Below are 54,958 nucleotides of genomic sequence, written 5' to 3' on the forward strand. Positions count from 1 at the left end.
CGCCCTCGACGAGGCCGCCGCGGCGATCGACGCGGGCCGGGCCGACGGCGTCAGCGGCTCCCTGCTCGCCAAGCGCGTGCGAGCGAGCGTTGCCGGCGCAGTGGAGGAGATCCTCGTGCGGGCCGGCCGAGCGCTCGGCCCGGCGCCGCTTGCCCTCGACGCCGAGCACAGCAAGCGCGTCGCCGATCTCACTCTCTACGTGCGCCAGCATCACGCCGAGCGCGACGACGCGGCCCTCGGTCGCGCGGTCCTCGCTTCAGGTGCGGCGGACCGCTGGTGAGCCGGCCCTTCGACGGGCGCCTCGAGGGAACTCCGCTCGAGCGCTGGAGCGAGGACGGCCGGCGCGACCGGCTCCCGCTGCTGACCCTGCCCTCCGGGGTGGACCGGGTGCTCGCCGTCGTCGCGCACGCCGATGACGAGACGCTCGGCTGCGGAGGCACCCTCGCTCTAGCGAGGAGGCGCGGCCTCCCCGTCGACGTGGTGATCGTGACCGACGGAGCCGCCTCGCACGGCGAGCGCGACTCCGGACTCGTGGCCACTCGGCGAGCCGAGGCGGAGGCCGCTCTCGCTCAGCTCGGAGACGGAATCGGGCTGGCGTTCCTCGACGTGCCCGACTCCGCGACGCCCGGGCACCGCGAGCGCATCGGCCGGGAGGTGCGCGAGCGCGCCGCGGGAACCACCGGCTCGGTCCTCCTCCTCTCGACCTGGGCGGGCGACGGGCACCGCGATCACCGGGTGGTCGGCGAGGTCTGCGCCGAGGCAGCCGGCGATCTCGGACATCCGCTGCTGGCCGCGCCGATCTGGCTGTGGCACTGGGCCGAGCCGGAGGACGCCGAGGTGCCGTGGGAGACGCTGGTGCGCGTGGGGCTCGACGACGAGCTCCGCGAGCGGACGCGGCGAGCGCGAGCGTGTTACCGGAGCCAGACAGACCGCGGGCCGGAGGGCGCAGATCCGGTGCTGCATCCTCTCTTCCTGCGGACCTTCGCGGGAGACGACCGGCTGGTGAGGATCCGATGAGCTACTTCGACGAGTTGTATGCGCGGCACGAGGACCCGTGGGGCTACACCAGCCGCTGGTACGAGCAGCGCAAGCGGGCCCTCACGCTCGCGAGCCTCCCCGAGCGGCGCTACGGCTCGGTGCTCGAGATCGGCGCCTCGATCGGGGTGCTGGCCGAGGACCTCGCGGTGCGCGCCGACCGGCTGCTCGCGATCGACGTGTCCGCCGCCGCGGTCGAGCGGGCCGAGCGGAGGCTCGCTCCGCTCGACCACGTCCAGGTCGCGCACCACGACATCACCCGAGGCACGCCGGCCGGACCCTTCGACCTGGTGGTGCTCTCGGAGGTGGGCTACTACCTCGGCCGAGAGGCGCTGACGAGCGTGCTGCACAGCATCCGCGACTCGCTCGCTCCCACCGGCGAGCTGGTCACCGTGCACTGGCGCCACCCGATCGATGGGCTCGAGCTCGACGGGGACGCGGTGCAGGCCGCCGTCGCCGGGCTGGGCCTGCACCGTCTCGCGCGGCACGAGGAGGAGGACCTGCTGCTCGAGGTGCACTCCCGGGACGGCCGCTCGGTCGCCCGGCGGACAGGGCTGACGTGAACCGGATCGAGCAGGTCCTCGTCGTCATACCCGCCCACGACGAGCAGGGGCGGATCGGCTCGGCGATCGCCTCGGTGCAGGCCGGCGCGGCCTCCCTCGCCCGCACGGCGCCGGACGTCGCGGTCCGAATCCTCATCGCTGCGGACGGCTGCACGGATGCGACGGCGCAGCACGCCCGGGCGGCGGGCGCCGAGGTTCTGGAGCTCGCACGCTGCGGCGTCGGGGGCCCCGCTCCGCCGGATCGCGCACGCGCTCGCCTCCGTCGCGACACCGGCCGAGCGGGTCTGGATCGCCAGCACCGACGCGGACACGGTCGTGCCCCGGGACTGGCTGGCGGCGCACGTCGAGCACGCGCGCTGGCACGACGTTCTCCTCGGGACCGTGCGGCCCGATCCCGCCGATCTCTCCCCCGGGGCATACGCGCGCTGGCGCGACATCCGGGCGCGGGAGGAGTCGATCGGCAGCATCCACGGAGCGAACCTCGGGGTGCGGGCGAGCGCGTACCTCGCCGCCGGCGGCTTCGGCTCGGAACCGCTGCACGAGGACGTGCTGCTCGTCGAGCGGCTGCGGGCCTGCGGCGCGCGGATCGGAGCGACCGACCGCGGCGAGGTCGTCACCTCCGGGCGCCGCGACAACCGCGTCGAGGGCGGCTACGGGCGCTACCTGCACGCGCGCTTCTCGACCGGGACAGCGTCCAGTCCTGTGTAGAGCGGATGTCCGTGCCGAGTCCGCCACCTCGGCCGAGTCGGGTATACGCGCACGCGGAACACGACGAGAGGGGGCCGTGTCAATGGTCGGGCACCGGTTTGTCACGACTTGCGCAGGAGAGTCAAATGGATGTCGAGCACGACCCGGTGCTCTCCCACGGAAGGGTCACCGCATGAATCCCCGCCTCGTCCTGCTGGCACTGGTCGCCTTCGCCGCGTACGTCTTCGGCGCCCGCGCCGGTCGTGCTCGCTATGAGGAGCTCCGTCATCTCGCTCTCGGCGTGTGGAACGACCCGGCCACGAAGAAGACGCGCAAGAAGCTCAAGAAGACCTCGAAGCGTGAAGCGAAGCACTTCGCCAAGGTCGCGGCCAAGGCTCGCGACAAGGTGCAGCGCTCCCTCCGCTGACCGTCACCACTCGACTCACGACGCCATCACGACCGGCGTCGACGCTCGCATCGGAACGGCCGATCGAGCATTGACACGAAGGAGAAAACACCATGGGCATCATCGGTTGGATCGTCCTCGGCCTCATCGCCGGGGCACTCGCAAAGCTCATCCTCCCCGGCAAGCAGGGCGGTGGCTGGATCATCACCATCATCCTCGGCATCGTCGGCGCGCTGCTCGGCGGATTCATCGGTGGAGCGCTCTTCGGGCGCGACGACCCGATGGGCTTCAACGTCGTCAGCATCATCCTCGCGGTGGTCGGCGCGATCATCGTCCTGCTGATCTACGGCGCGATCACGGGCCGCAAGTCCCGCGCGTAAGCATCACGCGACTCGAAGGCCCCCGCGTCCGCGCCGGGGCCTTCGTCGTGTTCGCGCGCCGCGCAAGGCCTTGCAGCCGAGAGGCTCCGGGGCCTGGACTGGAATCTGCACACCGACGAAAGGACGCTCGAGTATGAGCACGGACGAGAACACTGTCCCCACGATCACCCTGAACAACGGAATCGAGATTCCCCAGCTGGGATTCGGCGTCTTCCAGATCGACCCCGCCGAGACCAAGGACGCCACCCTCGCGGCGCTCGAGGTCGGCTACCGCCACATCGACACCGCCGAGATGTACGGCAATGAGGCCGGCGTGGGCGAGGCCGTCCGCGCCTCCGGCCTGAACCGCTCGGAGGTCTTCGTCACGAGCAAGCTGAACAACGGCTTCCACGCTCGCGAGGACGCTCTCGCCGCGATCGACGTCACCCTCGGCGAGCTGCAGTTCGACTACGTCGACCTCTTCCTGATCCACTGGCCGCTGCCGAACGTGGGCGACTACCTGGAGACCTGGAAGGCGATGGAGGAGATCTACCGCAGCGGCAAGGCGAAGGCGATCGGCGTCTCCAACTTTCAGACCAACCACCTCAACCGGCTCCGCGCCGAGGCGACCATCGTCCCGGCCGTGAACCAGATCGAGGTCCACCCCTACCTGACCCAGGAGGAGCTGCGCGCCTACGGCACGGAGCACGGCATCGCCACGGAGGCGTGGTCGCCGATCGCGCAGGGGCTCGTCCTCGACGACGAAGCCATCACGCGCATCGCCGGCAACGTCGGCCGCTCCCCCGCCCAGGTCGTGTTGCGCTGGCACCTCCAGCGCGGCGACATCGTCTTCCCGAAGTCGGTGACGCGCGCCCGCGTCGAGGAGAACTTCGCGCTCTTCGACTTCGAGCTGGACGACGAGTCGATGACGGCGATCACGGCGCTCAACCGCGACCAGCGGACCGGGCCCGACCCCGACTCGTTCAACTACATCCCCGACTGAGGTCTGACCTCCTGAGCTCCGGCTCGTGACACCACGTTCGCTCGCAGAATCCGCGGATTCCTGCGAGCCGAACGTGTTTCTGCGAGCCGGAGGTGCTCCCGGTGGGGCGTCAGCTCTGCGAGTCGCGCCAGGAGTGCTCGGGGGCGTAGCCGAGGACCTCGCGGGCGTGGTCGATCGAGAGCAGGGTGTCGTTCACTCCGAGCTCGCCGTGGATCTCGACGCCGGGGAAGACCTCGGCGACCAGCTCGGCGTTGGGCCGCGTCATGACGGTGTCGGCGGCCGCGATGATGAAGCGGTCGTAACCGGTCGCGTCGAGCTCGAGCGCCTTCTCGACCGCCTGGGCACCGTCGCGGCCGTCGATGTAGCCCCAGAGGTTCCACTTGCGGGCCAGGGCGTCGGAGTCGAACGACGGGAACTCGGCGTAGTCCGCCTCGTCCATGACGTTCGAGAAGCGCAGGCCGATCATCGTGAGGTCGGGGTGCCAGCGGCAGAGCTCGACGGCGAGCGCCTCCTCGAGCACCTTGGTCAGCGAGTACACCGACTCCGGGCGGGCCGGGTACTGCTCGTCGACGGGGATGTAGGGCGGTGCCTCGTCGAACGGCAGGCCGAGGACGGTCTCGCTCGACGCGTGCACGATGGTGCGGATCCCCGCGCGGATCGCCGCGTGGAAGACGTTGAACGTCGACGTCATGTTGTTGTGGAAGGTGGCGATGTCGGGGACCATCCCGGGAGCGGGATCGCGGCGAGGTGCACCAGGGCGTCGACTCCGTCGTACTGGTCGTTCACCGACTGCAGGGCGTCGACGACCTGGCCGTAGTCGGAGACGTCGGTGCGGACGAAGCCCGCCCCGCGCTCCCCCGCACGGTCGAGGTTGAACACGTCGTGGCCCGATGCCCGGAGGCGGGTGACGACGCTGCGGCCGAGCTTGCCGGATCCACCGGTGACTGCGATTCTCATGCCTCGAACGCTAGCGACCCCCGTGGATGCGGACGAGGGGTGGCGGATCAGTCGCGGGAGTGGAGCGAGATCCCGCCGCCGACCTCGGGGGTCGTCTCGTCGGCGACGAGCTCGGTCCAGCGCTTCAGCACGCTCGCGCCGGCCTCGTCGTTGACCAGGCCGTCGACCACGAGCACGGGGTAGGGCTTCTCGGGCACGCCCTCCGCCGGGCGGACGTCGACGTGGGCGACGTCGTACGCGTGCTCGAACAGCCAGTCGGCCATGGCGTAGTCGCTCCGGGAGTCGCCGACCGTGCGCCAGCGCTGCGGGATCGCCCCCGTCGCGCCGAGCAGCTCGACGGCGCGCTGGGCGCCCAAGTCCTTGCCGAGGCGGTTCGACTCGATGTCGGTCGAGATCACCGTCGGGTCGATGCGGTAGTCGACCGTCCCCTGCTCGTTCGGGTAGCGGATGCCGCGGCGCTCGACTCCGAGGCCCGCGGCCGTCATGATCTGCAGCGCGTCGGCGTCGAAGACCAGCTGGCGCTCGAGGTAGTCCTCGCTTGGGAGGTCGACGAGCTGCTCCGCCGAGACCATCGCGCGCTTGGTCTCGTCGAAGAAGACGAGGTCGTCGTAGTCGGAGCGGATCATCCGCTCGAGGTCGCGGGCCACCGCCTCGGGGATCGCGAGCGACTCGTCGACGATCGGCTCCGAGGTGCCGCGGTAGTCGACGGTGAACCACACCGCGCCCTTCTCGCAGACGCAGACGATGCGCGCCTCGGGCGAGACGCCCCGCTCGAGGAGCGAGGGCAGCACGCGCTCGCGCAGGAACGCGTCGGAGCGACCCGTGTTGAACACGAGCGGGATCCCCGCGTTGGCGAGCGCGACGAGGTCGTCCGCGATCGCCGGGATCGAGATGGTGCGCGTCACGGGGCTGGCGATGGGGCCGTCGACGTCGAGGAGGAGGCCGAGCGGAGGCGGTGTGGAGGTCATCCCGACCCATTCTGCCGTGCACGCGCCTCCGGCCGGTGCGCGGCCGCGACGATCACGCGGACTCGCCGATCGGGAGGATGCCGGCGAACCGGTCCAGGAAGTCGCGGATCGTCGTGAGGGTCGCCGAATCGTAGTCCGCGAGGGCGGCGTCCAGCTCCTCGGCACGGCTGCCGAGGAACCCGCTGCTCTGGCGCCGCGCCGTCTCGGTGACGCGGAGGCTGACGATGCGCCGGTCGGTGCTCTCTCGGCTGCGGCGGACGAGGCCGCGCTCCTCGAGGCGGTTGACGAGGGCGTTCGTCGCGCCCGACGTCAGACCGATCCGCAGCCGGAGTCGCGCCGCCGAGAGCGGGTCGCCCGCGTTCTCGGCCCAGAGGATCTCGCCCAGTGCCACGCCGTCGGTCGTGGGGAGCCGCATCCATGTCGCGAAGTGGTGCGACGACTCCTGGTAGCGCACCGCGTAGCGACGGAGGGCCTCGAGCGTCTCGGAACGGAGGTCTGTCATGCAGGGGATTCTGCCGTGTCACGGCCGACGCGCGTCACGCCCTGAGGCTCGGGTAGGCCGGCAGCTCGGGCACGTTCCGCGCGCTGGTGAGCAGGGCGCTCTGCGCGAGGCGGCGTAGCGGTGCGGCGGAGGCCGCGCGGTGCAGGGTCTGCATCGCCCTGACTCCCGCCCGGGACGACGGGTGCAGCAGTCGCGCCCCGCCGCGCGGAAGGCCCTGCGCACTGTCGGCGTACCGGCGCAGCAGTCGCTCGTAGCGGGCGAAGGCCTGCTGCGGAGGACCGGCCGCCGCGAGCTCTCCGGCCAGGATGTGAGCGCCGACGAGCGAGAGCGTCGTGCCCATGCCCGTCGGACCGGATCCCCACGCCGAGTCGCCGAGGAGGACGACACGGCCCTTGCTCCAGCGCGACACGACCACCTGCTCCATCCGCTGCGTGTAGAACTCGTCGGGGCGGGCGGCGAATCCGTCGAGGATGCGCTCGGTCTGCCAGCCCGCACCTCGGAAGCGCTCGCGCAGGATCGACATCTGCGCGTCGACCGGCAGCTTCTCGAACCCCATCGGCTCGGACTCGAACGACATGCTCGCGCGGATCGTCCCGAGGTTGTCCGGGCGGATCGAGGCGACCCGGCCCTTCGTGGCGGTGTACCAGTCCCACTGGTCGACGTCGGAGTCGAGGCGGTCGATCGTGCCGTAGGTGATGCTGACGCCGAAGTCGCGGTACTCGGTCTCGTCGGCGAAGAGGAGCCGCCGTGTCCGCGAGCTGCGCCCCTCGGCGACGACGACGAGATCGAAGCGCTCGGCGGCTCCGCTGTCGAACCGGACGTCGACACCGGTGGAATCCTGCTCGACACCGGCGATGAAGTCGCCGTATCGCAGGTCGACAGAGTCCGAGACGAGATCGACGAGGATCTGGGCGAAGGCACCGCGGAGGATCTCGATCTCAGCGGTCGGGCCGTCCTCCCCCTCCGCTCGGGGGAACAGGGCGTAGGGGCGCCCGGAGTCGTCGACGTACCGAGTGCCCTGCTCCCCCGTGAGGTTCTGCAGCACCGTCTCGCGGATGCCCATCCGGTCGACGACGTCTCTGCCGATGCCGCGGACGTCGATGTTCTGCCCGGTCTCGCGCTGGGCGGGCGAGCGCTCGAGCACCGTGACGTCGAATCCGGAGCGCTCGAGACCCCAGGCGAGCGCGGGTCCGGCGATGCTCGCGCCGGTGACGAGGACGCGGGGGGTGGAGGTGGTGGGCATCGTGGATCGCTTCCGTTCCGTGACGACCTCGTGCCGCCTCCGATCATGATAGCTTCATGGTGATAACACTTCACTGTGAATGCACCCCGGAGGCAGGCTCCTCCGCCTACCCTGGACCCGTGAAACCCGCGCTCGCCCCGGCCGCGGGGATCTCGCTCTCGGCACTGCTGCTGTTCGGTCTGCGCCTGCCGATCGCGGGCTACCTCGTGCTCGCGGCGAGCCTCCTGCTGGCGCTCCTGATCGACCGCACTCTCGCCGTCGACCTGTCGCTGATCGCGGCGGGGCTCGTCATCGTCAGCACGATCTCGGTCGAGGCCAACCTCGACTACCCCAACATGGCGCTGATGGGGTTCGTGCTCTCGGCGGCCGTCGCCGTGCCCTGGGCGATCGACCACTACGGGACGAAGCGGCGGATCATCCGCTTCCCGCTGCGGACCGGTCAGCGCTGGACGACCCTCGAGAAGTCGTATCTACCGGCGGTCGTCGTGCTCGGCTGGATCCTGCTGCCGTTCTACTTCATCCGCTCGGGCGCCTACCTGAACTGGCCGGCGATCTCTGCGCCCGACGAGATCGCGCGCCTGTTCGTCGGCGTCGGGTTCGTCGGCATCTGGGACGAGCTGTTCTTCATCTGCGTCGTGTTCGCCGTGCTGCGCCGCCACCTCCCGATCTGGCAGGCGAACATCCTGCAGGCGGTGGTGTTCGTGTCGTTCCTCTGGGAGCTCGGCTACCGCGAGTGGGCTCCGGCGTTCACGATCCCCTTCGCCCTGCTGCAGGGCTACATCTTCTCGAAGACGAAGTCGCTCACCTACGTGATCTGCGTGCACTTGCTCTTCGACCTGGTCGTGTTCCTCGCGCTCGTGCACGCGCACAACCGCGAGTGGCTGCAGTGGTTCGTGTACTGACGTCGTCCTCGGTCAGGTCGTACCGGATCGTTATCGCGCAGCATGCCTGATGGGGGCTCCTCGGCCCGAGGATGAGCGGAGGGGGACGATCCGGGGCCCCCGCCCTCCGTCTCCGAAGGCCCTCCACCATGCGCATCCGTTCCCGCACCCTCGCGGCCGCCGTCGTGACGGCCGTCGTCGCCGCCACTCTGGCCGGCTGCGTCCCCGTCGAACCGGGAACGGAGCCGACGTCCTCCACCGGGGAGGCTGCCACCGCTCCGGTCTCGACCGACCCCGCGCCGGCCTCCTCCACCGCTCCGACGGCGAGCGATCCCGGATCCCCGACGCCCACCCCTGGCGTATCGGGCCCACCGGAGCCCGCGATGTCGGACGCGACGAGCCTGCTGATCGGCCCGACCTCGTTCTCGCTGGTGGACGCCTCCGGAGCCGGGCTCGGCACCTGGGACTACCGCAACGGGACAGGCGCGATCGCGGCGCTCACGGAGGCGTTCGGCAGCACTCCCACCGAGTCGGACGACGTGCCCTACGAGGGGTTCCGCTCGCGCGCCTACACCTGGCCCGGATTCACCGTCAAGGACACCGAGGTCTACGACGCGGGCGATCCGGAGCCGGAGTACCCCGAGCCCGACTTCCTGGTCGGCGCAACCGCCCCCGCGGTCGGCGATGTCGCGGTCAGCACCCTGGGCGGAGTCTCGGTGGGCGACGCGACCGCCGACGTGCGCGCAGAGCATCCCGAGAGCGCAGGCGCCGGGGCCGCCGGGCTCTTCCTGTTCGACGCGACCTCGGTCGGGTCCTCCGACGGCTCCGATCTGGTGAACTCCGTGATGGCGATCGCGGACGACGAGGTCACCATCTCGGCGATCCGCGCGCCGTCGGCGAACTGGGGCGTCTGAGCGCCGCAGGGCCGACCCCTGTTTCCTCGACAGCGGCCCCGTCGATCTGACGTTCGCACCGACGGGGTGTTTCCACTCGGGCACGACGTCCTCCTCCGGTCGTCGCACCGAACGCGGTCGCACCCGGGGCGTCGCGGCTGCCGAGCGAGCGCAGGACTCGAGCATCCGGGACGACACGTCCCGGAGTCTCGTGGCGGACGAGAGCGGGGCGAGCCGCGGAGCTCGGGATAGCGTGGACGAATGGCACTGACGCTCCCGGAACCACGGCTCCCCTCCCTCCTCGACTCCCCCGCTCGGAGCTTGCCTGTTCTGGGCTGGGGGGTCGTCGCTCCGGGCTCGATCGCCGGGAGCTTCGTCGGCGCTCTGCAGAAGCACAGGCGGCAGCGCGTCGTCGCCGTCGGCTCCCGGTCCCTCGAGCGCGCCCAGCAGTTCGCTCAGCGTTTCGGCTTGGAGTCCGCGGTGTGGATCCTTGGCGGCGTCCCGTTTGGGGATCGTCCAGCGGGACGCTCCGGGCGCCTGCTGTGCTCTGCGTGTGGAGTTGCTCATTCGGTGGCGGCACTCTGTGCTCACTCGGAGTCGCTGGCTAGGACTGGGGACGAGCATGCTCGCGGCGACCTCCCCGTCTCGAAGCCGAACACGGAGCCGGTCTGGGTGAGAGTGCCGACTCGGCCAAGAAGAACGGCGAGGTGACGACCTGGAGCGGTCACCACCTCGCTGCTCAATACGAGGTGCTATCGCACCCGGCGTGATTCATCGGGATTTTGCTCGATCGCGCCCTCTGCGCTTAGCGATGAGTGGCACAAGAATCCCGATCGCAACTACACCGATTAAGGTTGGGAACGACCAGTTCATGGTTTTGTAAGCCGATTCAAGTTCTGGCGTGGTCGCGAGTCCGGCGTCGCCTCCCGGAATCTGATCGACGAGAATTGTCGCGGTTATCACGGCGATGAGTAGCGTGATGAGCAGGGCGAGCGCAATAAGACCAACTACAACAATCCACGCAACAAGCCTTGCTCGTGAGTTCCATTGGGATGTAATCACGGCCAATTGCAGTCCTTCGGGTCAGTAAACCAATTCGGGTGGGATTGGCGAGCAGTCTCGAAGTCCCACCAGATCCCCGCTTTCCAGATTGCGTATCCGAAGACCGCATGGCAGTCAAACTGCTGGTGAATAGTGGTCGTGGTCGGGGCAACTCCGTTGACCCACTCGACCCAGCCCTGCGTCTTCACCGTCTGGTGTCCGACGAGGCCCGAAGCCCATACTGTGGCTCCCCATGCGCTGAGCCGGGTGGACCACTGCGAGCCGGTGCCGTAGGAGTATCCGCCCGGCCTGTTCTTCCAGACACCCTCGAGGAGGGTGTAGCCGGCTTGAGGGTCGGCAACCACTGGGAAGACGATGTCAGGCGAGCTCAGGTCTACGATCTGCGTCAGTTCGCTGCCGGTGATTTCGTAGCGAGTAGGTACGTCGTTGCCTGCCGCGTCGCGAGCCCAGGCAGGCAGAAATCCGCCGAGGATGTTTTCGTTCGCTTCGTCCATCAGGAAAACCGTTCCGTCGGTCTGCGCCTGAAGGGAACTGCCCGGAGCACCGTTCACCGTGTAGGTGTACCGATCGGGAGCGTCGCTGCTGTCGATGACGGTTGCGATGACGAGGCTCCCGTCATCCTTGGTGACAGCTGCCGTGCTGGTGTTGTTGTTGTTGAATGAAACAATACCGGGGCTGAGAACTTCGGCCGATGAGGCTTTGTCTGAGAACGGCAACGAGATTGTCATTCCCGCGTCCGACCCCGGGATCCAAAGGTTGACCGGGTCGGACAGGTCAGTCGGAATAACGACCTCCGCGCCCTGGACGGTCGTGTCGACAGCCGAGTTGCCCGCGTTATCCATGGGAACAACGGCGACGTTATCGAGAACTCTCGTGGCTGTCGACGCGGATTGAGCCGTGACGTCGGTCAATGCTTCGAGTACGCCGTCGCTCTCCTCGGCGCTAGCAGCCCCGCCCTGCACCACCGTTGAGGCAAGCAATACCCCGCACATAACGGTCCATCCAATCTTCTTATGCATCTGCATGATGCCTCCTGTTGGTTGTTTTGGCACAACATACAGGCGGGGCTTCATCTGCAACAGACCCGCTTCTGTGGGAGTCTGAGGCATGAATTTGTGCTGAATGAGACATAGATAGTTGCTGAGTGAATCCTGGCCAATAGATGCGTACAATCTGCACGATTTCGGCGTGTGGAAGCTTTCGAGCACTGCACGACCAAGAGGCTTATGCAAAACCCTCAGCACACCCCACGAAAGGCCTGGTCGGGGGCGCCATCCGGGTCGACAAATCGGAGTTTTGCATAAGCCTCCATGACTCCAGCGAACGACGGCACCCGTACCTAGGGCCGGACCGACCCGGGACCGCGTCGCGGAGGAGGCTGCCGCGATGGCCGACGAGGTCGGTCTCGCGACGCTCACCCTCTCCGCCCTCGTCGAGCGGCTCGGCGTCCGTCAGCCCTCCCTCTACAAGCACATCGACTCGATGGCTGGCCTGCACCGCGACATCGCCGTCCGGGCCAAGCGCGACCTAGGCGAGGTGCTCGCGAGGGCCTCCGCCGGCCGCTCGGGAGCGGAGGCGATCTCGGCGATGTCGCACGCGTACCGCGGGTGGGCGCTGCAGCACCCCGCCCGCTGCGAGGCGGCCAACCGGATGCCGGCGCCCGGCGACGTCGAGGACGAGGCGATCTCGGTGGCGGCGATCCAGGTGATCGCCGACGTGCTCACCGCCTACCGGCTCGACGGGGACGACGCCATCGACGCGATCCGCGCCTTCCGCTCCACCCTGCACGGGTTCGTCTCCTACGAGACGGCCGGGGCGTTCCAGTGGAGCGCCAACGTCGATCGCAGCTTCGACCGGCTCGTCCTCCCCCACCGCGTCGGCGAACGCCGGCCACCGGCTCTGGATGTCGTCGAGCGTGCCCGCCGTGATCGCGGATCCGGTGGTGTACGACTCCATGCACGGACCGTCGCCGGCCGAGAGCTGCAGTGCCTCGATGAGGTGCATCCGCTCGCTGGGGGCATGCGAGGTCCTACTTTCCGTCGTCCGACGCGGCGTCGGGAGTGAAGTCCAGGGTTCGCGCGACGACGCGCGACGCGACCTCGCGGACGGTCGTGCCGGTGGCGACGGCGTGCGCGCGGATCAGCAGCAGTGCATCGTCGATGGAGGATCCGGTCTGGCTGACGACCATCCCGGTCGCCTGATGGACCTCGCAGCGGGAAAGGGTCGCGTCGTGCGTGCCGCCTCCGCTCTGCGCCCTCTCGAGCGCCTGCGCGATGATCGCGCGGGCCAGGACGGCGGCGAGGCCCCTCGCTACACGCAGCTCCTCGGGCTCGAGCACGACCGATGCGTCGCAGTAGAGCGAGACGGCGCCGACGCCGAGCGTGCCGAGGACGAGGAGGACGCAGAGCACCGACTGCACGCCGGCCGCCGCGAGGTCGGAGCAGAAGAAGAGCCATGCGCCGACGTCCTCGGCGCGCGAGACGTTCAGCTCGTCAGGCCGTCCGCTCCGATAGGCCCTCCAGGGGGGCCCTTCGCCGAGGTCGATCTGCGCCTCGTCGAGCGCACCGGCCCGCATGCTCGTCGCGACGAGCACCTCGGGGTCGAACGGGTCGCTGAGCGTGGACGCGGCGGCGTCGTCGACGGGGAGCATCGTCACGAACGACGCGAGCAGCGTCGTCGCCCAGCAGGAGGATGTTGTACCGGCCGTCGACGGGCGCCGCGATCTGGCCGTCGCCGAACACGTTCGAGAGCAGCTCGCGCGAGATCCCGATGAGGTGACTGCCGTAGCCCGCTGTTCCAACTGACGCAAGGAGAACGAGGACCGTCGCCGCCAACGCTGCACGGGCGCGCGGTTCGACCTTCACGAACCGCGCCAGCCACAGCGTGTCCAGGGTGACGACGAGCCACAGCGCGCTGTAGGCGAGGAGGAGGACCTGGGCGACGGCCGTGGGCGGAGCACGACGCGCCCTCAGGAGTCGCGGAGAGCGGCGAAACAGGCGGTGACGAGTTGTGCGGGACTCCGGGTCTCGTCGCGCCGGGCCCAGGTCGCGATCGCGACATCGAAGCAGGCGAGGCTCGACTGCACGATCGCACGTGCCCGCACCTCGGCGTCGTCACCTCTCGAGCGGGAGGCGACGACGGGCGAGAGCAGCTGCTCCCACTGCAGGTGCTTCTCGAGGTTGCGCGCACGGAGGGACGGGGTGCTGCCGAGGACGCGGATCGCGCGCTTCTGGCGATCGTCGTGGGCGTCGGAGAGAGCGAGCAGGGAGAGGAAGGAGTGGCGCAGAGAGTCCCACACCGGCTCGTCCAGCGGGCGCGCGACGAGCGCCTCGCGGACGTGCTCGCCCCAAGCCGCCGTGTCGCCGATCACCGCATCCTCCTTGGCTGGGAAGTAGCGGTTGAAGCTGCGCGTCGAGATGCCGACCTCGGCAGCGACCTGCTCGACCGTCACCTCATCGAAGCCGTGCTCGGCGAACAGGTCGATGGCGGTGGCGGAGATCCGGGCACGGACAGCATCGCGCGTCACTTCCCGCAGGCTCGTCCTCTGATCGCGCATGAGCCGAGCATAGTCGGACAATAATGTCTGATTCAGACAGTTATGTCGTAGAGTGTCACTATGACACCTTCAGGATCTCCCCATCAGCGCGCCCTCGGCACCGAGGGCCTCCAGGTCTCGGCCATCGGCTACGGCGCAATGGGCGCCGCCATGGGCTACGGGCCGAGCGACGACACCGAATCGATCGCGACCATCCGCCGCGCTCACGAGCTCGGAGTCACGCTCTTCGACACGGCGGAGATGTACGGCTGGGGTGAGGGCGAGAAGCTCCTCGGACGCGCCGTCGCACCCTTCCGCGACGAAATCGTCCTCGCGACGAAGTTCGGCGTCACCCGCGAGTTCGGAGTCGACTCCCGGCCCGAGCACATCCGCGAGGTCGTGGCCAACAGCCTCCGCAATCTCAGGACCGACTCCATCGATCTGCTGTACCAGCACCGCCCCGACCCCGCGGTGCCGATCGAGGACGTCATCGGAACGATGAAGGAGCTCATCGACGAGGGGAAGGTCAAGTACCTCGGTCTCTCGGAGGCGGACGGCGATCTGCTCCGCGCTGCCCACGCGGTCCACCCGATCACGGCCCTGCAGACCGAGTACTCGATCTTCGCGCACGACGTCGAGCCGATCCTCCCGGCCGTCGAGGAGCTCGGGATCGGATTCGTCTCCTACTCGCCTCTGGCGCGGGGCTTCCTGACCGGAGCCGTCCAGCACCGCGACCGCTACGACGAGACCGACTTCCGACGCGGCCTGGCGTGGTGGAACGACGAGAACTTCGACGCGAACCTCGCGATCGTGGGCCGGCTCTCGGCGCTGGCCGAGCGCAAGGGCGCGAGCCTCTCACAGCTGGCGCTGGCGTGGCTGCTCGCCCGCAAGGACTACATCGTCCCGATCCCGGGCTCCCGCAGCCCTCGACGCGTCGAGGAGAATGCGGCGGCCGCGGCGGCCGTTCTGACGGACGACGACCTCGCCGAGATCCAGTCGATCGCACCCGACGGAGGCGCGGGCGGGCGCTTCAGCTGAGGGCGGCCTCGGGTCGTCGTCGGCGCTCCTCGGATCGAAGGACCGGGTCAGCGGGAACGGCTCGCCCGCGCTCGAGCCGGGGGCCGTTCGCGGCGGATCGATCCGGGGACGGCCGCGCTCAGCGACGGCGGAAGGCAGGCAGGAGCGCGTAGGCGATGACGGCGCCTCCGACCGCGATCCAGCGCTCCACGGAGTCGACGGGCGAGTCGCTCGTGCAGACACCGGTCGCGCTCACGTCATCGGTGCAGCTGCCCGATCCGACGCTGGCCAGGACGACGAGGACTCCCGCGGCGAAGACCACCGCGACGGCGATCCACCCCCGGCGGATTCCCCGCTGCGGTCGCGCGCTCATGGATCGACCCTTCGCGCGGGTCCGCCCGCCACGGCTCTCCGCACGAAGAGTCGTCAGCGCAGCACCAGCGAGAGCAGCAGCGTCATACCCAGGGCGAGGACGGAGGCGAGCGAGACGCCGACCGTCACCGACTTGAGGGCGCCGCGCACCGACTGGCCGAGGAAGCTCTGCAGTAGCCAGAAGGTGTTCGACGTGACGTGGATGCAGAACAGGGCACCCGAGCCGGCGGCGAGCGCCACCAGGAGCGGATCGAGGCCCAGCGTCGCCGCGACCGGTGCCACGACTCCGGCGGCCGTGATCGCCGAGAGCGTCACCGAGCCGACCGCGATGTGCAGGGCGGCCGCCATCAGCCAGACGAGCATCAGCGGCGCGGTCGCCGACGCCGAGAAGTAGCCCTTCAGCAGCTCGCCGAGGTCGCCCTCCGCGATGATAGCCGCGAGGCTGCCGCCGACCCCGGTGAGCAGGAAGATCTGGCCGCCGTCCTGGAAGCCCTTCGCGACCGCCTTCTCGATCCGCTTCGCTCCGACCACCGAGCGGCCGATCGCTCCGGTCGCGATCACGGCGATCAGCAGGGCGATCACGGGATCGCCCAGGAACTGCAGTACTGGCACCTCGGCTCCGGCGACCGTGAGCACGGCCTCGGAGGCGATGAGCAGGAGCGCGACGAGCATCGGGGCGAAGAGCAGCAGGAGGGGACGTTCGCGCGGGGCATAGGAGTCTGCGGATCCCTCGGGGGCGGGGTGTCCCGGGAACGAGAAGTCGGGGCTGGTGGGCCCCGACTCGCCTCCCGACGCCGCCACGGGCACCGGGACCTCGTCGCGCAGCAGGGCCTGCTCGTCGCGAGCCGGGTCCCAGAGACCCATGCGGAACGCGAGGGACATCAGGAGGATCGTGACCACGACGGTCGGTGCGACGACGGCGAACCCGCCGAGCATCATCACGCCGAGCGGCACGCCGAGCAGGCCCGCGAGGGCGACCGCCGCGAATGCAGGGACCATCATCACGATCCCCATCTCGAGCCCGACGGCGAAGGTGACGGCGACGATGCCGGTGCCCGCGCGACCGAGCCGGGGCGCGATCCTCCGCGCGAGCGGCGCCGCGATGACGATGAGCGCGTCGACGAAGATCGTCTGCAGATAGGTCGCGAACGAGAGGCCCAGTGCGTACGGGATGCCGCGGCGGCCGAAGATCCGCATCAGGCCCTCGACGAGGCGCACCACGGCGCCCATCTCGTTGAGCATCGCGCCGATCAGCACGCCCCAGCCGATGAGGAGGCCCGCCTCCCTCATCACCTCGCCAAACCCGCGGGTCATCGTCGAGACGGTGTCGACCGGTCCGAGCCCGGTCAGGAGCCCGATCGCTGCGGCACCGACCGCGAGCACGAGCACCGGGTTCTGGCGGAACCGGACGATCGCCACCACCACGACCACGATGACCGCACCGACGACACCCAGGGTGTACCACTCAGGCATGTGTCCTCCTCCGCCGCCGCTCCGCGCGCGGTCACACCCTAGGGCGCCGAGACCCCGAGAGAACACAGGAGTCGTCGTACTCGACGACCGAGCACGACGACTCCTGGACGCTCGAGCGGGGCGGGCCGCGGAGCTCGGGATAGCGTGGACGGATGGCACTGACGCTCCCGGAACCACGGCTCCCCTCCCTCCTCGATTCCCCTGTTCTGGGCTGGGGGGTCGTCGCTCCGGGCTCGATCGCCGGGAGCTTCGTCGGCGCCCTGCAGAAGCACACTCGGCAGCGCGTCGTCGCCGTCGGCTCCCGGTCCCTCGAGCGCGCCCAGCAGTTCGCTCAGCGTTTCGGCATCGAGCGCGCCTCGGCCGGCTACGACGCGGTCGTGGACGACCCCGAGGTCGACGTCGTCTACATCGCGTCGCCCCACTCCGAGCACGCCCGTCAGGCCCTGCTCGCCATCGCGGCGGGCAAGCACATCCTGGTCGAGAAGCCCTTCGCTCCGACTCCGGGCGAGGCCGAGATGATCGTGCACGCCGCCCGCGACGCCGGAGTCTTCGCGATGGAGGCCATGTGGATGCGCTACCTCCCGCACACGGACGTGGTGCGCCGGCTGGTCGCCGACGGCGGCGTCGGCCCGCTCGCACTGGTCTCGGCCGACTTCGGCGGGGCGTTCCCCTTCGATCCGACGAGCCGCATCTTCGACCCGGCGCTCGCGGGCGGCGGCCTGCTCGACGTCGGCGTGTACGCCTCCTCGTTCGTCTCGATGATCGCCGGCACCCCGCAGAGCACTGAGGTGTCGGGGAGCCTCACCGAGACCGGAGTCGACGCGACCGCGACGATCGTCGGGCGGCATGCCGACGGCGTGCAGTCGATAGCGACGTCCACCGTGCTGGCCGACACTCCGCAGGCCGCGTGGGTGGCCGGACGCGACGGGCGGATCGACGTGCACTCTCCGTTCTGGAGCCCGAGCGCCGTGACGCTGACGCGCGGCTCCGAGAGCGGGACGTGGACCGACCGGTCGCCGCTCCGAGGCGGCGAAGGGCTCGCCTGGGAGGCGCTGCACCTCGCGCAGTACGTCGCGGAGGGTCGCACGGAATCGCCGCTGCATCCGCTCGACGAGGTGGTGCAGGTCGTCCGGACCCTCGACGACGCGCGCCGACGTCTGGGCGTCTCGGTCTAGCGACCACGGGATGCCGCCGGCGCGGCGGGGGCGTCACCCCGCAGGGAGTTCCACGCGGAAGCTCGTCCGACCCGGCTCCGAGTCGACGAGCACGCGCCCGCCGTGCGCATCGACGACCGCCGCGACGATCGCGAGGCCCAGCCCCGTCGATCCGGTCGTGCGGGCGCGCGAGGAGTCGCCGCGGGCGAATCGCTCGAAGAGCCGCGGCATCAGCTCGGGGGCGATACCGGGACCGGAGTCCGTGACCGTCACCACGGCGATCGGCCGACCCGCCGAGCGCCCCTCGGCGAGCGCCGCCACCACCCGTGTGCCGGGAGGGGTGTGCACGGCCGCGTTGCGCAGGAGGTTCCCCACCACCTGGTGCAACCGGAAGTCGTCACCGCGGATTTCGATCGGCTCCTCCGGAAGCTCCAGGTCCCACTCGTGGTCGGGTCCGGCCGCGTGGGCGTCCGAGACAGCGTCGATCAGCAGCAGGGTCAGGTCGACGGGAGCCTTCTCGAGGTCACGGCCCTCGTCGAGCCGGGCGAGCAGCAGGAGATCCTCGACCAGCGAGGTCATCCGGGTGGCGGCCCACTCGATCCGGTCGAGGGAGTAGGCCGCCGTCTCGGGCAGCTCGACCTCGCCGCGTCGGGGTAGCTCGGCGTAGCCGCGGATCGCCGCGAGCGGCGTGCGCAGCTCGTGCGAGGCGTCGGCGACGAACTGGCGCACCTTGTTCTCGCTCGCCTGCCGTGACTCCAGGGCCCCGGTGACGTGATCGAGCATGCGGTTGAACGCGGCGCCCACCCGGCCGACCTCGGTGCGGGTGTCGGCGTCCTCCTCCGGGACGCGCTCGACCAGCTCGACCTCACCACGCTCGAGGGGCAGCTCGGCGACCCTCGTCGCCGTGGCCTCCACCCGCTCAAGCGGGCGTAGCGCCACGCGGATGATCGCCATGGCGAGCAGGGCCACGACCAGCATCGCGAGCAGGACGACGACCACGACCGCCCACGAGAGGGAGGCGAGCGTGTCGGTGACGTCGCCCAGCGGGACCCCGACCACGACGACCTCGCCGTCGATCACCGTCGCGCGCACCCGGTACTGGCCCAGGACGTCGCCGAGGTCGATCGTGGTGGTCGCGCCGCCGGCATCGACGGCGGCCGTCAGGACCGAGTCCGGCTCCTCGGCGAACTGCTGACACGCGCCGTCGCGGTCGATGTACGCGCCGGTGAAGGAGCCGTCCTCGCCGCGTGCCGCCGTGATGGTGCTGAGGTTCTGGCTGGGACCGCTCCCGTAGCTGCTGCCGGGGCAGGTGGTCGCCCGCTCGATGCCGGAGGCGCCGACGTAGGGGCTCGGCCCGTCGAACTTCTGGAGGCGCTTGAGCGACTGGGCGAGCGCCGTGTCGGTGCTCTCGTAGAGGATGTGGCGGAGCGAGACCACGCTGACCGTGCCCACGATCCCCGCCGTCACCGCGACGAGCGCGACCACGGCGACCACCATCCTCCGCCGCAGGGTCCACGGGGCCCGCCGACCGCTGCGCGAGTTCCGCAGGGCGGAGCGGGTCGCGAAGTCGCCGAACGTGGGGCGGCCGGGGAGGGTCACTGCTCGGCGGGCTTAAGCAGGTACCCGGCACCGCGCACGGTGTGGATCATCGGCGAGCGGCCGGCATCGATCTTCTTGCGGAGGTAGGAGATGTAGATCTCGACCACGCTCGACTTGCCGCCGAAGTCGTACGACCAGACGCGGTCGAGAATCTGCGCCTTGCTGAGGACGCGGCGCGGGTTGCGCATCAGGAAGCGGAGCAGCTCGAACTCGGTCGCGGTCAGCTCGATGTCGTCGCTGCCGCGGCGCACCTCGTGGCTGTCCTCGTTGAGGACGAGGTCGCCCACGACCACCTCGGGGTCGTCGGCGTCGTTCGCGAGCAGCGTGCTCCGGCGGATCAGGCCGCGCATGCGGGCCACGAGCTCCTCGAGCGAGAACGGCTTGGTGACGTAGTCGTCGCCGCCCGCCGTGAGCCCGGCGATCCGGTCGTCGAGAGCGTCCTTGGCCGTGAGGAAGAGCACGGGGGTCTCGCTGCCGTCGGCGCGGACCCGCTGGAGCACCTGGAGCCCGTCGATGTCGGGGAGCATCACATCGAGCACGATGACGTCCGGGCGGAACTCCCTCGTGATCGTGATCGCGGCGCGGCCCTCCGCGGCGGTGCGCACCTCCCAGCCCTCGTAGCGCAGTGCCATCTGGAGCAGGTCGGTGAGGCTGCTCTCGTCGTCGACGACGAGGACACGGATGGGAGTCCCGTCGGCACGCTTGAGGCGGGTCCGCTGCGCGGGGGCGAGGTGCTTCGACGAGGCCGGGGTGCTCATGCCTCCAGTATCGGGAGTTTCCTATGGACGAGCTATGGCCGGCCGATGTCGTCGCTGTGCGCTCCCGGTGCGGCCGGGTCGGCGTCGAGCTCCTCCGGGTCGATCGCCGCCGTGCGGGCGTACACCCGTAACGGTGGCGACCGCATCGTCGACCTCGTGCGCCAGGCAACCGGAGTCGACCTGCTCGATGCCGCCGTCGCGATCCGCTCGGGCCAGAAGCTCGAGCCCGACACGATTGACACCCCACAGGCCGCCACCGTGCGCTTCTTCATGATCGAGCCCGGAGTGATCCATTCGATCAGCGGGATCAGCGCTGCGCGCACGTCCCCTGGAGTCATCGACCTCCAGATTCACGTTAGTCCGGGCGATCGGACGAGCGAGATCAACTCATCAGATGATCGCGCGGGCCTGGTCGTCGCAATCGGAGCCACCCCGGAAGAAGCCTCCGCCCGCGCTGACAGCGCAGCGGCAACGATTCAGTTCACCACCAGCTAACACCCCGGTCCGCGTGTCGAAGCTGGTCATCGGCAGAAGAGCCGCAGAGCGTCCGGGCTCAGCGGCCGGTCGGCGAAGACGAGACGTACTGCGCTCGGATCCGGGTTGCCGCGGTCGGGACCGCTCCAGATCAGGTTCAGGCCGGCGCGCTCGGCGGCTCGGCGCGAACCCTCATTGTTCTCGAGCAGGTAGGCGACGAGCGGGAGATCCGAGCCCATCGCCGCGAGCGCGGTGCGGGTCGCTGCGATGATTTCCTGCGCGTAGCCGCGGCCCCACGCCGTGGGCGCAAGCCGGTAGTAGAGATTCCAGGCGAGTCCACCGCGAAGACTCGGCCCACCGATCCCCACGAGCGCACCGGTCCCTTTGTCCCGTGCTACCCAGACGTCGAGACCGTTCGACTTCCATCCCGCGATGTACGGGTCCACCAGAGCGTGAGTCTGTTCCATGGACGTGTGACGTCCCGCGGGAAGGTGCTCCCATACGCGAGGGTCAGCATGGAGCTCATTCAGTTCTGGAAGATCTCGCTCCGTCGGAGGAACCAGCGCGAGCCGAGCTGTCGTCAAGACCGCGGAGTGAGGTGTAGTCACGATCATCATCATCCCGCCCCCGAGCCTCAAGTCCAGCGCCACGCCCCTCCAGCACTCCGCACACTCCTCGTGCCAGCGTCGCCGGCGCAACCAAGCTCGTCCCGGTCGACCCGGGCGACGACGTTGCGACCGGCCGCCTTGAGATCGAAGCCCTGGACGTGCAGCTGATTACCGTCGCAGTGGCCGGTGAGCAGGGACCGCCTGGACGGGCTGCGCGCTCGGACTATCGAATGATGGCAGAGGAGGACGGAATAACGTTGCTACGCCGGGACGACCGGGTCCCCTGAATGTTTCCGACGGCGGCGCGCCCGAGCCAGGTTGTCGTGCCACGGCGTGTTGGCCCGCATTCGACGGATCACGACGGGAGGAGACCGGCGTGCGCAGACCGCGCCGCACCTCAGACGCCATCTCCGTCCGTGTCGCCTGGGACGTCGAGATCACCTTCTCCGCCGGAGACCCCAGGCTACTGCCCGGGCCGGAATCGGCTGCAGCGCTCGGCACGCGCGATCTCTCAGCTGAGAACGACCGCCTTGCAGACTTGAAGGGGTCGACCAGAAATCAGCGGGAAGGCGAACTCCGCCTCGACGGCTAGTCACGGCCGGCTAGGGGCGAAGGCCCCGGAGGAGAACGTCGAGGAGAATCCGTGCCGCGTCGCTGTCGGGCGCGAGCCCCGCGCTGCGGACTGAGTGCGCAGTCCCGCAGGCGAGCAGGAGGATCGACGCGGCGTCCACGTCGACGCGTACCCGTCCTCTCGACCGGGCGTCCTCGAGCACCTCGGCGAGGCGGTCGAGGAGCGCGGCGCGCTTCGCGGCCGTTTGAGGGAGCACGGCGTCCGGACGGGCGGTGACTCTCTCGAACAGCGGATCAGTAGCCAGCAGGGCGACGTGCTCGGTCAGTGTCCGGTCCAGGCCGTCTGGCGCCGTCTCGTTCAGAAGGCGGTCGAGCTGGTCGAAGCGGTCCCAGACGACGACCTCTTCGAGCTCCTCGACGGTCGCGAAGTGCCGGTAGACCGTGGCCACCCCGACATCGGCCGCGCGCGCGACCGCATTCATGGCCAGCTCGTCCCCGCGATGGAGAAGCTCCTTCGCCGCCTCGATGATGCGATCGCGATTGCGAGCGGCGTCACGCCGAAGACCGTCCATAGATCTGAAGCCTATCGAGCCTTCGGCAAAACGGATGATCTGTCCGAACGGACTAAGTATCCGTTTAGTCTGAGGGGACACGGAAGGACACCATGACCCCCACGACACGCCCCCTCGCCCTGATCACTGGAGCGAGCTCCGGGATCGGCGCCGAGTTCGCTCGCCGCTACGCCCGCGAGGGCTTCGACCTCTTGCTCGTCGCCCGTTCGGAGGCCGCCCTGTGGGCGCTGGCTGAGGAGCTCTCGGCGGAGCACGCCATCGCCGCCTCCCTCCACACGGCAGATCTCTCGAACCCGACCGAGGTCGCCGGCCTCGTTTCGGTGATCGATCAGCAGCTGCCCCGCCTTGACCACCTTGTTAACAGCGCGGGCACCGCTCCGGAGGGCGACATCGATCGGATGAACCCCGACGAGCTGCGCCGGATGGTCGACATCAACATCACCGCGTTGTCCCTGCTCACGCAGGCCGCCGTCATCCGGATGCGAGGCGCAGGATCCGGCACGATCATCAACATCGCCAGCGGAGCCGGCTACCAGGCGCTCCCCCATTTCTCCGCCTACGCCGCCTCCAAGGCCTACGTGATCCGCTTCACCGAGGCGCTCTCGGAGGAGCAGCGCAGCCACGGTCTCCGGATCTTCTCGGTCGCCCCCGGCGACACCGAGACTCCGATGAACCCCGGCGCGGCGAAGGGCAAGCGGCAGGCGCACCAAGTGGTCGAGACGGCGTGGAGGGCGGCGTCGACTACAGCGCCGTCAGTGATCGACGGCCGCATGAACCGCGTCCTCGCCACTGTCGACAAGGGTGCTCGGCAAGCGTCTCGCACTTCGCATCGGAGAGCGGATGATGCGCCCGAAAGCCTGAACGGTGCACGATCCGGCGGCGCTCGCGCGTTCAGCGCGCGGTGCGCGCGTACCTCCGCGCCAATTCGGCGAAGGCGTCGCGGAGTTCGGGAGGCTCGATCACGTCGATCTCGGCGCCGAATCGGCCGAGCAGGGCCGCGAGCGACACCCAGGACCAGGAGCCTGCTTCGTAGGTGGAGCGGCCGTCGCCGAGGTCTTCGAGGGTTCCGTCGCCGGCGAACGGGGCGAGAGTCGCTGCCGGCAGCTCGATGACGACTTTCCCGTGGCAGGGCCAACGGTTCTTCTGCTCGGAGCCTTTGAACCGGGCGGCGAGGAATTCTGCCGGGTCGTCGCCTGGGATCTCGTGGCGGTCGAATCGGCGGCCGTTGTGCGTGCGGAGAGTGAGGCGGTCGACCCTGAAGATGCGCCAGTCGTCCTCGGGGGTCGACCATCCGATCAGGTACCAGCGTCCGTTGCTGAGCAGCAGGTGGTGCGGTTCGGTGCGCCGAGGCGGCCCGCCCTCGGCCCCCGAGTCGGAGGCCGGGGTCGCGTAGTCGAAGCGGATCTCCTCGCGCTTCTGGACGGCCTCGCCGATCCGAAGCAGCACCTCCGGGTCGACGTCGGCGCGCGGCGCCCGCGGCTCCGATGCGAGCGCTCCGACGCGCAGGCCGGCGATCCGCTGCGCGAGTCGATCCGGCATGAGCCGCGTGACCGTCTGGAGCGCACGGGCGGCCGCTTCCTCGATTCCCGCACCTGTGATTGCGGCGGTCTGCAGGGTGATGGCGACGGCGAGTGCCTGCTCGTCGTCGAAGAGAAGAGGCGGCAGGCTCTCCCCCGCGCCCAGCCGGTAGCCGCCCTCCGGGCCGCGGGTGGTGTCGATCCGGTAGCCCAGTTCACGCAGCCGGTCGATGTCGCGGCGAATGGTGCGTTCGCTGATCCTCAGACGAGAGGCGAGGGTCGGTGCCGTCCATTCGTGGTTCGACTGGAGCAGGGACAGGAGCGCCAGGAGGCGCTGAGAGGTGATCACGGCGGGTCCGGCAGGCATGTCTCGAGTCTCGGGCATGTACCGGACACATGATGACCGGTACGGGCGCTGGACTGAGGTCACTTCGAACTCGTCGAAGCATTTGCACTCTGTAGGAGAAACCATGAGCGTCACCAGCGCCCTGCACGTCAACTTCCGCGGCACAGCGAAGGAGGCGCTGGAGTTCTACCACTCCGTCTTCGGCGGTGACCTCGTCCTCGCTCCCTACGGTGACGTCGACGCCGGCCAGAGCGCGGCCCAGTCCGAGCAGATCGCCTGGGGCCAGGTCCAGGCGCCTAACGGGTTCCACATCATGGCGTACGACGTGCAGGAGTCCCTGCCCTACGCCGCCGGCGAGAACGCCTTCTACGTCTCGCTCCGCAGCACCGACACCGAGGAGATCGAGCGGCTCGGCACGGCGCTGGCCGAGTCCGAGGGCGTGACGATCCACGTCCCCTTCGGCCCCTCGGTGTTCTCGCCGCTCTACGGCAAGCTGACCGACCGGTTCGGCGTCACCTGGATCATCGACGTCGTCGCCCCCTGGGGCTGAGACGCCCGCAGCCACGCGGGCCGTGGAGCCGATCGAGCGCCGTCATCGTCGTGTTCGCCGGGTGAGGCTCCGCCATCGGGTCTGCTCGGTGAACACGACCGCGACGCAGAGGGCGGTGACCGCGGGCGCGGGCGCGGTGGTCACGATCGTCCTGCCGCTCGGAGGCCGCGGTCGATGAAGTCGACCATCCAGGTGAAGCTCTCGTCGACGTCGGTGCTCATCTGGAATCCATTGGAGGTCTCGAGGGTGGCGAAGCCGTGCAGGATGCTGCGGAGCATCCGGATCGCATGGATCTGCTGAGCGGGGTCGAGGTCGTATCCGTGCAGGACGGCGGCGAACGAGCCCAGGGTGTGCTCCAGCGCCGCGGCCAGGGGATCCTCGGGGCCGGTCGGGGTGGCGCCGACGGTGGCGGCATAGCGGCCCGGGTGCTCCTTGACGTAGGTGCGGACCGTCTGGGCCGCAGCCGCGAGGGCGTCGCCACCGGCTCGTCCCTGCATCGCGTCGCGGAGCGCATCCCCGAGTTCGGTCGCGCCGAGAACGGCGACCCGGTGGGTGAGGTCGGCGAGCCCGTCGACGTGCTTGTACAGCGAAGGCGCCTTCACGCCCAGGCGCTCAGCCACGACGCTCATGTTCAGTGGCGCCGGGCTGAGCTCGTCCGCCAGATCCGCAGCCGCCTGGGTGACCGTCGCGGGCGCCAGACCTGCTCTAGGCATTGCTCGACGTCGGGGCGAGGGTCTTCGCGAGGAACGGGAGGAGCAGCGCGAGGACGGCGGCGGGGGTCTCCGTGTGCGGGTAGTGCCCGGCCCCGTCGACGACCTCGACGACTCCGAGGCCCGTGGGCAGGTCGCCGATGATGCGCATCCCCTCGCGCGCGGATCGACCCAGTCCGGGTCGGCGCTGCCCTCGATGACGAGAACCGGGCAGCGGACCGCTGCCAGGTGCGCGCCGGCGTCCGCCGGCGAGGTCTTCGTCATGGCGTGCAGAACAGCCATCCGCTCGGGCCGGCGGAGCGCCGTCTCGATGCGGGCCCGTTCGACGGCCCAGTCGGCCGGCTTGGCCGGGATCGCGATGTCGAGGTACTTCATCCACCCCGCGAGGCTGCTGCCCATCATGACCCGGGTGAGCTGGGTCATGCCTGCGCGGACGTGCTTGTGCCGGAGGACGCCAAGGAGGTCGAAGGACTGCTTGCGGGTGAACGGGGCCAGCTCGACGATCCCCGAGATCACGTCGGGTGCCGTCGCCGCGGCGATGGTCGCCGCTCCCCCGCTGATGGACTGGCCGACGATGACGGCAGGGCCGCCCAGGTGGCGCACAACGGCGACCAAGTCGCCGGCGATGGCCGTCCGCTCGTAGGAGGACCAGCCGACACTGGAGTCACCGCAGCCGCGGATGTCCACGTTCGCCACCCGGTACCCGGCAGCGACGAGCTCGTGAACAAGGAACCGGTACGAGTGCCGGCTGTCGCCCATCCCGTGCGCCAGGACGACGAGAGGGCCGGTCCCGGCGACGTCGTAGGCGATGGATCCCTCGTCGGTGATCAGGTGTTCGAGCATGTCGGCCTCCATTGCTATTGGGTATAGCCACAAGCTATGGGCATTAGCCGCGCGCTGTCAAGTCGCGCTCGGGTCGTGTGCGCCCTGCGCGACCTCCGGCGGGCGAGGTCGGTGCGGCGGTAGAGTGCGCCTCTGGAGGGAGGGAGGGCGCATACCGATGAGTGCGACCATGGCCGACGTCGCGGAGCTCGCCGGCGTCTCGAAGAAGACCGTCTCGAACTACTTCAACGGCTACCCGTACATGACCGCCGAGACGCGCTCCCGCGTCGCGTCGGCGATCACGACGCTGAACTACAAGGTCAACATCTCGGCGCGCAACCTCAGTTCCGGCAAGACGGGCACCATCGCGCTCGCCATCCCGGAGATCGCTCATCCCTACTTCGCCGAGCTCGCTCAGTCGGTGGTCTCCGCTGCTCAGCTGCACGGCCTGAACGTCGTCGTCGAGGTGACCCACGGCGAGCACGACCGCGAACTCGCGCTCCTGCACGGGGAGAGTGGGCGGTACGTGGACGGCCTCCTCTTCCACGCGATCGCCCTGGGGCCCGAGGACATCGAATCGTCGACACTCGACGTGCCGGTCGTCCTCATCGGCGACCGGGTCTACGACGGTCGCTTCGATTTCGTGACCGTCGCGAACGCCGATGGTGCGTACGAGATGACGCGTGTGCTGCTCGGCGCCAAGAAGCGGCGCATCCTCGCCCTGGGGATGGAGCGCTCGACGATCGCGACCGCTGCTGCTCTGCGTTTCGAGGGGTACGCGCGCGCGCTCGATGAGGCCGGCCTGAGCCTCGAGGACGACCTGCTGATCGGCCCGATCCCGTGGAATCGCTCCTCCGGCGCGACGGCACTGGCAGCAGCACTCGACGCAGGTGTCGCGTTCGATGCGGTGTTCGGCTTCAACGATGCACTCGCGCTGGGGGCACTGAACGAGCTGCAACGCCGTGGTCGAAGCGTCCCGGGCGACGTCTCCGTCGTCGGCTTCGATGATGTCGAGGAGGCGGCGCTGTCGTTCCCGCCCTTGACGTCCCTCGATTCAGGGCGGAACTGGATCGCCGAGCGGGCGGTCGATCGGTTGCACGAACGGCTCCGGGACAACTCGCTGGAGCCAGAGGTCATCCTCGCCGAGCACGGCGTCGTACTCCGCAGCTCCGTGTAAGCGCAGTCCCACGCTTCGCTACTTCCCTCTTGCGCTCGTAGTACACCGGTGTACTGTTACGTGCAGTGCACCGGTGTACTACCGGATGCACCACACGCTTTCGCTCAATGAGGAGAACCATGGTCACCGCCTCCGACTCGCTCGCCGCCCCGGCCGCCCCGGCTCGCGCTGCAGCCCGCCGCCCTCTCGACGTGCGCCGTGTTCGCCTGAACGGAGGTTTCGTCGGCGACTGGCAGCAGGTCAACCGCGAGGCCACGCTCCCGCACTGCATCGAGCGGATGGAGACCTCGGGGGTTGTGGACAACCTTCGGCGCCTCGTCGGCGAGAGCGATGCTCCGTTCCGTGGCCCGCTCTTCGCAGACTCGGACCTCTACAAGACCCTGGAGGCCATCGGCTGGGAGGCCACTCGCGGCGACGTGAGCGAACTCCTGCCGTTCGTTGACGAGTCGATCCGCCTCCTGGCCGCCGTGCAGGGCGAGGACGGCTACCTGGACAGCTATTACCAGGGACCGCACGCCGGCGAGCGCTTCACGGATCTGCCCCAGGGGCACGAGATGTACAAGCTCGGCCACCTCGTCCAGGCGGCGATCGCCTGGGCACACGCAGGTCGCACCGACCTGCTCGAGATCGCGCAGCGCTATGTCGACCTCGTCCACACCACGTTCGGTGAAGGCGCCCGCGACGACATCGACGGACACCCCGAGATCGAGACGGCGCTCGTAGAACTCTCCCGCCTCACCGGGGAGCCTCGGCACCGGGAGCTCGCTCGCCGGATGGTCGAGCTGCGCGGCTTCCGCACGATCGGCGAGGGCCAGTTCGGGGGCGCCTACTACCAGGACCACACGCCGGTGAAGGACGCCCGTGAAGCGACCGGTCACGCCGTGCGCCAGCTGTACCTGCTCGCCGGAGTGAACGACCTCGAGCTCGACGACCCCGATGCGGGATACCGCGACACGCTCGATGCACTGTGGACCAGCATCCACCGCGAGAAGCTGTACGTCACCGGCGGTCTCGGCTCGCGCCATCGCGGCGAATCGTTCGGAGACCCGTACGAACTGCCCGCCGACCGCGCCTACTCCGAGACCTGCGCCGCCATCGCGAACCTGCACTGGAACTGGCGGATGCTGCTGCTGGACGGTGGTGCGCAGTACGCGGACGAGATCGAGCGCGGCCTCTACAACGCGATCGCCGTGTCGACGTCGCTGGACGGGAAGTCGTACTTCTACTCCAACCCTCTCCAGCTGCGCACCGGCCACACTCACGAAGAAGACGCCCCGTCGACCCGGCTCGACTGGTACTTCTGCGCCTGCTGTCCGCCCAACCTCGCTCGGCTCCTCTCGTCGATCAACGGGTACCTGCTCACCGAGTCCGACGACGCGGTGCAGTTCCAGATCTACACGCCCGGTGAGTTCGAGATCGGCGACGGGGTCACGGCAACGGTGCAGACCGGGTTCCCCTGGACCCCCGAGATCCGAGTCGTCTTCGACACTCCGACGACGCGCGTGACGCAGTACCGGATCCCCGCCTGGGCGGCCGGCGCGACGCTCTCGGTCGACGGCGGCACAGCCGTCGACGCCGCATCCGGCTTCACCGACGTGCCCAGCGGTGCGAGCAGTGTCGAGCTGCACATCCCTGTCGAGCCGGTGTTCGAACGTGCTCACCCCTGGGTGGACGGAGCGCGCGGAGCTCTCGCTCTGCGCCGCGGGCCGGTCTACTACTGCCTCGAAGAGGCGGACCTGCCGGGCGGCGTCCGGCTGGAGGACGTCGTCATCCCCGACCGCCCCTCGGCTTCGGACGCCGGCAGCGACCCCGTGCTCGCTGTGCCGGTGCTCGACATCGCCGGTGCGCGCACTCACGCCACCGCCGACGCCCTTTACCCGTCGGACCTCGATCAGAGCGCGGAGTCCGAGATCGGCACCGTGCGCGCGATCCCGTACTTCCGCTGGGCCAACCGGTCTGCCGGTGCCATGCGCGTCTGGATGCCCACCGTCTGAGCAGCGGGATGCGGCCGGTCCGCCGGTCGTCCTCGCCGAAGAACTCACTCACTCTCCTGAAAGACCCCTCCTTCGAAAGGACACGCAATGAGGCGTACGACCACCACCATCCTCGCGATGACCGCACTCGCGGCCACCGTCGTCGGACTGAGCGGATGCTCCACCTCCAGCTCAGGCGGCGACAGCAGCTCCGGAACGATCAGCGTCTGGACCCGCGACTCGCAGGCGACGTTCATGAACGCGCTCGCCGACGAGTTCAACAGCACTCACGACGACCTCCAGGTGGACGTGACCGTGGTCCCCGCGGCCGACTTCGTGCAGAAGTTCGGCACTGCAGCGGCCGGAGGCAACGCCCCGGACGTGGCCTCGATGGATCTCGTCTACGCTCCCTACTTCGCCTCGGCCGGCGCCCTCCTGGACATCAGCGACCGCGTCGACGAGCTCGACTACAAGGACCAGATGAGCCCGGGGCACCTCGCCCAGGGCGAGTACGAGGGCAAGACCTACGCCCTGCCCTTCAGCGGAGATGTCTCCGTCATGTACTACAACAAGGACCTCTTCCGAGCAGCCGGCCTCGACCCGGAGACGCCGCCGCCGACGATGGCCGAGGTGCAGTCGGCAGCGGAGGCGATCACCGCTCTGGGCGACGGCACCTATGGCTTCGCGTTCTCCGGAGCGTGCGGCGGATGCAACATCTTCTCCATCACGCCCTACATCTGGGCCAGCGGCGGCAACGTCCTCTCGGATGACGGCACGAAGGCTCAGCTGGACAGCGCCGAGGTCACCGACACCGTCACCATGTACCGCGACCTCTGGAGCGGCGGCGCGATGCCGGAACTCGTCCAGTCCGACAGCGGCGCCAACGCCGGCGACGCCTTCAAGCAGGGCAAGGTCGGCATCTTCAACTGGGGCAACTTCTTCATCAGCTCCCTCACCGACCCTGCCGAGGGTGCGGAGTTCGACTGGGGCGTCGCACTGATCCCCGGCGCGGAAGCCGGCCAGAGCGGATCCTTCTCCGGAGGAGACGACATCGCGATCACGGCGGGAGCGAAGAACCCCGATGGTGCATGGGAGTTCCTGAAGTGGGCCACCGGCGAGGACGGCCAGAAGGTCGTCGCCGACAACGGAGTGATCCCCATTCGCCTCGACCTCCTCGACAGCCTCTACATCCCGAAGGATCCGCGGTACCAGGTGTTCGCGGATGCCCTCGCCGTAGGCAAGGTGCCCTACAGCGTGATCGAGAACGAGCTCTTCAACGACTCGAACGGCATCTGGTCGACGATGCTCCAGGAAGCGGTCTTCGGCTCCGGATCCGTCGCCGATGCACAGGACAAGGCGCAGAAGGCTGCGCAGGCGCTGCTCGACGAATCGCAGTAATCGCCTCAGCGTTCGGTGGAGCGGGCCGTGAGGCCCGCTCCACCTCCCCGAAGAAGTTTCGACAATGACCGTCGAGGAGCATCGACAATGACCGCACTCCAACAGGCCCGCCCGATCGCCCCGGCGCTACCGCCTTCGCCGCCCCGTCGTCGCAACAGCATGGACCGGCGCCGTGGCACGCTCGGGTTCCTGCTGAGCTTGCCGGCCTTCATTCTTCTGGGGCTGTTCTTCCTCTGGCCGCTGCTGCGCACCGTCTACATGTCCCTCAACGACTGGCCGCTGCTGGGCGCCCCGGAGTTCATCGGCTTCGACAACTACGTCAAAGCCGCGACTGATGGGCAGTTCCTCAGTGCTGTCGGCTTCACCTTCTTCTACACCGCCGTCATGACGCCGATCCTGCTGGTCCTCGCCTTCGCGCTCGCGTTCCTCGTGCGCCGCGGCGGACGCGCGCACCGCTTCTTCCAGACCATCTACTTCCTGCCGGTCGTGATCGGTCTCGCCTCGGGCAGCTACATCTGGTTCTTCATGTGGCAGTCCGACATCGGCCCCACCACCCAACTCCTGGGCGACTGGGGATTGGTTAGTCCCACGAAGAACTACTTCGCCGACTTCTGGAGCGCGTTCGCGATCGTCGTCGCGATGGTGACGTGGAAGGTCGTCGGCCTGCAGATGCTTCTCGTTCTCGCCGGCATCCAGGCGATACCGGAAGAGGTCACCGAGGCCGCCCGAATCGACGGTGCCACGAGCTGGCAGAGCTTCTGGTACATCACGGTGCCGCTGCTGCGACCGACCCTTGCGCTGGTCCTCGTGTTCTCCGTCGCCGGCTCACTGCTCGCGTTCGACCAGTTCTACATCATGACCACCGGCGGACCGGCTGGTTCTACCCTCACCGCCGTGTACGAGATCTACCGCAACGGCTTCGTCAAGTTCGACGTCGGATACGCCTCCGCCCTCTCCATTCTCCTCATGCTCGTGCTCGGCCTCGTCAGCGCCGGACAGATGCTGCTGCTCAGGAACTCGGACAACGCATGAACGCCATCGCCACATCGGCTCACGCTCCTACGGCTACCGCCGCCCCCTCGAAAGTGGTTGTACCGCGCTCGCGGGCGCGCATCCTGCCCGTTGCGGCCTGGTGGGTCGTCTCACTGTGCCTCGCTGTGCTGACCCTCTACCCGATCGGGGTGATGCTCTCTCAAGTCAGCATCGCGAACGTCGTGAAACTGGCTGATGCCAGCCGCGGCCTCAGCCTGCTGCAGAGCCTCGGCAACTCTGCGTTCGTGTCGATCTTGGCGACGTTAGTTACCCTCGTCGCGAGCACCTTCGCCGGATACGCGTTCGCGAAGCTGCCGTTCCGAGGCAGCAAAGTGGCGTTCTTCGTGATCCTGATCACGTTCATGGTCCCGTTCCAAGCCGTCATCACACCGCTGTACATCGTGCTGAGGGACATCGGACTGCAGAACAACCTCGTCGGGGTCGCCCTCGTCATCGCCACGTTCAATCTGCCGCTGGGCACCTTCCTGATGCGCAACTCCTTCGCGGCGATCCCGGCCTCGCTCGAGGAGGCGGCTCAGATCGATGGCGCCAGCCCCTTCGCCGCACTGTGGCGAGTGATGCTCCCCATCGCCGTTCCCGCCCTCGTCTCGACCACGCTGCTGTCGTTCTTCGCGGCCTGGAACGACTTGTTCGCCGCCCTCATCCTGATCACCGACCAGAACCTCTACACACTGCCGGTCAGCATCGGCATCCTCTCCACCGATAGCCAGTTCGGCGTGAACTTCGGGCTGATGCAGACCGGCGTCACGGTCACCGTCATCCCCTGCGTGATCATCTACGTGCTACTGCAGCGCTACTACGTCGCCGGCCTGCTCGGCGGTGCCCTCAAGTGATCGGCCCCGCCCGACGCGCATCACCTCGAATCAGAAAGCTCGCAGCATGATCGTCCGCACTCCTCTCACCTCCTGGACCGTCGAAGCGTCCGGCTCGGCCGTCCCTGCTGCCGTCGGTTCAGCCGGCGCGATCGCCGCAACAGTGCCCGGCTCGGTGCACACCGACTTACTCGCGGCCGGTCTGATCGATGACCCGTTCCTTGACGAGAACGAGAAGACCCAATCGTGGATCGGACGCACCGACTGGACCTACCGAACCGTCGTCGACTGGAATCCCGACGGGAGCGAACATCATGAGCTCCTCTTCGAAGGCATCGACACCATCGCGACGATCTCTCTCAACGGAGCCGCACTCGCGTCGACGAGGAACATGCACCGCAGCCACCGGATCGACGTCACCGGGATGCTCGTCCCAGGCGCCAACGAACTCGAGGTCGCGATCAGCTCACCCCTCCGTGCCGCGGATGCCGCCAGTCTCGAGTTGGGCTACCGCCCGCACACCAACCACCACCCCTACAACGCCATCCGGAAGATGGCGTGCAGCTTCGGCTGGGACTGGGGAATCGACACCGCCACCTCCGCCCTGTGGAAGCCGGTCACTCTCGAGACCTGGAGCGGCGCGCGCTTGCGGGACGTCGCCCTGGCGGGTGTGGTCGTCGGCGGGGTTCCCCGCCTGCGCGGCACAGCGCACGTGACCGGAGAGGTCTCGGCACATGTCGTCGTCAGCATCGCGGGTGACGATCATCGCCTCACGACGGTCGACGGAGTCGCACGATTCGACGTCCCCGTCGACGGCGCGGCGCTCTGGTGGCCACGCGGTTACGGCGATGCTGCTCTGCACGACGTGCGAGTGCGGCTCGTGTCCGGCGACGACGCGCTCGACGAACGTGCCCACCGTGTCGGGTTCCGGTCGGTCGAGGCCCGCAGCACACCGGACGATGCGGGAACCGGATTCGCCATCATCGTGAACGATCAGGAGATCCACGTCCGCGGCGCGAACTGGATTCCGGACGACGCCTTCCTGCACCGCGTCGACCGCGCCCGCTACGCGCGCCGGCTCGCCCAAGCGGAGTTCGCGAACATCAACCTGGTCCGCGTGTGGGGCGGCGGGATCTTCGAGAGCGAAGATTTCTACGCCGAATGCGACGAACGCGGCATCCTCACCTGGCAGGACTTCCTCCTCGCCTGCGCCGCCTATGCCGAGGACGAGCCGCTGTGGTCCGAGTTCGAGGCGGAGGCGCGCGAGGCGATCATCCGGCTCGCCGCGCACCCGTCGCTCGTCGTCCTCAACGGCAACAACGAGAACATCTGGGGGTACCAGGACTGGGACTGGGACAAGAAGCTCGACGGACGCACCTGGGGCGCCGGCTACTACTACGACCTCTTCCCCGCCCTCGTCGCCGAGCTCGCCCCCCATGTCGCCTACACCCCCGGGAGCCCGTTCAGTCCCGACCGTGCCGCCCATCAGAACGACCCCGACAGCGGTACCGTCCACGTCTGGGACCTGTGGAACCAGAAGGACTGGCCCCACTACCGCGACTCGCGCCCCCGGTTCGTCTCCGAGTTCGGCTGGCAGGGCCCGCCCACCTGGAGCACCCTGACCCGAGCCGTCCACGACGACCCCCTCACCCCGGAATCACCCGGCATGCTCATCCACCAGAAGGCCATCAAGGGGAATGACAAGCTGACCGACGGACTCACGGCGCACTTCCCGCTCCCGAACACAATGGCGGACTGGCACTGGGCGATGTCACTCAACCAGGCGATCGCGATCCGCACAGCGATCGAGTGGTACCGCTCCCTCACGCCGCACTGCACCGGAACGATCGTCTGGCAGCTCAACGACTGCTGGCCGTCCACCTCCTGGGCAGCGGTCGACGCCGACGAACGACCCAAGCCGCTCCTCTACGCCCTCAAGCAGGCACACGCCGACCGGATGATCACGATCCAGCCGGACGGCGGGACCGGTCTCCGTCTCGCGCTCGTCAACGACTCGACGAAGGACTGGGCGGGTCCGGTCGAGGTGCAGCGGCTGCACTTCTCCGGCGACGTTCTCGAACGCTTCACCGTCCATGTCGCAGTCCCGGCGGGCAGCTCACGGAACGTCGTGCTCGACTTCCCGCTCACCCGACCCGACGACGTCGCGAACGAACTCCTGGTCGCCACCTTCGACGGCGAGCGAGCGCTCTGGTTCTTCGCGGAGTACCGGGCCAGCGGCCTGCAGCCCGCTCGCGTGTCAGTCGACGTGCGCAGAGACGGAGACGTCCACCTCGTGAGGGTCACTGCAGAGAACCTTGTCCGCGAACTCACCCTGCTCGTCGACCGCGTCGCTTCGGATGCCGTCGCGGATCGGGCGCTCGAGACGCTGCTTCCAGGCGAGACGGTCGAGTTCCGCGTCCGCGGCACATCAGAAGCGGACCCTGAGCAATTCGCCCACGCACTCGTCCTCCGTTGCGCCAACGACCTCGTCTGAGCCCAGCGCCCGCGGGTACAACCGCTCCCCAGAATGCCGGGCCGGCGCTCGCGCTGACGAGCCTCACGCGTTACCGAACAAGAGCGAACCGGCCCCGAGCCGATCCGGCTCCTTCCCAGGAGAGGGATCCGACCTACGCGGGGCCTGGCTTGGTGTGGAGGAAGCAGCTCGCCACCGCGGCAGCGATGATGAGTACGGCTGCACTGGTGAGGCTGAGCTGCAGGCCCAAGACGAAGGAAGCTTCGTCGGCGATGAACGCGCCGAAGACGGCGATCGCCACCGCGCCTCCGACCTGGCGGAACGTGTTGAACACGGCGCTGGCTGTTCCCGCTCGAGCGGGCGGGACGCTGCTCAGCACCACAGAGGTGACAGGTGGCATCGTGACCGCGCCGCCGAATCCGGTCAGGCAGACCGCCGTCCCGACGAGCAAGGGCGACTCGAGCGGAGCAGTGAGGACGGCGAGGGCGAGACCAGACGCCATCAGGACCAGCCCCGAGACGATCGGGACGCGGATCCCGAAGCGGTTGGCCAGCGTTCCACTGAGGACGTTGCCGAGGATGCTGAAACCTGCTCCGGGCAGGAACACGAGTCCGGCCAGGAGCGGAGGCAGGCCGAGCTGCTGCTGGAGGAACAGGCTCAGGACGAAGACCGTGCCGAAGTTGCTCACCATGAAGGCGAAGCCCACCCCGAGCGAGATACGCATTCCGCTTGAGCGGAACAGGTCCAGCGGCATCATCGGATGCGCTGCTCGCGCCTGGATTGCGAGGAACAGGACGATGGCGGCGACGGCCGTGGTGAGGCTCGCGAGGACGAGCGGTGCGGTGAACCCGACTGCTCCGCCCTCGATGAGGCCGAAGACCAGTGCGGTGAGCCCGACGACGGAGGCGACCTGACCGGCCCAGTCGAACGGGGAGGGCACGACCGGGGAGCGGCCCACAGCGCGCAGCAGGACGAGCATCAGCACGCAGACAGGCAGGTTGATCGCGAAGACGAGCCGCCAGTCTCCGGTGGTGAGCGCTCCCCCCAGCACCGGGCCGACGGCCGTCGCGACCGCGCCTCCGACGGCCCAGATCCCCAGCGCCCGCGTCCGTTCACGATCGTCGACGTAGGCCTCGCGGATCAGCGCCATCGACGCCGGCAGCATCACCGCCGCCCCGGCCCCCTGGAACGCGCGCGCCGCGATCAGCAGCTCGATCGAGGGAGCCAGTGCGCACGCGACCGAGGCGGCCGCGAACAGGACGATCCCGGACCGGAAGGCGCGCTTCGCGCCGAGGCGCTCGGACAGGTTCCCGGCGAGCAGAAGCAGAGCCGCGAACGTGAGCGTGTAGCTGTCGATGGTCCACTGCAGCGCGACCGTGTCACCGCCGAGGTCCCGGCCGATGGCAGTCAGGGCCACGTTCACGATCAGGATGTCGAGCGTGATCAGGAAGAAGCCGGACGAGCACAGCAGCAGCGTCAACCGGCGACGCCTGGCCGACGGTGCCTCCGTCACGAGCGGTGGGGACGGCGGGATCGCCGAGTCCGACTCGCCAGTGGGCAGGCGTCGGCGAGGGGGTCGTCGTCGGTGATCGGGTGTTCGAGCATGGAGGCTCCTTGAGAGAGGGTCGGCACGGGTTCAGACGGTGACGAGGACCTTGAGCGCCTCGCGCGCGTCCATGGCGGCGTAGCCGGCGGGAACGTCGGTGAGGGCGATGGTCCGGTCGAAGACGCGGCCGGGGTCGATGGTGCCGTCGAGGACCAGAGGGATCGCCTGCTCGAGGTACGCCCGAACCGGAGCGGGTCCTCCGGTGAGAGTGATGTTCTTGCCGAACAAGGACCCGAAGCCGACGGGGGCGTCCTCATACTGGGGCACTCCGACGCGCGAGATGACGCCACCGGGACGGATGACCCCGTAGGCCTGCTCGTAGGCCGGCATGTGCCTACGGCCTCGAGGACCACGTGGCTGCCTTCGCCGCCGGTGATCTCCATCACCTCCGCGATGCCCTCGTCGCCACGCTCGGCAACGACGTGGGTAGCGCCGAAGTCGCGGCCGAGGTCGGTGCGCGCGGTGTGGCGGCCCATGAGGATGATCGTCTCGGCGCCGAGCTGCTTCGCCGCGAGGACGGCGGAGAGACCCACGGCTCCGTCACCGATGACGGTGACCGTCTTACCCGGTTCGACGCGGCCCATGTGGGCGGCGTGGTGTCCGGTGAGGTAGACGTCCGAGAGTGTCAGCAGGCTGGGGAACAGTGCGCTGTCGTTCTCGGTGACGCCGGGAACGACGACGAGGCTGCCGTCGGCGAGCGGGATGCGGGAGAGCTCGGCCTGCAGGCCGCCGACCTCGGGCGTGCCGTAGAAGCCGCCGTGCTTGCAGGCGGTGTGGAATCCGTCTCGGCAGAAGGAGCAGGTGTTGTCGCTGAAGGAGAAGGGGACGATGACGAAGTCGCCCTTCTTCACGGTGGAGACGGCGGAGCCGGTCTCCTCGACGATCCCGATGAGCTCGTGGCCCATCGGGGTGCCCTGCTCCGAGGCGGGGAGGGAGTGGTAGGGGTGCAGGTCGGAGCCGCAGATGCAGGAGCGGACCGTGCGCACGATGGCATCGGTGGGCTTCTGGATCTTGGGATCGGGGACGTTCTCGATGCGCACGTCGCCGGCGCCGAACATGAATGCTGCTCTCATGGGTTCTTCCGGTTCCTTCTTCTGTCGAATGAGGTGGGGGTGGGGAGTGGGCGGTCAGTCGGTGAGGACGCGCTTGGCGACGTTCATTGCGCCCATGCCCTTGGGCCAGCCGGCGTAGAAGGCGACGTGGGTGATCGCCTCGATCAGCTCGTCCCGGGTGAGGCCGTTCTCCACGCCGCGGCCGAGGTGGAACTCGAGCTGGTCGAGGTCGCCGCCGGCGGCGAGGACGGCGACGGTGATGAGGCTGCGGTCGCGGGGCGAGAGCTCGGGGCGGTTCCAGACGTCGTCGAAGAGCACGTCGTCGGTGAGGGCGGCGAGCTTCGGGGCGAAGTCGCCGAGGCTGCGGCGGCCTCCGCCGACCTGCTTGAGAGTGGAATCAGTCATCGTCTTCTTCTTTCGGGTCTGGGGACTGGTCTTCGCGGGAGCAGTTCGAGGGTCGTCTCGCGGGCGGTCGGTGCCGGAACCGCTTCCGCAGGAGATCCTGCTGATCGCGGTACGGTCAGGCGCAGTTCGTCGGCGTCGCCGATCGCGTCAAGCTGCTGCTCGCTCCGGCCGTCGGTACCGCCTCCTCACGTGCCACAGACGAGTCCACTCCCTTTCTGTCGTGGGCGGGAGGAACCGGTTGTGCACGTACTCACAGGGCATGTCTGGATCGGTGGGGGCGACCTAGCGTGGACGTCATGGACAACAGCAACGAGGTCCGCGAGTTCCTCACCTCCCGGAGGGCGCGTCTGCGCCCCGAGGATGTCGGCCTGCGGGACTTCGGTGGACGCCGTCGCGTTCAGGGACTGCGTCGGGAGGAGGTGGCCATGCTCGCCGGCGTCTCGACCGAGTACTACTCGCGCCTCGAACGCGGGCAGATCTCCGGCGTCTCCGAGCAGGTTCTCGATGCTCTCTCGAACGTGCTGAAGCTCGACGATGCGGAACGCGAGTACCTGGGAAACCTCGCTCGGGGAGCTCAGATCACGGCGCGAAGCAGGACGCGGAGGCCCTCTTCTCCGGGAGTGCGTTCCGGGATCCGCGCCGCGCTCGCTGCCATCACCGGAGCGCCTGCCTTCGTCCGCAACGGCGCCATGGACATCCTCGCCGCCAACGACCTGGGCCGTGCCTTCTACTCGCCGATCTACGCCAAGCGACCGTCGAGACCGAACCTGGCCAGCTTCACCGTCTTTGACCCGGCCGCGCAGACCTTCTATCCCGACTGGATCGCTGCCGTCGACGCGACCGTCGCAGTCCTTCGCCAAGAGGCAGGGCGAGACCCCTTCAACAAGCGCATCACTGAGGTCATCGGTGAACTCTCCACTCGAAGCGAGCCGTTCCGCGACCGTTGGGCGAACGCGAACGTGCGTCGCCACGACGCCGTCGCGAAGATCGCGAAGCACCCCGTGGTCGGGTCCATCACCCTCGAGCTGGTCGGGACTGAGCTGCTCGCCGATCCCGGTCTGTCGCTGATGATCTACGCCGCGACCCCCGGTACCCCCGCCGAAGACCAACTGCGCCTTCTCGGCGCTTGGGCCGCCACCAACCTGCAGGACGTCGCCGGGGCTCCCCGCGCCGACGCCTGACCCTGTGGCGGCGACGCCGACTGACACGACAGCTGCCCCTGACCGAAGGAACACCGTGAACATCGAACCCAGCTCCCCCACCGTCAAGAACCCGCCCGAGCAGTTCGCCGGCGACGTCTGGCTCGACCCGATCGTCGCTCCCCACGACGCCGACCAGCGCACCGTCGTCGCCCGCGTCCGCTTCGCGCCCGGCGCGCGCACCGCCTGGCACTCCCACGCCCGCGGCCAGTACCTCCACGTCACCGCCGGAATTGGACGCTTCGGTACTCGAGACGGCAGCATTCTCGAGCTACACGCCGGCCAGACGCTCTACACCCCGCCCGGGGAGGAGCACTGGCACGCTTCCGCGCCCGGCGTATTCATGGAGCACCTCGCGATCCTCGAGAGCGCCGACGACCCCACGACCACCACCGCCTGGGCCGATCACATCACTGACGACGAATACGAGGGCCGCTAACCGGCCCGAGAATTGCCCACCCTTCCGTCGAACGACGCACGGCATCCGCCGACCGGTCCACACCATTCCACCGACTTCGCCGGACCATCCGATCAGAAGTGAACGAAGGAGAACTGACATGCATATGCGCACACTGGGACAGGGACTCGAGGTGTCGGCGATCGGTCTGGGCTGCATGGGCATGTCCCAGAGCTACGGCCCGAATCCCGGCACCCGGGACGACATGATCACCGTGCTCCGCTCGGCAGTCGACCGCGGCGTCACCTTCTTCGACACGGCGGAGGTCTACGGCCCTTTCGTCAACGAGGAGCTCGTCGGCGAGGCCCTTCAGCCTCTCCGCGACGAGGTTGTCCTCGCCACCAAGTTCGGCTGGGACATCCAGGACGGGACGAGCGTGGGACTGAACAGCCGTCCCGACCGGATCCGCGCCGTCGCCGAGGACTCGCTGCGCCGCCTCCGCACCGACGTGATCGACCTCTTCTACCAGCACCGCGTCGATCCGGACGTCCCGATCGAGGACGTCGCCGGCACAGTCGGCGAGCTCGTCGCCGAGGGGAAGGTCCGCCACTTCGGACTGTCCGAGGCTGCCGCGGGGACGATCCGTCGCGCGCACAGCATCTTCCCCGTGACCGCTGTCCAGAGCGAGTACTCGTTGTGGACCCGCGATCCGGAGGCGGAGGTGCTGCCCACCCTCGCGGAGCTCGGTATCGGTTTCGTGCCCTTCAGCCCGCTCGGCAAGGGGTTCCTGACCGGCACGGTCGACATCTCGACGACGTTCGCGGACGGCGACGTCCGCGCCAGCATCCCCCGCTTCACCGAGGACAACCGGACCGCCAACCAGGCCCTCGTCGACCACGTGACCGACCTCGCGGCGCGCAAGAACGCGGCCCCGGGCCAGATCGCTCTGGCCTGGCTCCTCGCGCAGCAGCCGTGGATCGTCCCGATTCCGGGCACGCGTCGCACCTCCCGCATCGAGGAGAACGCCGGCGCCACGACCGTGGCCCTCTCCGCGGACGAGGTCGCCGACCTCACCGGACTCGCGCAGCGCATCGGCGTGCACGGCGACCGGTACAACGACCAGCACATGAGCTACGTCAACCGATGACCGTCGTCGTCATCCCCTCCCCCTCGACGCGGAAGAAGAACCCGTGAAGATCGCAGTACTCGGAACCGGAGCGGTCGGGTGCGCCCTCGCGGCACGCCTGGCAGGGCTGGGCCACGAGGTCGCCCTCGGCACCCGCGACGTCGAGCGGACGCTGACCCGCACAGAGCCCGACGGCTCCCCCTCGTTCGCCCAGTGGCACAGAGAGCACGAGGACATCACGATCCTGCCCTTCGCCGCCGCCGGAGCGTTCGCGGAACTCCTCCTCAACGCGACAGCCGGAGCGAACTCGCTCGCGGCACTCGACGCGGTCGGAGCGGACAACCTCGCCGGCAAGACCGTTCTCGACCTCGCCATCCCACTGGATCTCTCCCAGGGTCTCCCGCCCACCCTGACCACGGCGAACGACGACAGTCTCGGCGAGCAGATCCAACGTGCGTTCCCCAACGCACGAGTCGTGAAGTCCCTCCACACCGTCTACTTCGAGGTCATGATCGAGCCGGGAAGGATTCCCGGTCAGCACTCGATCTTCGTCGCGGGCGACCACGACGACGCCAAGCAGGAGGTCGTCAGCATCCTCCGACAGTTCGGGTGGCCCACCGACTCGATCATCGACCTCGGAGACATCACCACCGCGCGAGCGACCGAGATGTACTCCCGTCTCTTCTTCGCCCTGCACGCGCAGCTCGGCACGTTCGACTTCAACATCGCGCTCGTCCGAGCCTGACCGACGCCCCCTGACGCCTCGCCGTGATCACTCCCCCGGCCTACGGCCGGCCCGCCGAGGGGCAGGGCGGCCGTTGCAGGGCCGGCGCGGGGAGGTGATCATGTCGGTTCAGCCCTCGCTGAACAGGAGAACGAGAGTGAACGATGTACAACGCCGCCGTCAGGCGATCGCTCCCCCCAGCGTCCCGATCGGCGCGGACGCCTTCGGAGACGGCGTCGGCACCACCCTGCACTGGCTGGGGATGGCCGGCTTCCTCCTCAACGCCCGGGGAACGACGATCCTGATCGATCCGGTCCTGCACAGCTTCGACATGCCGCTGCTGATCGACATCCCTCTGGGCATCGCCGAGGTTCCCCGCGTCGATGCGGTGCTCGTCACCCACGCCGACAACGACCACTTCAGCATCCCGAGCTGCCGCGATCTGGTGCCCGTGACGGAGGCCTTCCACTCGACCCGCTACGTCGCGTCGGTGATGACGGAGGAGGCGATCCCCGGGACCGGCCACGACATCGGAGACGACTTCACCGTCGGCGACCGGGTCCGCGTCACCGTGCTGCCCGCCGATCATGCCTGGCAGAACGCCCAGCCCGGCTATCAGGGGCTTAGGTTCGAGGACGAGGACAGCTGCGGCTTCTGGATCCGGACGCCCGACGGAGTCGTGTGGGCGCCGGGCGACTCCCGCCTGATCCGCGAGCACCACCTCACGATGCCCGCGCCCGACGTCCTCCTCTTCGACTTCTCTGACAGCGAGTGGCACTTCGGATTCGACGGCGCGGTCGAGATGGCGAATGCGTATCCCGACGCCGATCTGGTCCTCCACCACTGGGGTTCCGTCGACTCGCCCGATTTCGCACCGTTCAACGCCGACCCGGCCAAGCTCTGGTCGCGCGTCGTCAACCCGTCCCGCGTCCGCGTGGTCGCTCCCGGAGAGGCCTTCACCGTCCGCTCGCGGTGAGGATGCTGTCTGTGGGCAGGCGGATCGCGGCCGGTGCCTGTGTTCTCGAAGAACGAAAGAAGCAGTGCCTCCCACCGCAGAACGGCCGCGCCGCCCTCGGTCGGTGATTCCGGCATCCGCCTCAGCCGGTCCGCGATCCGGTCCCAGCTCTCGGCCCCTACGGCGGCCAGGAGGCTCTCCTTGTCCGGGAAATGCCGGTAAGGGGCGCCGCGCGACACGTCCGCGCGCGCACCGACCTCTCGCAGGGTGACCCTCGCCGGCCCGCCCTCGTTGAGCAGCTGCCTGGCGGCGTCGAGCAGAGAGCGACGAGTGGCCGCTGAGGATTCGAGACGACTGACCATGACGACGACTCTAATGTTGACAACGTCATCTGGAGTGCTATGGTTTCAAGATGACAACGTCACCTGAAGCAGTCGAGCTCATCCTCGTCACCGGCGCCTCAACCGGCATGGGCGCCGCCACCGTCCGCGAGCTCGCCGCGCGCGGTTACCACGTGCTCGCCGGCGTCCGACGCGAGAGCGACGGTCGTGCCATCGCCGCCCCCCGCATCCAGCCCGTGCTCCTCGACATCACCCGCCCGGAGCAGATCCAGGAGGTGGCAGCCCTCATCGAGACAGACGGCCGACCGCTGAGGGCGGTCGTCAACAACGCGGGCATCGCCGTCAACGCTCCGGTCGAGGTCCTTCCGATGCAGGAGTGGCGGCGGCAGTTCGACGTCAACTTCTTCGGCCACATCGAGGTCACGCAGGCCGTGCTCCCGGCGCTGCTCAGGAGCCGAGGGCGCGTCGTCATGATCAGCTCGATCGGCGGGCGTCTCGCCCAGCCGACCTACGGGGCGTACTCCGGATCGAAGTTCGCTCTCGAGGCAGTCGCCGACTCGCTCCGTCGCGAGCTCGCGCCCACCGGGGTGCAGGTCGCGATCGTCGAACCGGGTGCCGTGCGGACGGAGATGGTCGGGCGCGGCGGGGTCACCCTGAAGAAGCTGAGCTCCGAGATGAGCGCGGAACAGGAGCGGCGGTACGGCGGCCTCATGAAGGCGATCCTTCTCCAGTCCGAGGGGTTCCTCCGCAGCGGAGTGGACGCGTCGCAGGCGGCGAGGACCATCGCGGCCGCCGCCACGGAGCGGCGGCCGAAGACCCGCTACACGATCGGCCGCGACGCGGCGATCCTGATCCGCCTCGCGCGCTTCCTGCCGGACCGCGTGCTCGACCGTCTTCTCGCGTCGTCCCTGCGCGGCCTACTGCGCAAAGTGCAGTAGCGCCGCTCCCCCGATCCCCCTCCCCCTGAACGACCATCGGAGAACACCATGACCACAACACCTGTTACCACCACCGATCGGGAAGTCGCCCGTCCCGACGGCCACCTCGACATCGACGATCGCGGTGCAGTCCTCGTCGCCCGCATCGACGGAGGGCCGCACGCTCTCTTCGACGTCGCCATCGCCAGGGAGCTCAAGGAACTGGTCGATCGAGCGGACAGGGATCCGGACATCCGCGCCGTCGTCTTCACCGGCGCGCACCCCGACCGGTTCCTCAGCCACGCCGACGTGACGTGGCTCCAGCAGGGCGGGGTCGGGTTCCCTCCCATCGGCACACGGACCGCCGGCCTGGTCGCGCGCCTCGCCACGGCGATCAACAGGACACCCGTCCTCCGGACGCTCGCGCGGAGGTCCCCGCTCAAGACCCTGCTGCAGCTCGACGAGATCCACGCGACCTTCCTGAAGATGAACGCGAGCGGCACCGTCTTCATCGCGGCGCTCAACGGCTCGGCCCTGGCCATCGGCGCGGAGTTCGCGTGGGCCTGCGACCTGCGCATCATGGCGGACGGCGACCACGTCATCGGCCTCTCCGAGGTGCTGCTCGGACTCACCCCGGGCGGCGGCGGCTCCCAGCGTCTGCCCCGCCTCATCGGCACCCAGAAGACCCTCTCCGCGGTCCTCGAAGGCAGGCCGTTCACGCCCGCCGAGGCGCTCGAGCTCGGCGCCGTCGACGAAGTGGTCCCGCAGCAGGACGTCCTCGCGCGCGCCGTCGAGCGCGCGGAGTACCTGAGCCTGCGCGCGAAGGGCTCTCTCGGCGCCGTCAAGCGCTCGCTCTACTTCGGCGCCTCCCTCCCACTGAAGGAGGGCCTGCAGTACGAGCACGCGGAGTTCCTCGTCCGCGACCAGCAGAAGGAGGCCCAGGACCGGATGCTCGGCTACATCGCCGACACGCAGAGCACCGGCGAACTCGCGTTGCTGAACCCGCAGAAGTACGCGGAGGCGCTGCGCACGGGCCGCATCGGAGCGGCGCAGTAGCGACTACAGCCCTAGTCACCACCATTCACCCCCACACGGAAAGCAGAACCCATGCCCTCTCTCACCAACGCCGTCGTCCTCGTCACCGGAGCCAACGGAGGCATCGGCACCCAGTTCGTCCACTCCGCACTCGCGCGCGGCGCCGCCAAGGTCTACGCCTCCGCCCGCATCCCTCGCACCTGGGACGACTCCCGCATCGTGCCGCTGACACTCGATGTGACCGACGCCGCGTCGATCGACGCCGCGGCCGCCGTCGCCGCCGACGTCACGGTGGTCGTCAACAATGCCGGGGGCCTGCCGCCGACCGCCAGCCTGCTCGACATCGACGAGCAGGCCGTGCGGCAGAACATGGAGATCAACTTCTTCGCTCCGCTGTTCGTGGCTCGGGCGTTCGCGCCGATCCTCGCCGAGGCGGAGAACGCTGCCCTGATCGACATCCACTCGGTCGCCAGCTGGTACGCGGGCGCGGGCGTCTACAGCGCCTCGAAGGCAGCGATCTGGTCGGCCACCAACTCGCTCCGGCTCGAACTCGCTCCTCGCGGCATCCACGTGACCGGCGTGCACATGGGATACGTCGACACTGCGATGGCGGCCCACACCGACGACGCCAAGATGCGACCCGCGGACCTCGTGACAGCGGTCCTCGACGGCGTCGAACGGGACGAGTACGAGATCGTCGCCGACGAGCTCAGCCGACAGGTGAAGGCCGGACTCGCCGCTCCGATCGAGGCTCTCTACCCCGAACTGCGCGCCCAGTAGCGCATGATCCGGCACCGCATCGACCCGCGAGCGCCCGCGACGCGGCCCCCGCGCCGTCACCGGCTACCCCCTCTCCCAGCACCCCACCGCACGCCCAGGAGCCTCCCGTGATCATCGCCTTCTTCATCATCGCCGGACTCACCGCGCTCGCTTTCGTGGGCTCGGGCCTTCTCAAGCTCGTCCGCACGTCAGCCGCCCTGAAGGAGAACGGTCTGGTGTGGGTGGACGACTTCTCACCGTCGACAGTGAGGCTGATCGGTGCGGCCGAGATCCTGGGGGGACTCGGGCTGATCCTCCCTGTCGTCACCGGCGTCGCGCCGGTGCTCGCCCAGGTCGCCGGAGCCGCCCTCGCGATTCTGATGGTCGGCGCCATCGTGGTCGATGCCCGCCACAGGTTGACCGTGATCCCCGCCGTGTTCCTCGCCCTGGCCTCGAGTGCCTCCGCCGTTCTCGGCGCCCTTGTCACCGGCTGATGGTTGCTTTTCGCGTGCAAGTTGATCCCTCGCTTCAGCTTGAGGGACGGAGAACTGAATTGCCTCGCGGATGAACTGAGGCTCAGCGACCCGCTCCGGATCGATGCGTGAGACGAAGCTGCCGGGCGACGGGACGATCTGCACCAGTCCCTCCTCGCGCAGAAGCATGAGGCTGTCCGGCCATGGCGGCGCACCCTGATGAAGAGAAGATGACTTCCGCAGACCTGAGCGGGTTCCCGGCCGCGGCGGCGAGCAGCAGGTCGGACAGCAGCTCTTGGCCCTTGCCGTCGAAGTAGGCGTCGGTCTTCGCGTTCATCGCCGGGGTGCCGGAGGCGAAGTGCGTCGCGAGCTTCGCGGCCTTGGTGTCGTCGGTGACGTAGGAGAGGGCGTTCCACCACCAGGTCGCGTCTTCGAACGCGACGCGCTGCGGGTCGAACACCCACACGTGGCCCTTGGCGGCGCGCACGTCGCGGGTCGCGTCGAGCACGTCCCGCTTGTTCGACGTCGTGACCACGGCGCCGGGCGCGGCCATGATCGCGGGGATGACGAGGGAGGTCGACGTGCCCACGCGAGGGCCGGCGATCAGCAGCATCATGTCCTCGAACGAGGCGTAGAGCATCTGCGGCGGCCTCGCCGAGTCCGAAGCCGGTGGCGACATTGCTCGCGAACGCATCGGAGGCGGCGGAGGCCGAGGTGATGCCGCTCGCCATTACGGTGAAGCAGACCAGGAACGTGACGAAGTGGATCCCGAACGCCCTGTGCGCGTAGAGGGCGGCACCCGCGGCCTGCGGGAACTTGGTGACGAGCTCGAGAGAGGAGCAGGCGGTCAGCGTCGCGACGACGAAGGCGATCACGAACGGCAGCCATGCGGCGCCTCCCACCTCGGCCGCCACCTGGCCTGTCAGCGCGTAGATGCCGGTGCCGAGGATGTCGCCGACGACGAACAGCAGCAGCAGTTTCGGGCCGAGCACGCGCTTCAGCTCGGGTGGGGCGCTGGTCTCTTATGTCGCGGTCATGCTCGGCGCCTCCCCCGGTTGCGGATGAGCGCGAGCCTACGACCGAGGGGCCCGCCCGCGGCAGGGCGCCGGCCCGCCGCGATCAGGCGGTGCAGGCATCCGCGCGACGACGGCGAGGTGCGGGCGGGCGGGCGGCGTGGAGCGCGAGTGCGACTCCGTCACCTCGAGTCCCGCGGCGGCCAGCGCGTCGGAGAGCCCCCGCTCGGACCAGAAGAAGGCCCCGGTGATCGCGTGCTTGAAGGGCTCGCCCGACGGACCGAGGAAGGCGCCGATCAGCAGGGAGCCGCCGGGGCGCAGCACCCTGGCGAGCTCCCGGAACAGCGGCGGGCACTGCTCGGGAGGCGTGTGGATCACCGAGTACCAGGCGAGGACACCCGCGAACCGCGCGTCCTCGTAGGGGAGGCTCCGGAGATCGCCGACGTCGTAGTCGGCGAGCGGGAACCGTCGACGGGCGGAGTCCACGAACTCGGGGACCAGCTCGATCCCCGTCACGTCGCTCCCGCGGTGGCGGAGGAGGTCTGTCCAGTGCCCGGGGCCGGATCCGGCGTCGAGGAGCGGGCCCGCGACCGCCGCCGCCCAGCCGGTGATCCGGGCCACGTCCTCCGGATGCATGGCCTCGATCGATCCGAGCGCGGCCGAGTACTCCTCGGCGCGCTCCGCGTAGGCGCGCTGCACCTCGATCGTCATGATCTCCTCCTCCCGGGCGAGAAGGCTGCCTCCGCTCACCGCGGGAGAGCATACGGCCCCGGTGCCGCAACGAGCGCCGCCTCATCGACAGCCCGTCGCCGGTGGCGACGAGCCGCAGAGGCGTGCTTCCGACGGTCGGTCATCGAGCGATCCCGAGCTCCCCGTGATCGAAGGACACCATGCTCGTTCCAGTCCGCGCTTCCCGACGCCGCGGTCGCCACCCAGGCCGGCCACCGCCGAGGCCGCGGCGGTCCCGGACGCCCGCTCAGGCGGAGTGGGCCCGCAGGAACGCCAGCGCCCGCGGCCACGCGTCGGTCGCCGCCTCCGCCTGGTACGTCTGCTCGTTCGCGTCGTTGAAGAACGCGTGCCCGGCCCCCGGGTAGACCACCACCTCCACGTCCTTGCCCGCCGTGGCCTCCCGGATGGTCGGCACCTGCTCGACGAGCGGCGCGTCCTGATCGCCGACGAACGCGAGCACCGGCACCGGCAGGGCCGCCAGCTCCTGCGCGGAGGCGGTGACGTGCCCGTAGAAGGGCACCGCCGCCGCCAGGCGCGGCTCGGCCAGCGCGAGGGCCCACGAGAAGGTGCCGCCGTAGCAGAAGCCCGTCACCGCGACGCTCGTCATCCCCTCCTGACGCAGCAGCCGCTCGACGAGCGCGCGAAGGATCGCGACAGTCCGCGTGCCGTGCTCCGGAGTGAAGACGGGAGCGAAGAACGTGCGCAGCTCCACCTGGCGAGGCAGACGACGCACCGGGTGGTCGTAGTCCGCCCGCTGCTCCTCGTCGAGCTGCTCGAGCAGCCCACTCTCGGCGAGCAGCTCCGGCGCGATCACGCTGTAGCCCTCCGCGGCGTACCGGTCGGCGACCGAGCGGATATGGCCGTCGACCCCCCACACCTCGTGGATGAGGATCAGCGCGCGGCCGCCCTCTCCGCTCCGGTACACCGGTACATCGTGCTCGGCCAGGGTCCAGGTCTCATCGCTCGTGGGCATGAGCGCACCCTAGCCGGGCATTCCGGGAGAATCGGCGGCTCGGCGTTCGCGCTCGGGCGCGACACACCGCGTCACACCGCGAGGACATCCAGCTAGGGCAGGACTTCGATCAGCACCGCAGTGAACTGGGTCGACTCCTCACCCGCATGAGCGTGCAGATCGATTCCCATCACCCAGAGCGGCCTCACGTGCGCCGCGCCGACAGCCCTCCGACTCGCGCGGTTGGTCATCGGCTTCCGGACCGTCTCACGGGTCTTGCCCGCATTCTTCGGAGCGTCATTCCCGATCCAGTACAGCAGAACGCGCTTGACCCCCGGAACCCGCTTCACTCCTGAGCGAAGGTCTCGCAGTTTCGCCGAGTCGTCCTTCATCTTCTGAACCGAGAAGCGTCCGGCTTCAATGAGGATCGGGGCGCCTCCTCCGCGAGGGGTCAGGACGACATCGACCCGCTTCGGGTTGCCAGCCCCTGACGCGTAGGGCACTTCCCATCCGACCCTGTACTCCCTGAAAGCGGGAGACATCATCAGGTACTGGTAGAGGAACTGCACAAAGGTCACTTCGTAGAACTCGCTCTTCGACGAAGCCTGAGCGGGCAAGCCTTGCGTGAGCACGAAGAGATCGGTGGCCGAACGCTGCGCAGCCGGCTCCAACAACTGCATCAGAGATTTCTCGATCTGGTGGAGGGATGGCCGTGGACGCCCCTTGTCGAAGCGCGCAAGGAAACGAGACATGATCGCGACGGTACACGACAGGACACCTCCGAAAAGGGGATGATCGAGCGCATCGAGAAGAGGCATTCGATCGCCCGACGGGCCTCGGTCGGCGTGCAGCTCGGTTCTTCGCGAGAGACCGCGCGCTCACGACTCCCGCGGTGCGGCCGACAGAATGTCGTCCCACTCGAGGGCGCGCTCGAAACGGAAGCCGTGCCGCTCGTAGAGCCGCCGGGCAGCGCTGCCCTTCAGTACGTCGAGGCGGAAGGGCAGGCCCTGGCGCGCCTCCTCCCGCATCACCCGGCGCAGCACGGCGCCGCCGATGCCGCGGCCCTGAGTGTGCGACGCGAGGTAGAAGTGCTCGATCCAGACAGCGTCGCCCTCGAGTCGGACGGCGATGCTCCCGGCGAAGACGCCGTCGACCTCGATCACCTGCGTCCGCTCAGGCCGGTAGCCCTCGAGGAAGCGGTTCCGTACCCGGTGCTCGTCGTAGCGGCCGAGTGCCTCGAGGGAGGGTCGCATGACCACCGCGCGCAGCTCGGCGATCGCGGTCGCGTCGGCCTGTGTCGCTGGGCGGAGTGTCCAGGTCGGCTCAGCGCCCACGGGGCTTCCTGGTGCGCCGGACCGCGGGCGCCGAGGCCTTCGCGCGGGCCGGCTTCTTCTTCCCGCCGCCCGCGCGCCCGGCCTTCTCGCGCGCCTCCCTGGCCCTGGCCTTCGCCGCCTTGGCCCGCGACTCGACCTTCGGAGTCGCGGCTGTCCCGCGCGTCGTGTTCGCGCTGCGGCCGCGGACGACACCGATGAAGTCCTCGACATCGTCCCCCTTCTCCGCCGTCACCCACGCCAGCCGGACGGACGAGCGCGCGACGCCCGAGACGGGCACCGCGCTGATGTCCTTGCGGCCGTGCACGCGGGCGACGGACTGGGGCACGATGAGCACACCCACGCCGGCAGCGACCTGCTCGACGGCGTCATCGAGACCCGCCATCCGGGGCAGCGGGCGACGCGAGCCGTCGGCGATCTCGGACGCGACGGCGGCCCACTCCGGCACGTCGGCGGGCTCCTGCAGGAGGTGCTCCTCGGCGAGGTCGGCGACGGCGAGCTCCTCGGCCCCGGCCAGCGGGTGCTCGCGCCAGAGGACGGCAACCGGCTGCTCGTCGTAGAGGTGGATCGAACTCAGGGCCGGCGAGGCGAGGCCGCCGCGCACGAACGCGAGCTGCGCGCGACCCGCGAGCAGCGCCTCCTCCTGCTCGCGCTCGGTCACGACGGTGATGCGCAACGGCAGATCGGCGCGCCGGTGGCCCCAGACGCGGGTCCAGGTGGTGGGGGTCACGCCCGCGACGAGGGCGATCGCCAGCGCGGGCCCGGCGGAGGCGTCGGCGCCGTCCGGCACCGTCGCCGGGTGGTCGGGCACCGCCTCCGCAGCCCCCTGGTGGTCGCCGGTTCCGGGGTGCTCGCTCATCCCCCCAGGGTAGGTGCTCCGCGCGGCGCCGGTAGGGTTGCCGCATGGCCAAGGCGACACAGACGATGAAGGCTGCGACCGCGGCGAAGAAGCTACAGGTCTACCTGCCCGCGACCCCCGCAGAGTTCCAGGCGTCGGCGATCACCCGCGAGCAGTACGACGAGCTCGTCGCGAACCCGCCCGCCTGGCTCGTGCAGCTGCGCGAGGAGGGGCCGCACCCGCGCTCCGTCATCGCCTCCCGGCTCAACGTCTCGATCTCGGGCCTGGCCCGCGGCGGCGTCACCGAGGCGCTGACCACTCCCGAGATCCAGGCCCTGCTCGACGAGGTCCCCGAGTGGCTGCGCGTCGAGCAGAACCGCTACGCCGAGGTCCGCCGTGAGCAGGCCCGCATCAAGTCCGAGCGCGCCGCCAGGTCCGCCGACTGAGCCGGGCGGCTACTGGTTCGAGAGGGCGGCGTCGAATGAGGCGGTCGGCGTCGTCCAGCGCAGCGAGCGGATGTAGCCCAGGCCTCCTTCGCGCCGTGCAGTCGGTCCCCGAGCGTGCGGGCGACGCGGGCCTAGCGCTTCGTGTCCTCGGCCGCCCGCTGACGCACCCCCTCCGGCTCGCCGTCACCCAGGTGTCGTCGCGAACGAGGGCCCGGTGGCGGACGTCGATCGGGTCGTCGCAGACGCCTGACCGGCGAGGTGGTTCGAGATCGCGAAGAGCTCGAGACCGTACCGGTCGAGGATCTCGAGCCGCGAGGCGACGTCGGCGTCGTCCTGGTCGGCGCGCTGGAGGTCGAGGTGGACGCTCGAGGCCGCGATCTCGAGACCGTCGTAGCCCCACTCCGAGACGAGGCGGTCCACCTCCTCGAAGGGCAGGTCGGCCCACTGGCCGGTGAACAGCGTCAGGGATGCGTCACGGCGTACGTCTTCTCGTCGTTCCTGCGGCGACCTCCGTCCGGTCGTCGGCGGCGGGCACGGTGACCCAGGCACCGGTCTCCGCCGCGTCGAGGACGGCCTCGGTGATGAGCGCCGCGCGCAGGCCGTCGTCGAAGGTGGGCAGACCCGCGACCTCGTTCCCCGCCACGGCGGCGTAAGTGTCGCGGGCGAACGCCGTGAAGGCGTCCTGATAGCCCATCGGGTGTCCGCTCGGCACGATCGAGAGCCGTGCGGCATCGGGAGCGAGGATCGACGCGTCGCGCGGCACCAGCACCGCGCTTCCACGGCGACCGACCCAGAGCGTCTCCGGCAGCTCCTGCTCGAAGCGCAGCGACTCCTCGAGCCCCGAGACCTCGAGCACCAGCTCGTTGCGGTGCCCCGCGGTCACCTGCGAGACGAGGAGCGTTCCCACGGCGCCGCCCTCGAGCCGCACGATTGCTCCGGCCACGTCCTCCGTCTCGACCGGGCGACCGCCGCGCTCGGCGTGCACGGTGCTCGTGATCGCGGCGAGCGAGCCGATCCGCTCGCCGGTCACGAACTCGAGGAGATCGACGAGGTGCGAGCCGATGTCGCCGAAGGCGCGCGAGCGGCCGCCGACCGCCGGGTCGACCCTCCAGTCGTCGTCCGAGGCGCCGAGCAGCCAGTCCTGGAGGTAGCTGCCGCGCACCGTGACGAGCCGGCCCGTCTCGCCCGCCGCCACCCGGGCCCGTGCCTCGCGCACCATCGGGTGGAAACGGTAGGCGAAGGGGACTGTCGCGACCACGCGGGCCGACGACGCGGCATCGGCGAGCGCCTGCGCCTCCTGCACAGTCGCGGCGAGCGGCTTCTCGCACACCATGTGCTTGCCCGCCTCGATCGCGGCGAGTGCGAGCTCGGCGTGTGTCGCGTTCGGCGTGCAGACGTGCACGACGTCGATGCTCTCGTCCTCGATCAGGGCGCGGGCGTCCGGGTAGGCGCGCTCGAATCCGAGCTCGGCGGCGGCCCGCTCGCCCTTCGCGGGGCTGGAGGAGGCGACTCCCGCCAGGACCGCGCCGGCGCTGCGGGCCGCACGGCTGTGCACAGCGGCCATGAAGCCTCCGCCGAGCACCCCCGCGCGCAGAGGTGCGTCCATCAAGCGAGGGTCGCTTCGCCCGGGTCCCAGTTCTCGGGGAGCGCGGGTCGCGGCGCCACTGTGCTCGTGACGAGCACCTTCTCGCCGTTCTCGGCGGCGTCGAGAAGCGAGAGCATCACGTCCGTGACGTGGTACGCCAGCTCGCCGGAGGCCGCCTCTGGCCGGTCGGCCCGGATCGCGCGGGCGAGCTCGAGCACGCCGGTGCCGCGAGAGGCGGTCGAGCCCGTCGCCGCGATGACCTCGGGCTCCTCGGAGCCGCGGCGATGCAGTGTGAGCTCGCCGTCGTGCATGTTCGGATCGGGGAGGACGAGGGTTCCCTCCGTGCCGTTGATCTCGACGAAGCCGGTGCGCGGCAGACTCGACTCGAAGCTCCACACGCCCTGGGCGGAGGCGCCGGACTCGAAGCGCAGGAGTCCGCCGATGTGCGTCGGGATGGTCACCGGGAACTCGGTGCCCTCCTTGGGTCCGGAGCCGACGATGCGGCTCGCCCGAGCCTGCGAGGAGACCGCGGTGACGCTCTCGACGGGGCCGAGGTTCTGCACGAGGGTGGTGATGTAGTACGGCCCCATGTCCAGCAGCGGGCCGCCGCCCGGCGCGAAGAAGAACTCGGGGTTCGGGTGCCACGCCTCGGGGCCGGGGCCTTGGAACAGGGTGAGTGCCGAGAGCGGCGTGCCGATCGCTCCGCTCTCGATGACGCGCTGCGCGGTCTGCAGCCCGGCGCCGAGGAAGGTGTCGGGCGCGGTCGCGACACGCACGCCCTTCTCCTTCGCCAGGGCGAGCAGCTCGAGGCCGCTCTCGCGGTCGAGCGAGAACGGCTTCTCGGTCCAGACGTGCTTGCCGGCCTCGACCGCGCGGCGCGCGACCTCGACGTGCGCGGCGGGGATCGTGAGGTTCACGACGATCTCGATGCCCTCGTGGGCGAGGAGCTCGTCGACGCTGCCCGAGGCGGGGACCCCGAACGCCTCGGCCTGGGCCTCCGCTCGTTCCACATCGATGTCGGCCACGAAGAGCACCTCGAGGTCCGGGAACACGGTGAGGTTGGTCAGGTACTGCGTGCTGATAGTGCCGGCGCCGATCACGCCGACACCCACGCGGCCCGCGCCGTTCATGCGCCGAGCCCCGAGACGTAGCGGTGAGCCGACCCCAGGCCCGCGAGGCGGTCGAGCGTGGCGGGGAGGTCTGCGGCGAGCGGCTCGCGGAGCTGGACTGAGAGGTCTGAGGGTGTGGCCACCGGCGGGGCTCCTGATCGACGTCGGACAATGGTTTCCCGACCCTACGCCGACTTTTGCTCGCCTACAAGCAAAACTCCTTCGGGAGGGGTACGCGAAGTCGGGGCTCCGGCGCGCAGAAGAGAGGCCCTGTGGTTGACTCTCGCCATGCCACCGGCCCGCCGATCCTCTGTCAGTGCGGTCGGCGAGATGCTGCTGCTCCTGGCCGACGGTGCCCCGCGCACCCGCGCAGATCTGGTCGCCGAGACCGGCCTGCCCCGCGCTGCGGTCTCGGCGCAGCTTGAGGTACTCACCGCCTCCGGC

57 protein-coding genes and 7 pseudogenes (1 of these 64 cut by a window edge) are annotated in these 54,958 nt (G+C 69.3%); 32 read left to right on the top strand and 32 right to left on the bottom strand.

From position 1 onward, the window contains the following. From ACH61_RS01285 to ACH61_RS01315, 7 genes and pseudogenes are all read left to right on the top strand, one after another. Positions 1-280, top strand: a pseudogene (locus ACH61_RS01285) (acyl-CoA dehydrogenase); the annotation flags it as partial. Continuing rightward, a complete protein-coding gene (locus tag ACH61_RS01290) occupies positions 277-1,017 on the top strand; it encodes a PIG-L deacetylase family protein (RefSeq protein ID WP_068207611.1) in 741 nt (246 codons plus the stop codon). The pseudogene ACH61_RS01285 and the gene ACH61_RS01290, both read left to right, overlap by 4 nt. Then, the gene (locus ACH61_RS01295; RefSeq protein ID WP_068207614.1) at positions 1,014-1,598 is read left to right on the top strand and encodes a class I SAM-dependent DNA methyltransferase; all 585 of its coding nucleotides are present in this window, start codon (positions 1,014-1,016) and stop codon (positions 1,596-1,598) included. The genes ACH61_RS01290 and ACH61_RS01295 overlap by 4 nt, the downstream gene beginning before the upstream one ends. 156 nt (positions 1,599-1,754) lie before the next feature. Further along, positions 1,755-2,306, top strand: coding sequence for a glycosyltransferase family 2 protein (locus ACH61_RS01300; RefSeq protein WP_068207617.1), 552 nt, complete (start codon positions 1,755-1,757; stop codon positions 2,304-2,306). Positions 2,307-2,478: 172 nt separating this feature from the next. Next, entirely contained in the window at positions 2,479-2,712 is a 234-nt protein-coding gene (locus ACH61_RS01305; protein ID WP_068207620.1) for a hypothetical protein, read from the top strand. Positions 2,713-2,804: 92 nt separating this feature from the next. Further along, positions 2,805-3,071, top strand: a complete 267-nt coding sequence (locus tag ACH61_RS01310; RefSeq protein WP_068207623.1) for a GlsB/YeaQ/YmgE family stress response membrane protein — start codon at positions 2,805-2,807, stop codon at positions 3,069-3,071. A 133-nt stretch (positions 3,072-3,204) separates the two neighbouring features. Continuing rightward, on the top strand, positions 3,205-4,053 hold the full coding sequence (locus ACH61_RS01315) for an aldo/keto reductase (protein WP_068207626.1): 849 nt from the start codon (positions 3,205-3,207) through the stop codon (positions 4,051-4,053). 109 nt (positions 4,054-4,162) lie between these two features. Here ACH61_RS01315 and ACH61_RS01320 read toward each other — a convergent pair. From ACH61_RS01320 to ACH61_RS01335, 4 genes and pseudogenes are all read right to left on the bottom strand, one after another. After that, positions 4,163-5,130 (bottom strand): annotated as a pseudogene (locus ACH61_RS01320) (NAD-dependent epimerase/dehydratase family protein). Beyond that, on the bottom strand, positions 5,058-5,978 hold the full coding sequence (locus ACH61_RS01325; RefSeq protein WP_068207630.1) for an HAD family hydrolase: 921 nt from the start codon (positions 5,976-5,978) through the stop codon (positions 5,058-5,060). The pseudogene ACH61_RS01320 and the gene ACH61_RS01325 overlap by 73 nt, the downstream one beginning before the upstream one ends. A gap of 52 nt (positions 5,979-6,030) precedes the next feature. After that, on the bottom strand, positions 6,031-6,480 hold the full coding sequence (locus ACH61_RS01330; RefSeq protein WP_068207633.1) for a MarR family winged helix-turn-helix transcriptional regulator: 450 nt from the start codon (positions 6,478-6,480) through the stop codon (positions 6,031-6,033). Positions 6,481-6,514: 34 nt separating this feature from the next. Next, positions 6,515-7,723, bottom strand: coding sequence for an FAD-dependent monooxygenase (locus tag ACH61_RS01335; RefSeq protein WP_068207636.1), 1,209 nt, complete (start codon positions 7,721-7,723; stop codon positions 6,515-6,517). Between the two features lie 119 nt (positions 7,724-7,842). Between ACH61_RS01335 and ACH61_RS01340 the strand changes: the two genes are divergently transcribed. Both ACH61_RS01340 and ACH61_RS01345 read left to right on the top strand, forming a co-directional pair. Then, complete coding sequence (locus tag ACH61_RS01340) at positions 7,843-8,625, top strand: CPBP family intramembrane glutamic endopeptidase (RefSeq protein ID WP_068207639.1); 783 nt, start codon at positions 7,843-7,845, stop codon at positions 8,623-8,625. A 128-nt stretch (positions 8,626-8,753) separates the two neighbouring features. Then, a complete protein-coding gene (locus tag ACH61_RS01345; RefSeq protein WP_068207644.1) occupies positions 8,754-9,518 on the top strand; it encodes an RAD23 family protein in 765 nt (254 codons plus the stop codon). Positions 9,519-10,268: 750 nt separating this feature from the next. On the opposite strand, the gene ACH61_RS16655 is transcribed toward ACH61_RS01345, so the two are convergent. Next, positions 10,269-10,559, bottom strand: a complete 291-nt coding sequence (locus ACH61_RS16655) for a hypothetical protein (RefSeq protein ID WP_153038770.1) — start codon at positions 10,557-10,559, stop codon at positions 10,269-10,271. Next, a complete protein-coding gene (locus tag ACH61_RS01350; protein ID WP_068207647.1) occupies positions 10,556-11,584 on the bottom strand; it encodes a hypothetical protein in 1,029 nt (342 codons plus the stop codon). The genes ACH61_RS16655 and ACH61_RS01350 overlap by 4 nt, the downstream gene beginning before the upstream one ends. A 361-nt stretch (positions 11,585-11,945) precedes the next feature. Between ACH61_RS01350 and ACH61_RS01355 the strand changes: the two genes are divergently transcribed. Beyond that, complete coding sequence (locus ACH61_RS01355) at positions 11,946-12,623, top strand: TetR-like C-terminal domain-containing protein (RefSeq protein WP_068207649.1); 678 nt, start codon at positions 11,946-11,948, stop codon at positions 12,621-12,623. Here ACH61_RS01355 and ACH61_RS01360 read toward each other — a convergent pair. Further along, positions 12,589-13,209, bottom strand: coding sequence for a GAF and ANTAR domain-containing protein (locus ACH61_RS01360; RefSeq protein ID WP_236713489.1), 621 nt, complete (start codon positions 13,207-13,209; stop codon positions 12,589-12,591). The two genes, ACH61_RS01355 and ACH61_RS01360, sit on opposite strands and share 35 nt — an antisense overlap. A 318-nt stretch (positions 13,210-13,527) precedes the next feature. Beyond that, positions 13,528-14,115: an acyl-CoA-like ligand-binding transcription factor gene (locus ACH61_RS01365; protein WP_068207655.1), complete on the bottom strand. Its 588-nt coding sequence runs from the start codon at positions 14,113-14,115 to the stop codon at positions 13,528-13,530. A 60-nt stretch (positions 14,116-14,175) separates the two neighbouring features. On the opposite strand from ACH61_RS01365, the gene ACH61_RS01370 reads away from it, so the two are divergent. After that, complete coding sequence (locus ACH61_RS01370) at positions 14,176-15,132, top strand: aldo/keto reductase (protein WP_068207658.1); 957 nt, start codon at positions 14,176-14,178, stop codon at positions 15,130-15,132. A gap of 118 nt (positions 15,133-15,250) precedes the next feature. Here ACH61_RS01370 and ACH61_RS01375 read toward each other — a convergent pair whose 3' ends face one another. Beyond that, positions 15,251-15,484 (bottom strand): hypothetical protein, encoded by a 234-nt coding sequence (locus ACH61_RS01375; RefSeq protein WP_068207660.1) that lies wholly within the window; start codon positions 15,482-15,484, stop codon positions 15,251-15,253. A 53-nt stretch (positions 15,485-15,537) separates the two neighbouring features. Next, positions 15,538-16,956 (bottom strand): GntP family permease, encoded by a 1,419-nt coding sequence (locus ACH61_RS01380; RefSeq protein ID WP_068207663.1) that lies wholly within the window; start codon positions 16,954-16,956, stop codon positions 15,538-15,540. Between the two features lie 152 nt (positions 16,957-17,108). On the opposite strand from ACH61_RS01380, the gene ACH61_RS01385 reads away from it, so the two are divergent. Then, positions 17,109-18,131 (top strand): Gfo/Idh/MocA family protein, encoded by a 1,023-nt coding sequence (locus tag ACH61_RS01385; RefSeq protein WP_068207666.1) that lies wholly within the window; start codon positions 17,109-17,111, stop codon positions 18,129-18,131. Positions 18,132-18,164: 33 nt separating this feature from the next. Here the strand turns inward: ACH61_RS01385 and ACH61_RS01390 are convergent, their stop codons facing one another. Both ACH61_RS01390 and ACH61_RS01395 read right to left on the bottom strand, forming a co-directional pair. Beyond that, positions 18,165-19,709, bottom strand: a complete 1,545-nt coding sequence (locus ACH61_RS01390) for a sensor histidine kinase (protein WP_068207669.1) — start codon at positions 19,707-19,709, stop codon at positions 18,165-18,167. Then, positions 19,706-20,467: a response regulator transcription factor gene (locus ACH61_RS01395; protein WP_068207672.1), complete on the bottom strand. Its 762-nt coding sequence runs from the start codon at positions 20,465-20,467 to the stop codon at positions 19,706-19,708. Before ACH61_RS01395 ends, ACH61_RS01390 begins: the two co-directional genes overlap by 4 nt. Positions 20,468-20,578: 111 nt before the next feature. Here ACH61_RS01395 and ACH61_RS01400 point away from each other — a divergent pair, with 111 nt between their 5' ends. Further along, positions 20,579-20,962, top strand: a complete 384-nt coding sequence (locus ACH61_RS01400) for a hypothetical protein (RefSeq protein WP_132504740.1) — start codon at positions 20,579-20,581, stop codon at positions 20,960-20,962. Positions 20,963-20,988: 26 nt separating this feature from the next. On the opposite strand, the gene ACH61_RS01405 is transcribed toward ACH61_RS01400, so the two are convergent. Then, on the bottom strand, positions 20,989-21,561 hold the full coding sequence (locus tag ACH61_RS01405) for a GNAT family N-acetyltransferase (protein WP_082844919.1): 573 nt from the start codon (positions 21,559-21,561) through the stop codon (positions 20,989-20,991). A gap of 590 nt (positions 21,562-22,151) precedes the next feature. After that, positions 22,152-22,691 carry a TetR/AcrR family transcriptional regulator gene (locus ACH61_RS01410; protein ID WP_068207678.1) on the bottom strand — a complete coding sequence of 180 codons (540 nt, stop codon included), beginning with the start codon at positions 22,689-22,691 and terminating at the stop codon, positions 22,152-22,154. A gap of 92 nt (positions 22,692-22,783) precedes the next feature. Here ACH61_RS01410 and ACH61_RS19185 point away from each other — a divergent pair. Continuing rightward, a pseudogene (locus ACH61_RS19185) lies at positions 22,784-23,356 on the top strand (SDR family NAD(P)-dependent oxidoreductase); the annotation flags it as partial. On the opposite strand, the gene ACH61_RS17785 reads toward ACH61_RS19185, so the two are convergent. Together ACH61_RS17785 and ACH61_RS01425 are read right to left on the bottom strand one after the other, a co-directional pair. Next, positions 23,266-23,463, bottom strand: a complete 198-nt coding sequence (locus ACH61_RS17785; protein ID WP_068207687.1) for a hypothetical protein — start codon at positions 23,461-23,463, stop codon at positions 23,266-23,268. The pseudogene ACH61_RS19185 and the gene ACH61_RS17785 sit on opposite strands and share 91 nt — an antisense overlap. Positions 23,464-23,582: 119 nt before the next feature. Next, positions 23,583-24,575 carry a helix-turn-helix transcriptional regulator gene (locus ACH61_RS01425; RefSeq protein WP_068207693.1) on the bottom strand — a complete coding sequence of 331 codons (993 nt, stop codon included), beginning with the start codon at positions 24,573-24,575 and terminating at the stop codon, positions 23,583-23,585. A 103-nt stretch (positions 24,576-24,678) separates the two neighbouring features. Between ACH61_RS01425 and ACH61_RS01430 the strand changes: the two genes are divergently transcribed. Next, positions 24,679-25,104 (top strand): glyoxalase/bleomycin resistance/extradiol dioxygenase family protein, encoded by a 426-nt coding sequence (locus ACH61_RS01430; protein ID WP_068207695.1) that lies wholly within the window; start codon positions 24,679-24,681, stop codon positions 25,102-25,104. Between the two features lie 140 nt (positions 25,105-25,244). Here ACH61_RS01430 and ACH61_RS18055 read toward each other — a convergent pair whose 3' ends face one another. Next, positions 25,245-26,657, bottom strand: a complete 1,413-nt coding sequence (locus ACH61_RS18055) for an alpha/beta fold hydrolase (protein WP_236713484.1) — start codon at positions 26,655-26,657, stop codon at positions 25,245-25,247. Positions 26,658-26,814: 157 nt separating this feature from the next. Between ACH61_RS18055 and ACH61_RS01445 the strand changes: the two genes are divergently transcribed. From ACH61_RS01445 to ACH61_RS01470, 6 genes are all read left to right on the top strand, one after another. Continuing rightward, the gene (locus ACH61_RS01445) at positions 26,815-27,813 is read left to right on the top strand and encodes a LacI family DNA-binding transcriptional regulator (RefSeq protein ID WP_068207701.1); all 999 of its coding nucleotides are present in this window, start codon (positions 26,815-26,817) and stop codon (positions 27,811-27,813) included. A 119-nt stretch (positions 27,814-27,932) separates the two neighbouring features. Further along, positions 27,933-29,807, top strand: a complete 1,875-nt coding sequence (locus ACH61_RS01450) for a glycoside hydrolase family 127 protein (RefSeq protein WP_158286090.1) — start codon at positions 27,933-27,935, stop codon at positions 29,805-29,807. Positions 29,808-29,894: 87 nt separating this feature from the next. Continuing rightward, positions 29,895-31,184, top strand: coding sequence for an ABC transporter substrate-binding protein (locus tag ACH61_RS01455; RefSeq protein WP_068207705.1), 1,290 nt, complete (start codon positions 29,895-29,897; stop codon positions 31,182-31,184). Between the two features lie 87 nt (positions 31,185-31,271). Continuing rightward, the gene (locus ACH61_RS01460) at positions 31,272-32,216 is read left to right on the top strand and encodes a carbohydrate ABC transporter permease (RefSeq protein ID WP_236713486.1); all 945 of its coding nucleotides are present in this window, start codon (positions 31,272-31,274) and stop codon (positions 32,214-32,216) included. Beyond that, entirely contained in the window at positions 32,213-33,070 is an 858-nt protein-coding gene (locus ACH61_RS01465) for a carbohydrate ABC transporter permease (protein WP_082844923.1), read from the top strand. Before ACH61_RS01460 ends, ACH61_RS01465 begins: the two co-directional genes overlap by 4 nt. 46 nt (positions 33,071-33,116) lie before the next feature. Beyond that, positions 33,117-35,543, top strand: coding sequence for a glycoside hydrolase family 2 protein (locus tag ACH61_RS01470; protein WP_068207712.1), 2,427 nt, complete (start codon positions 33,117-33,119; stop codon positions 35,541-35,543). Positions 35,544-35,676: 133 nt separating this feature from the next. Here the strand turns inward: ACH61_RS01470 and ACH61_RS01475 are convergent, their stop codons facing one another. The 3 genes and pseudogenes from ACH61_RS01475 to ACH61_RS01485 all read right to left on the bottom strand — a co-directional run bounded on the left by ACH61_RS01475 (position 35,677) and on the right by ACH61_RS01485 (position 38,585). Further along, positions 35,677-37,035, bottom strand: coding sequence for an MFS transporter (locus ACH61_RS01475; RefSeq protein ID WP_068207714.1), 1,359 nt, complete (start codon positions 37,033-37,035; stop codon positions 35,677-35,679). A gap of 123 nt (positions 37,036-37,158) precedes the next feature. Beyond that, positions 37,159-38,201, bottom strand: a pseudogene (locus ACH61_RS01480) (zinc-binding dehydrogenase). A 54-nt stretch (positions 38,202-38,255) separates the two neighbouring features. After that, on the bottom strand, positions 38,256-38,585 hold the full coding sequence (locus ACH61_RS01485) for a carboxymuconolactone decarboxylase family protein (RefSeq protein ID WP_068207717.1): 330 nt from the start codon (positions 38,583-38,585) through the stop codon (positions 38,256-38,258). A 296-nt stretch (positions 38,586-38,881) separates the two neighbouring features. Here ACH61_RS01485 and ACH61_RS01490 point away from each other — a divergent pair, with 296 nt between their 5' ends. The 5 genes from ACH61_RS01490 (at position 38,882) to ACH61_RS01510 (ending at position 43,007) form a co-directional block, all read left to right on the top strand. Next, entirely contained in the window at positions 38,882-39,766 is an 885-nt protein-coding gene (locus ACH61_RS01490) for a helix-turn-helix transcriptional regulator (RefSeq protein WP_068207720.1), read from the top strand. Between the two features lie 55 nt (positions 39,767-39,821). Further along, positions 39,822-40,223, top strand: a complete 402-nt coding sequence (locus ACH61_RS01495; RefSeq protein WP_068207723.1) for a (R)-mandelonitrile lyase — start codon at positions 39,822-39,824, stop codon at positions 40,221-40,223. A gap of 118 nt (positions 40,224-40,341) precedes the next feature. Then, entirely contained in the window at positions 40,342-41,328 is a 987-nt protein-coding gene (locus ACH61_RS01500; RefSeq protein ID WP_068207726.1) for an aldo/keto reductase, read from the top strand. 43 nt (positions 41,329-41,371) lie between these two features. Then, positions 41,372-42,052: an NADPH-dependent F420 reductase gene (locus tag ACH61_RS01505; RefSeq protein ID WP_068207729.1), complete on the top strand. Its 681-nt coding sequence runs from the start codon at positions 41,372-41,374 to the stop codon at positions 42,050-42,052. A 136-nt stretch (positions 42,053-42,188) separates the two neighbouring features. Continuing rightward, on the top strand, positions 42,189-43,007 hold the full coding sequence (locus tag ACH61_RS01510; RefSeq protein ID WP_236713487.1) for an MBL fold metallo-hydrolase: 819 nt from the start codon (positions 42,189-42,191) through the stop codon (positions 43,005-43,007). A gap of 170 nt (positions 43,008-43,177) precedes the next feature. Here the strand turns inward: ACH61_RS01510 and ACH61_RS18060 are convergent. Then, a pseudogene (locus ACH61_RS18060) lies at positions 43,178-43,348 on the bottom strand (helix-turn-helix domain-containing protein); the annotation flags it as partial. Positions 43,349-43,398: 50 nt separating this feature from the next. Here ACH61_RS18060 and ACH61_RS01515 point away from each other — a divergent pair. The 4 genes from ACH61_RS01515 (at position 43,399) to ACH61_RS01530 (ending at position 46,532) form a co-directional block, all read left to right on the top strand. Continuing rightward, entirely contained in the window at positions 43,399-44,265 is an 867-nt protein-coding gene (locus ACH61_RS01515; protein WP_068207734.1) for an SDR family NAD(P)-dependent oxidoreductase, read from the top strand. Between the two features lie 48 nt (positions 44,266-44,313). Beyond that, positions 44,314-45,300 (top strand): enoyl-CoA hydratase/isomerase family protein, encoded by a 987-nt coding sequence (locus tag ACH61_RS01520; protein WP_068207737.1) that lies wholly within the window; start codon positions 44,314-44,316, stop codon positions 45,298-45,300. A gap of 51 nt (positions 45,301-45,351) precedes the next feature. After that, positions 45,352-46,059 (top strand): SDR family oxidoreductase, encoded by a 708-nt coding sequence (locus ACH61_RS01525; protein ID WP_068207740.1) that lies wholly within the window; start codon positions 45,352-45,354, stop codon positions 46,057-46,059. 107 nt (positions 46,060-46,166) lie between these two features. Then, positions 46,167-46,532: a DoxX family protein gene (locus ACH61_RS01530; protein WP_068207743.1), complete on the top strand. Its 366-nt coding sequence runs from the start codon at positions 46,167-46,169 to the stop codon at positions 46,530-46,532. Positions 46,533-46,614: 82 nt separating this feature from the next. Here the strand turns inward: ACH61_RS01530 and ACH61_RS19190 are convergent, their stop codons facing one another. From ACH61_RS19190 to ACH61_RS18065, 7 genes and pseudogenes are all read right to left on the bottom strand, one after another. Next, positions 46,615-47,151, bottom strand: coding sequence for a type IV secretory system conjugative DNA transfer family protein (locus ACH61_RS19190; protein WP_068207746.1), 537 nt, complete (start codon positions 47,149-47,151; stop codon positions 46,615-46,617). Positions 47,152-47,167: 16 nt separating this feature from the next. Beyond that, positions 47,168-47,512, bottom strand: a pseudogene (locus ACH61_RS19195) (amino acid permease); the annotation flags it as partial. A 72-nt stretch (positions 47,513-47,584) separates the two neighbouring features. Continuing rightward, positions 47,585-48,274, bottom strand: coding sequence for a class I SAM-dependent methyltransferase (locus ACH61_RS01540; RefSeq protein WP_236713488.1), 690 nt, complete (start codon positions 48,272-48,274; stop codon positions 47,585-47,587). 226 nt (positions 48,275-48,500) lie between these two features. Continuing rightward, the gene (locus ACH61_RS01545) at positions 48,501-49,226 is read right to left on the bottom strand and encodes a dienelactone hydrolase family protein (RefSeq protein ID WP_068207751.1); all 726 of its coding nucleotides are present in this window, start codon (positions 49,224-49,226) and stop codon (positions 48,501-48,503) included. 92 nt (positions 49,227-49,318) lie between these two features. After that, a complete protein-coding gene (locus tag ACH61_RS01550) occupies positions 49,319-50,023 on the bottom strand; it encodes a hypothetical protein (protein ID WP_132504744.1) in 705 nt (234 codons plus the stop codon). 60 nt (positions 50,024-50,083) lie between these two features. Continuing rightward, on the bottom strand, positions 50,084-50,539 hold the full coding sequence (locus ACH61_RS16660) for a GNAT family N-acetyltransferase (RefSeq protein WP_068207758.1): 456 nt from the start codon (positions 50,537-50,539) through the stop codon (positions 50,084-50,086). Beyond that, positions 50,529-51,395, bottom strand: coding sequence for a LysR substrate-binding domain-containing protein (locus tag ACH61_RS18065; protein ID WP_082844925.1), 867 nt, complete (start codon positions 51,393-51,395; stop codon positions 50,529-50,531). The genes ACH61_RS16660 and ACH61_RS18065 overlap by 11 nt, the downstream gene beginning before the upstream one ends. A gap of 44 nt (positions 51,396-51,439) precedes the next feature. Between ACH61_RS18065 and ACH61_RS01565 the strand changes: the two genes are divergently transcribed. Continuing rightward, positions 51,440-51,820 (top strand): DUF5997 family protein, encoded by a 381-nt coding sequence (locus tag ACH61_RS01565; protein WP_068207759.1) that lies wholly within the window; start codon positions 51,440-51,442, stop codon positions 51,818-51,820. 134 nt (positions 51,821-51,954) lie between these two features. On the opposite strand, the pseudogene ACH61_RS01570 reads toward ACH61_RS01565, so the two are convergent. From ACH61_RS01570 to ACH61_RS18785, 4 genes and pseudogenes are all read right to left on the bottom strand, one after another. Then, positions 51,955-52,285, bottom strand: a pseudogene (locus tag ACH61_RS01570) (sugar phosphate isomerase/epimerase); the annotation flags it as partial. Between the two features lie 7 nt (positions 52,286-52,292). Then, positions 52,293-53,426 (bottom strand): Gfo/Idh/MocA family protein, encoded by a 1,134-nt coding sequence (locus ACH61_RS01575; protein ID WP_068207761.1) that lies wholly within the window; start codon positions 53,424-53,426, stop codon positions 52,293-52,295. After that, on the bottom strand, positions 53,426-54,535 hold the full coding sequence (locus tag ACH61_RS01580) for a Gfo/Idh/MocA family protein (protein WP_068207762.1): 1,110 nt from the start codon (positions 54,533-54,535) through the stop codon (positions 53,426-53,428). The genes ACH61_RS01575 and ACH61_RS01580 overlap by 1 nt, the downstream gene beginning before the upstream one ends. Further along, the gene (locus tag ACH61_RS18785; protein ID WP_269085047.1) at positions 54,532-54,657 is read right to left on the bottom strand and encodes a hypothetical protein; all 126 of its coding nucleotides are present in this window, start codon (positions 54,655-54,657) and stop codon (positions 54,532-54,534) included. Before ACH61_RS18785 ends, ACH61_RS01580 begins: the two co-directional genes overlap by 4 nt. Before the next feature lie 145 nt (positions 54,658-54,802). Between ACH61_RS18785 and ACH61_RS01585 the strand changes: the two genes are divergently transcribed. Continuing rightward, positions 54,803-54,958: the start of an ROK family protein gene (locus ACH61_RS01585; protein ID WP_068207765.1), read on the top strand. The gene runs 996 nt beyond the window's last position; only the first 156 of its 1,152 coding nucleotides appear in the window; it begins with the start codon at positions 54,803-54,805; the stop codon falls past the right edge of the window.

The organism is Rathayibacter tanaceti (assembly GCF_001634385.1).
Classification (GTDB): domain Bacteria; phylum Actinomycetota; class Actinomycetes; order Actinomycetales; family Microbacteriaceae; genus Rathayibacter; species Rathayibacter tanaceti.

Coding starts and splice junctions, on each gene's coding strand:
- ACH61_RS01545 (WP_068207751.1), bottom strand. CDS start 49,226: ATGCCCACGAGCGATGAGACCTGGACCCTGGCCGAGCACGATGTACCG.
- ACH61_RS01575 (WP_068207761.1), bottom strand. CDS start 53,426: ATGGACGCACCTCTGCGCGCGGGGGTGCTCGGCGGAGGCTTCATGGCC.
- ACH61_RS01315 (WP_068207626.1), top strand. CDS start 3,205: ATGAGCACGGACGAGAACACTGTCCCCACGATCACCCTGAACAACGGA.
- ACH61_RS01410 (WP_068207678.1), bottom strand. CDS start 22,691: ATGGACGGTCTTCGGCGTGACGCCGCTCGCAATCGCGATCGCATCATC.
- ACH61_RS01370 (WP_068207658.1), top strand. CDS start 14,176: ATGACACCTTCAGGATCTCCCCATCAGCGCGCCCTCGGCACCGAGGGC.
- ACH61_RS18065 (WP_082844925.1), bottom strand. CDS start 51,395: ATGAGCGAGCACCCCGGAACCGGCGACCACCAGGGGGCTGCGGAGGCG.
- ACH61_RS01445 (WP_068207701.1), top strand. CDS start 26,815: ATGAGTGCGACCATGGCCGACGTCGCGGAGCTCGCCGGCGTCTCGAAG.
- ACH61_RS01465 (WP_082844923.1), top strand. CDS start 32,213: ATGAACGCCATCGCCACATCGGCTCACGCTCCTACGGCTACCGCCGCC.
- ACH61_RS01385 (WP_068207666.1), top strand. CDS start 17,109: ATGGCACTGACGCTCCCGGAACCACGGCTCCCCTCCCTCCTCGATTCC.
- ACH61_RS01565 (WP_068207759.1), top strand. CDS start 51,440: ATGGCCAAGGCGACACAGACGATGAAGGCTGCGACCGCGGCGAAGAAG.
- ACH61_RS01355 (WP_068207649.1), top strand. CDS start 11,946: ATGGCCGACGAGGTCGGTCTCGCGACGCTCACCCTCTCCGCCCTCGTC.
- ACH61_RS01515 (WP_068207734.1), top strand. CDS start 43,399: ATGACAACGTCACCTGAAGCAGTCGAGCTCATCCTCGTCACCGGCGCC.
- ACH61_RS01580 (WP_068207762.1), bottom strand. CDS start 54,535: ATGAACGGCGCGGGCCGCGTGGGTGTCGGCGTGATCGGCGCCGGCACT.
- ACH61_RS01325 (WP_068207630.1), bottom strand. CDS start 5,978: ATGACCTCCACACCGCCTCCGCTCGGCCTCCTCCTCGACGTCGACGGC.
- ACH61_RS01450 (WP_158286090.1), top strand. CDS start 27,933: ATGGTCACCGCCTCCGACTCGCTCGCCGCCCCGGCCGCCCCGGCTCGC.
- ACH61_RS01425 (WP_068207693.1), bottom strand. CDS start 24,575: ATGCCTGCCGGACCCGCCGTGATCACCTCTCAGCGCCTCCTGGCGCTC.
- ACH61_RS01500 (WP_068207726.1), top strand. CDS start 40,342: ATGCATATGCGCACACTGGGACAGGGACTCGAGGTGTCGGCGATCGGT.
- ACH61_RS01490 (WP_068207720.1), top strand. CDS start 38,882: ATGGACAACAGCAACGAGGTCCGCGAGTTCCTCACCTCCCGGAGGGCG.
- ACH61_RS01430 (WP_068207695.1), top strand. CDS start 24,679: ATGAGCGTCACCAGCGCCCTGCACGTCAACTTCCGCGGCACAGCGAAG.
- ACH61_RS01360 (WP_236713489.1), bottom strand. CDS start 13,209: ATGCTCCCCGTCGACGACGCCGCCGCGTCCACGCTCAGCGACCCGTTC.
- ACH61_RS01550 (WP_132504744.1), bottom strand. CDS start 50,023: ATGCCTCTTCTCGATGCGCTCGATCATCCCCTTTTCGGAGGTGTCCTG.
- ACH61_RS01305 (WP_068207620.1), top strand. CDS start 2,479: ATGAATCCCCGCCTCGTCCTGCTGGCACTGGTCGCCTTCGCCGCGTAC.
- ACH61_RS01395 (WP_068207672.1), bottom strand. CDS start 20,467: ATGAGCACCCCGGCCTCGTCGAAGCACCTCGCCCCCGCGCAGCGGACC.
- ACH61_RS01300 (WP_068207617.1), top strand. CDS start 1,755: ATGCGACGGCGCAGCACGCCCGGGCGGCGGGCGCCGAGGTTCTGGAGC.
- ACH61_RS01310 (WP_068207623.1), top strand. CDS start 2,805: ATGGGCATCATCGGTTGGATCGTCCTCGGCCTCATCGCCGGGGCACTC.
- ACH61_RS17785 (WP_068207687.1), bottom strand. CDS start 23,463: ATGCGGCCGTCGATCACTGACGGCGCTGTAGTCGACGCCGCCCTCCAC.
- ACH61_RS01335 (WP_068207636.1), bottom strand. CDS start 7,723: ATGCCCACCACCTCCACCCCCCGCGTCCTCGTCACCGGCGCGAGCATC.
- ACH61_RS01375 (WP_068207660.1), bottom strand. CDS start 15,484: ATGAGCGCGCGACCGCAGCGGGGAATCCGCCGGGGGTGGATCGCCGTC.
- ACH61_RS01470 (WP_068207712.1), top strand. CDS start 33,117: ATGATCGTCCGCACTCCTCTCACCTCCTGGACCGTCGAAGCGTCCGGC.
- ACH61_RS19190 (WP_068207746.1), bottom strand. CDS start 47,151: ATGCTCTACGCCTCGTTCGAGGACATGATGCTGCTGATCGCCGGCCCT.
- ACH61_RS01365 (WP_068207655.1), bottom strand. CDS start 14,115: ATGCGCGATCAGAGGACGAGCCTGCGGGAAGTGACGCGCGATGCTGTC.
- ACH61_RS01525 (WP_068207740.1), top strand. CDS start 45,352: ATGCCCTCTCTCACCAACGCCGTCGTCCTCGTCACCGGAGCCAACGGA.
- ACH61_RS18055 (WP_236713484.1), bottom strand. CDS start 26,657: ATGCTCGAACACCTGATCACCGACGAGGGATCCATCGCCTACGACGTC.
- ACH61_RS01460 (WP_236713486.1), top strand. CDS start 31,272: ATGACCGCACTCCAACAGGCCCGCCCGATCGCCCCGGCGCTACCGCCT.
- ACH61_RS01380 (WP_068207663.1), bottom strand. CDS start 16,956: ATGCCTGAGTGGTACACCCTGGGTGTCGTCGGTGCGGTCATCGTGGTC.
- ACH61_RS01485 (WP_068207717.1), bottom strand. CDS start 38,585: ATGACTGATTCCACTCTCAAGCAGGTCGGCGGAGGCCGCCGCAGCCTC.
- ACH61_RS01330 (WP_068207633.1), bottom strand. CDS start 6,480: ATGACAGACCTCCGTTCCGAGACGCTCGAGGCCCTCCGTCGCTACGCG.
- ACH61_RS01405 (WP_082844919.1), bottom strand. CDS start 21,561: ATGATGATGATCGTGACTACACCTCACTCCGCGGTCTTGACGACAGCT.
- ACH61_RS01350 (WP_068207647.1), bottom strand. CDS start 11,584: ATGCAGATGCATAAGAAGATTGGATGGACCGTTATGTGCGGGGTATTG.
- ACH61_RS01455 (WP_068207705.1), top strand. CDS start 29,895: ATGAGGCGTACGACCACCACCATCCTCGCGATGACCGCACTCGCGGCC.
- ACH61_RS01520 (WP_068207737.1), top strand. CDS start 44,314: ATGACCACAACACCTGTTACCACCACCGATCGGGAAGTCGCCCGTCCC.
- ACH61_RS01295 (WP_068207614.1), top strand. CDS start 1,014: ATGAGCTACTTCGACGAGTTGTATGCGCGGCACGAGGACCCGTGGGGC.
- ACH61_RS01345 (WP_068207644.1), top strand. CDS start 8,754: ATGCGCATCCGTTCCCGCACCCTCGCGGCCGCCGTCGTGACGGCCGTC.